This window comes from Butyrivibrio sp. INlla16 (genome assembly GCF_900104155.1).
Taxonomy (GTDB): Bacteria; Bacillota; Clostridia; order Lachnospirales; family Lachnospiraceae; genus Butyrivibrio.
Window position 1 is genome coordinate 1 of sequence record NZ_FMYB01000036.1, and the last position, 45484, is coordinate 45484.

Below are 45484 nucleotides of genomic sequence, written 5' to 3' on the forward strand. Positions count from 1 at the left end.
CTGCATATCAAGAGTAACCCTCTTACCAAGTATTGGTAAGTCTTGAGCCTTCCTATGATGCGAGCCGTGATGTTTTATTAAAGGCGCCCCACACTTATGGCAGGTGCAGTTGTTACTTACAGAATGCATTCTGATAATGATTTCATCATCAGTTTCCTCAACATCAAGTATCTTTAAATCAGCAGGGTAAAAACTCTGTAAGTCCAGAGAAGAAGTAGTAGACATATCCCTCTATCCTTTCGGAATCAATATATGTCTATTATACACCGCCTTGGAATGCTATACTATAGCCAAGTACTAATCGATGAGGAAGAACCGATTTTGTTTTGCAAACAGCACGAAGAATTGTGGCAGGATATTTTTAGTGGAAACTGTTGACAAGAAAAATGTTTGGTGTTTGAATAATATTTAGCGTTTGACAAAAACTATCGGAGGTATGAAAGGAATGCGGAATAGGTAATATTGATTCATAAATTTGCAATATGCAGATTGAAAAGGTCATCAGAGAATGGCTTTTTTAAGCACGGATCATATTATCTTGAACACATTTTTCATAGAGCCGATTGGTCATAGATTATCAGTACCGGGGCCCTTGATTTATCAGGGGTGTTTTTAGTTCTGATATATTAAGTGAAAATAGCATGCAGCTCATACTATAGCTGCATGCGATGTTAAGGGATAATGGATCCGTCTGCATAATGCAGGCGGTTTTTTTGTGTCGCGGAAGTTGCAATTTATGACAGGAGGACGTATGGAAACGAAAACAAAGAATCCCTTATGGACGAGGGATTTTACGATAATAACAGTTGGTAGTGTGATTTCAATGTTTGGAAATAGTATGGCAGGATTTGCCATGAGTCTTATGGTGCTCGGCTTTTTTGTGGGAATCGGAGGAGTAACCAGTTACACAATCAGAATCTCTTCAACTCAGAGCTATGTTCCGGATGAGACAAAGGGCAGATTTAACGGGGCTTTTCAGGTTCTTAGTACATCAGGTGCACTTCTTGCGCAGCTGATGGCCGGTGTTCTTACAGTCTATATGGATCAGAGGGCTGTGCTTCTTTTGTTTGAGCTTCTAAGTGTGTTTGCGGCCATAGCTTTTGTGGGAACTAACAGAAAATATGTAAAGCCAATCTATAACAGAAACATGTAATTAGAAGGAGGTACTATGCCCAGACGATTACTTATAAAAGCAGAAAATATAGTTCATTCCTATGGAGAACAGACTGTTCTTGATTTTGACAGATTTTATTTATACGAAGGTGAAAGAGTAGGTCTTGTTGGGGTAAACGGAGCCGGGAAAAGCACTCTTTTGAAAATTCTTTCAGGAGAAATAGAACCAACTAAAGGGACAGTTTACAGAGACTGCGAGCCATTTTATTTTGAGCAGTTTGGAATGACGGAAGTTTATGATACAGACTATGAAGAAGCAGGGAAAATGGGAGTCAGCGATCAGCTCTGGCAAGAAAACGTCAGTGGCGGTGAGAATACAAGAATCAGGCTGGCACAGCTTTTTTCAAGCCCTCAGGCGGTAGCTTTCCTTGATGAGCCAACCTCAAACCTTGATTTTGATGGAGTGGAGCTATTAAAGAAAAGGCTTAGGGAAATTGAAACAATGGTCATCATCAGCCATGACAGAACAGTACTCAATGAGCTATGCGACAGGATTGTAGAGATATCCTTCAGTGAGCTTCAAAGCTATAATGGCAATTATGATGATTATGTTGTTCAGAAGGAAGAGCAGTATAAAACACAGCTCTCGGAATATGAAAACTATCAGTCAGAAAAGAAGAGATTGCAGAATGTCTACACTCAGAAGAAAGCTAAGGCAAAGAAGGTTGAGAAAAAGCCAAGGAACATCACTGCAAGTGAAGCTAAGGCGCGGGCCCTCTGCGGAAACAGGAAACCGGAGGATAAGGCGAGAGGAATTGAGAAAAGTGCATCCAATGTACTAAAGAGGATAGAGCACATGGAGGTAAAGGAGAAGCCAAAGGAGGAACCGACTGCAAGACCGGACTTCAGGCTGACAAATCCTCCAAGGAATCCAATCGTCATACGAGGCGAGCATATTAACTTTTCATACGATGACAATGTGATATTTGATGATGCGGACTTCATGATAAAAAACGGAAGCAAGGTGGCGCTTCTTGGAAGTAACGGTGCCGGTAAGACAACACTGCTGGAACTCATAGCTAATAGAGATATGGTCTACGTAGTTCCGGGAGCCAAGATCGGATATGCCAAGCAGAATATGTCGCAGATAGATTATGACCGGACAGTTCTCGAAAACATAAGAAGGGTAAGTATACAGACAGAAAGCTTATCTCGTATAATATTATCCAGGTTACTGCTTACTGAAAAAGACATGAATAAGAAGGCATCACAGTTATCCGGAGGAGAGAGGATGAAGCTTTCCTTCGCGATGCTTTTTGTATCGGATGTCAACTTGCTCATTCTTGACGAGCCTACAAATTATCTGGACATTCCGTCGGTTGAGGCGCTTGAAAAACTGCTGATAGAGTATGAAGGTACTCTGATTTTTACATCGCACGACAAGATGTTTGTGGACAGGATAGCGACAGAGAGACTTTACGTTGAGAATGGGAAGATAGTAAGTGATATGCAGAAGAAATAGTGAGAAAAAAGGAGGAACATCATGGCAGTTAAATTCATGCGTACAGGACAACAGGGAATTCTCGTATGGGATGAGGAGACAGGCTACAGGTTCGGTATAGATTTATTTTTATCTGATCTGGATGACAGACAGGTAAAGAACCCGTTCGATATCGAAGAATTGAAGGATGTTTCCCTCTTTTTCGGAACCCATGACCATATAGATCATATTGACAGAGATGCCTGGATAAAAATTGCGGGGTTAAACTCCAAGGCAAAATTTGTAGCACCTAAGTACTTTGAAAAGACTTTGCCTTCTGGGCTTGGAATAGAAAAAGAACGGTTTATTTTTGTGGATGAAGAATACTCTGCGGATGTAGATGACCTGCACATAGAGGCAATTCCCGCAGCGCATGAATTTCTTGATACTTCGCCGGAGGGGCTTCACCCGTATCTGATGTATATAGTTACTTTCAGTGGAAAGAAAATCTGCCACATGGGAGACACCTGCCTCTATGAAGGGGTATATGACAAGCTAAGGAAAAGCGGCCCCTTTGATGTCATGTTCCCTCCGATAAATGGGCGGGATGCAGTGAGACTTAGAGATAACTGCATCGGAAATATGACATATCAGGAGGCAGCAGATCTGGTGGGGACTTTAAAGCCGGCACTTGCCGTTCCGGGACATTACGATATGTTTAAGTTCAATGGTGCTGATCCAAACGAGTTTAAGGACTATGTGGAAATAAAATATCCGGGGCAGAAGGTAATGATTCTGCAGCCGGGTGAGGAATTCGAGTTATAAAAGATAAGCGTACTTTTTAAAGCATTAATTGACAGTAGTAAGGCAAATAGTGAGAAGAGTTTTTTGCAAAACTAGGATAAGTTAATAATGTAAATACAGATGAGTTTCTTTTCACGGGAGGACCTATGCTTAGACCTGACAAAATAACAAAGGCCGGACGCTTTAACAGTTTTGATAATAACGAAATATTACTTGGAAAAAAGAAAAACCACCTTCCTGCAATGGGGTGGAACAGCTGGAATGCCTTCGGAAGCGGTAATACCGAAGCACTGACCAAGGCAATGGCAGATAAAATGGTTGAGCTGGGCCTTGATAAGAAAGGCTATCAGTATGTAGTTTTGGACGATGGCTGTTATAACCCCGAGAGGATTGGTGGGAAGCTTGCTGCGGAACCGGTGAAGTTCCCGGGTGGTTTTAAATCTGTTTCCGATTATGTCCATGCTAAAGGTCTTAAGTTTGGCATGTACAATGATATAGGTGTAAAGACCTGTTCCGGAGCGAGGGTTGGTATCTGTGGATACGAGGATGTGGATGCAAAAAGCTATGTTGAATGGGGCGTTGATTTTATGAAAGTTGATAACTGCTATTATCCCTTCGATAACGCTACTTTTTCAAATTCAGAGAATGCTGCATACACCTTTACGCCTGATATCAGAGCGATAAAAATATGCGGAAAGAAAAGCGAGATTCTTAGCGCCGTATCCGATGGCAGAATAACCGGTGATCGTGCTCATGCAGAAAAGGATTATGTGACGGGACTCGGAACCTTCGATGGAACGGGACCTGATGCTTCTCCTGTGGGAGTTAGAAGCAGTGAACTCATTTTTGATTATGAGCCCTCTGCTGATAATAAGACAGATAATAATGAATATCAGATCTTAGTGGAATACAGATCCTCAAAAGAGGAGGGTCGTGGTGACTGGCTTCAGCTTGCAGTAGGTGATGAGTATTATTATGACGATTTTCTTACCAAGGGACTTGATGCGGAGCTTTCTGATAAGAATTTGAATGATCCCGATAACAGAAATAATCCCGTGGATAACAATATGCCGGATCTGGATGAGGCAGAAAATAAAGAGGCAGCAGATAAGGAATTTATCTGGAGTGAGCCTGTCACAGTCAAGCTTGGTGACGGCATTAGTCATATCAGGATTATGAATCACAGAAGACAGGAAAACACTCTTAATTCTTATTCCAGAATCCTGAAAGCACTTAATGAAGCTGCTCCCGGACACGATATCATCTATTCTGCCTGCGAATGGGGTAAGAGCCATCCGCAGAACTGGGCTTATAAAGTATGTGACAGTTGGAGAATCCTGAATGATATAACATTCCGGGTAGGAAGTGACGGTGATCCCGGGCACGGCGACTGGAAGGATGATTATACTCCAAGTGTGACGACGCAGTATAACAAGGCGGTCATAATGGATGAGTTCGCAGGTCTTGATAAAGGCTGGAACGATCCTGATATGCTGATGATAGGCATGGACGGACTAAGTGAGATTCAGTGCCGAACACATATGACACTGTGGTGCATGATGAATTCGCCTCTTATGCTGGGACTTGATCTTAGAAGAGTACAAAAAGGTGACTGGATCTACAACATAATCGCCAATGATGATGTGATTTCAATTAACCAGGACTCTCTCGGAGTTCAGGCAAAGAGGGTATTTTCAACTCTGGCAAAGGAGTGTCCTGACAAGGAATATATACGCGATATAAACCGCGTGGACATTCTTGTTAAACCGCTTAGCGGGGACAGATTTGCAATAACCTTTGTAAATGTCAGCGAGGAAGATAAGAAGGACTCTTACAGTATTACCCTGGGGGAAATTCAAAAGTTCCTGGGAGATAGGATAAAATCAGCAGACACATATCTTGTAAAAGATATGTGGACAGGAGAAGAAACCGAGAATAATAGCGGCATATTTGAAGTTAACGGACTTAAAGCCTGTGATCAGGTTACTATAGTTGTGACTCCTGAAAACTGATTATTACAGAAAAAATGACGACTGCAGCATTCATAGATTATTTAACAGAAGAATACCGTGGCGATACAGCCGCTTTTTGGAAACATATGATGGCGGATAATTCAGAAGAGATGCTGATGCAACCTGTCACAAAGAAAAAAGCGGCACTGATATTGCACGCCATGATGAGGGATTCACTTGACATAAAGGACGTTGACTGGGATAAGGCCAGGAAACTAAAAGATATCTATGATTGCCGCATCTGTGCGAATGCTGTCGCACAGGTAATTGAAAGAGGTCTTATAGAACCGGAGAAGCCGGACTTATTCGGAATGCAGATTCCCATGGAGGATGAAGAATTACTGAGCGCTGTGAAAAAGCTTATCATATAAATATAATGCTATCTTTAGAAAATTATTAGATTTATCTGTTACAGTAATAATATACGTATTGTGGCATGCTATGTGATTTCAATAATGAGGATGGAGCATGAGAGCACAAAGTATAAATCATTACGGTTACGATAAAGAAACTGAAGAGGAATGCACAGAGCTTATAAACGGAACCAACAGAAAACATGTGATGATTCTGAATATATGGTTCTTTATAGTGAATGTGCTGTGTATTATATTCTCGGCGTTTGATATTTTCAGCGTAAACCAGAGCGAGATGAGACTGTATATTGCTTATGCAGTTGTTTCTGCTGTGTTTTTTGTGGTGTGCAAGACCTATGGAGCGAAACCAACTACCGGAAGAGTGACGGTTCTGGTAGTCGTAAATATGCTTATATGGATGGCCTATTCCATTCAAATATCAATTGATCAGCCATACATGGCAGCTACACTTTTCATGGTCATGCTGGTTGTATTGTCTTTTTCTTTTATTTCCACTATGCTGAGGACATTGGCAGGCATAGCATTGTGCTGCGGATGTTTTCTCTATTGTTCATTTAAAATCAAAGCAATTTCCATCGCAGAGCAGGATTTATATAATGTAATTATTTTTGTATCACTTTCAATCGTACTGCACTTCGCCTTTCAGAGGACCAGACTGCAGCAGTTTGTCACGATGCAGAAAAATATACAAATTCAGCGCGAGCTTGAGATCAAATCAAGCTTTGATGCGCTTACTTCTCTACTAAACAGAGGGCGCTTCTTTTCTCTTGCTGGAAATATCCTTTCAAATCCCCATGATGAATATATTGCAATATGTCTTCTCGACCTCGATGAGTTCAAACAGATAAATGATAAACTGGGGCACCAGATGGGCGATAAGGCTATCCAGATAGCAGGACAGACAATTATCGAGGGCCTCGGAGTGGATATGACAAAGAAGTGGGCTTTCCAGGAAATGGTCTTGAAGGAAGGAATCAGTTTTCCCGGAAGGCTTGGCGGTGATGAATTTATAGTGTTTATAAGAGGGAAAAAGAACAGAGAGGAAGTTACTGAGCTTCTTCAAAATATGCTCAGATCACTTAACAGCGTGGAAGTAGGAGATCTTCACGGAATACATGCATCTCTTGGGGTGACCGAGATAACAGAAAATGACAGAGACATAGATGTTGCTTATAAGCGTGCTGATGAGGCCCTGTATGAGTCCAAACGTGCAGGGAAAAATCAGATACGTTTTATGGAAGCAGAAGAATAAAGGCGGGGGGCAGACTATGAATTCAAATGAAATTAACCTGCTGATATTTTTCATAATAATCCTGCTAATGCTAACAGCAATTACTCTACATGAAAACTATACCAGAAAAAAACGCACGGCAGCAATTCTTGAGATACTGATTGGAATTATTGAAGCGGGAAATCCTAATCTCGACGGACATTCTCTCCATGTGCATAATTTGACGATGGTATTATATGAATTTATGCCCTTCAGATACAGATTACAGGTCAGCCAGATTGACCTTCACTATGCATCTCTACTTTTGGACATAGGGAAAAACGGCATACCTGATTCGATAATGGAACACGCGGGGAAGCTTGGACAAAATGAGTGGGAGATAGTAAAAAAGCATCCGGATATCGGAGTAAATATGCTAAAGGATGTGCCCGGGATGGGGAAAACCCTTTCCTATATTCTGTATCACCATGAAAGAATGGACGGTAAGGGCTACCACCAGCTTACAGGGGAACAGATTCCCCTCGGAGCCAGAATGATTGCGGTGGCAGATGCTTATTCCGCCATGACAATGAATCGCTTGTACAAAGCGTCTTTGCCCTACGCTGAAGCTACATCCGAACTTCGTTTATCAGCCGGTACACAGCTTGATGAGAATCTTGTAAATATTTTTTGCAATATACCGATGAGTAAAATCGATTCCTGTATGGAGGATGTCAATCTTAAAATGGAGAGATATCCCAACGCCAGAAAGGGGAGTATTGGAGTATGAAGTGGAAAAGAGTGCTTTCCGCCATACTGACAGTAATGGTGCTAATATGTGCGATGTCCTGCGGGAAAAAGCAGGATAAGCAAAACGCATCGGGAGTGGATCCGGAGACGGCGCCTCATATAACATTGGCGCTAAGAGCCGGTATTTACTCCGATGTGATAAAATCCTGCCTTGTTCAGTTTGAAGAAGAGAACCAGGTTATTTGTGATGTGCTGGAACTTGGAGAAGAAGAACTTCACAATGGGATTATTGAAAATGCTTCTAAAGCTGAAGGCGCATATGATCTGTGTATGATAGACGGCTCCTGGAAAGCTGAGCTTGCTGCAAATACTGCACTTTTAAACCTTTCAAAAGAAGGCTATGAGCTTGACGATGACATAATAAAAGCAACTACAGCCATTTGCTATGATGAAAATGATGTTTATGTTGCGCCTTATTACGGTAATGTAACAGTACTTCTTTTCAATAAAAATCTTGTGGAGAAGGCGGGCTATACTGTGGACCGGCTTTCGTCTCTAGAAGAGATATATGAGGTGTGTAAGGCATCACAGGATAGAGGAAATCTGGGCTTTATGTACAGGGGCGATTCACCGAATAATTATGTGGTGGATTTTCTTCCGATTCTCAGATCCTACGGCGGCTGGGTTGTTGATGAAAATAACAATCCCACTGTGGATACTGCTGAATTCAGGGAAGCACTCGCTTTTTACAAGAAGCTTATTGCTACAGGAAAATCGGAAAGCAGAGATGATCTTATAATGGCGATCGACAACGGAGCAGCTACTATGGCGGTAGGCTGGCCGGGGTGGTATACGCCTACAAAGAGATCAGCATCTGACTACATTGCACTTACGGGAAAAGCGTTCAGTGACTCTGAAGGGTATAATGCAAATGTATATGGTATATGGACCATAGGTGTTCCTGTAAATAGCCAAAATAAGGAATTGGCAGTGAAGCTTGTTAAGTATCTGATGGATCCCGAAGTTCAAAAAAGAACAATAGAATACGGAGGCGTTCCCTGCAGATATTCAAGCCTGACTGATGAGAAGGTTCTGGCAGATAATCCTCCGCTAAAAGCGGTCTGTGCTGCTCTTGAAAACGGCGTTTACAGACCGGATATGGAAGAGTGGACCGATTTTTATACAATACTCGGAAATAAGATGGAGCTTATCATAAACGGGGAGAAAGATATAGACGAAGGGCTTTCTGAGGCACAGGCAGAGCTTGAGGAGATGCTCCGTAAATAATCTATATCCTTGCAACTATGCCGAGCTTTGCGTGCATGAGCTTTTTGTTTTCATACATTCGCTTATCGGCAAGCAGATAAACACTGTGAGAGTTTTTCTGCTCCACTTCAGTGCTGAAGGCATAACCGGAAGCTACGCTTCTTCTGTAGCCGGGATACAGAACATTTTTCACCTCAAGCGCGTCTTTAAACCTTGTTAAAAGAGTATCCACTTCATCAAAATGTTCCTTTTTGAGAATTGCCACAAACTCATCGCCACCTATCCTGGCGATGAAAGCTTTGTCATCAAAACACTGTTTAAGAACCTGAGAGAATTCCAATAAATATTTATCTCCTGCGGCATGTCCGTCGCTATCGTTAATTTCCTTAAGGCCGTTAAGATCAAGGCTTACTATGCAGTAGTCGTCATCGCTTTTGTCCAAATCTTCCAGATACTTATCATAGCGTGATCTGTTTGGAAGATCTGTCAGTCCGTCTGCATAAGCAAGGTGTGTCAGAGACGCATACTCTTTTCTCATGGCGAAGGATTCCGACAAGTAAATGAAATAGTTAATGAGGTTTGCGAAAACGAATATCAGTCCTGCCATCGGAATCATGCGTATTGTCAGGAATGATGAGGGAACAATATTCCTTATTTCCAGAGAAAAAGCGGCATAGTTGATTATGTATGACAGAGCAAAAACAGAAAGACCGAGTAACTGTATTACCTCGGCAGGCGCAAGCTTTTTTTGCTTAAAATCTTTAAAGAAGATGATAAGCATGAAGAAGGAACATAATATGGATATGCACTGATAATACGGCAACGTGCGATTCATATGGATGACACCTGTGAAATGAAGCACGATAAGACCTATACAAATGAAGGAACTGGTGCAGGACACCACCATAAATATCCAATCTCTGTAATGTTGTTGAATACAACTAACGATCAGGTAAGTAAGCGGAACCATAAGATAAAGAGAGACATACTCGATTTCGGTCGCTTTGCTTTTGGTGTCGATGAAAAAGTCGATCAGCCTGAAGTAACCCAAGAGCCATAATCCCAGATCAATAAACAGGACTGATGCAAAGAGCTGGGAAAGAATATTGGGCAGAGTTTTGTAAAAACTTAAGGTGATAATCAGAAAAGCAGCACCAAAAATAATCAGGAAAATTCCCGAAGCAAGAGGGAACATATTATGGAATATGTAGAAGCGCATAACATCGTGATAATCTCCATATACAGGCGCCACGAAGTAGTTGTAGAAACTATCTTCTTCCACATAGAGAACAAGCCTCAATTCCATAGGATGATCTTTTTCGGGAACAGGAACAACGTGGTAACTGCAGCCAATGTAATCCCCGTTTTTCAGCAAATCTTTATATTCGGAATGGACGAGTTCATTATCAATAAACAGGTCAAATGCAGAATATCTTGAGAGGAACATCAACGTAGGAAAATCGAAGGAACTGCTCTCGGGAATGGTCCTTGAGAGAACAATGGTATCTACCTTTTTTGATGCATAGTTAAGAGCCTTCGGGATATCGTAAAGAGTGATATTCTCGAAGCTTTCTTCGTTAAATTCAACAGACCATTCTTTATCAAATGTGTATATCTTTCCTGCATTAGCCGGATAGAATAAAAAGTGGCATATAGTTACAAGAAGCAGGAAGGTAAGAAGTGCAATTATAAGGAATTTGATTCGTTTAATCATCTGCAGGTACACCTCCTTCCTTCGAGGGTGTATTGCCCATAATGTCATTTACAAATCTGCCGATTTTGGAAGTGTGATGCTTGTCTTTTTCTTCATACATGCGATTATCGGCAAGCACAAAAACGTCACCTGCATCGCTTCCCTGGACTTCACGGCTGTAGGCAAAGCCGCAGGATGCAGACAGATTAAGGTTTGTTTCATGACTGTTAAAAGCTTCCAGTCTTTCGCGCAGGTCATTGATCATTTTTTCGCAGATGCCTTCCTGAGGATTCTCTATTGCCACAAGGAATTCATCACCGCCGGTTCTTCCTATCAGAGCTGCACCGGAAAAAGCCTGCTTCATGATGTCTGCGAAGGTCTTTAACATTCGGTCACCCTCCTGATGCCCCAGTGTGTCATTGACCGGTTTCAAATTATCCATATCGATCGAAATAATGGCGAAATTTCCCTGTACCGAGGCCATGTACTGCATGCATTTTGCACGGTTCATGAGTCCTGTGAGAGAGTCTGTATAGGCCAGACCTTCAAGGTGTTCCTTCATGTAGACGGAGTTTATATGCTCAATTCCATGATAGAAATAGAATACAAACAGACAAAGAACAAAGCACAGTGCACCGATTGTCATGAAGTTTATATCAGCGTAAGCTTCACCGCCGGCCAAAAGGAATTTGAGCACATTGTATTTTATGATATCAATTACCGAGCATACTATGAAAAGGGCAAGACCGAGTATAAGGATGCTGTCTGAAGTCATACCGACGTATTCCGGACTGTTCCTTCGTTCCTGATAATGCCTTATAACATCGGATATGATTTGAGGGAGCTCTACTACAGTTTCTACTATGGCCAGGACATGAAGTGTGGGCACAAAAATATTAATATGGATAATTCCGCTTATATGTAAGATGGTGGTAACTATCGGGAAAAGCGCATTTATAGCTATCAGAACCTTATTTAGATTGGTGTTAAGGCTTGGATGCGATGAAATAAGAAAGGAAATAATAGCAAAAGGAATAGAGTACAGAGAAAAGTACTCTAGGAAATTGAAGAAGGCTTCATAATCCGAAAGGAAGCAAAACAGGTCGTTGAAAGCAAGATTGTAGGCGCCAAGGAAAAAAGCTATCAATGATGTGAAGATCAGTGACAGGTCATGTCCGTGGTACATAAATAAATATGATGACAGAGTCAGCAAAAGAAATGCAAAGATGATTTGGAAGCCCCCAATGAACAGAGGGAGGCGCTTTTTCTGTAATAAGAAACGCTCAAGTTCAAAACGATTTCCGTAGTATACAGGTGAAAGACCGGAGAAAGCATCATCTTCCGTGACATCAAGTTTGATTGTCAGAGTTTTTCCGGCATATTGGCTGGCATTTTTGATCGGAACAAAATTGTAGTGTTTGGGAAGGAGCCGACCGGAATCAAAATATTCGTTTCCATAGGTATAGATTACTTCATTATCTATGTATACAGTAACTACGGAAAGGATTGTCCTGAACATGATACAGGCTGATGGCACCGACTCCGAAGGCATTTTTGTACTTAGGATTACAACATCGCCCTTTTGGGAATCTCCTATATTCAGATCTTCAAGAGATGCATCATCTGCATGAAAATTTCCATGCCTTACAGACCATCCGTCTTCCAGGGTGGTCATATGATAGGTGTTTGGCGTGGTCATAAATGAGCTGCCAAAAAGAATTAAAATTACCGGTATTACTACCAGCAAAATGGGCAGCAGCCACACGTTTATATGTAAATAATCGCGAAGTCGCATAGCTCTCTCCTGATAATAAGTATATCAATAAAAAAAACAGTCTTTTATAAAAAAACAGTTATATTTCTGAATTTTGTATTACCAGAAGAAGTAAAAAGACCTCATCCGAGTGATGGATGAGGTCCGAGGATTTTTAAAAGCTTCCGCTGCTTCCGCCGTGGCTTGTTCCCGAAGAACCTGTATGGGTTGAAGAACCGCCGGTATCCTTTGGCTTAGCATGCTTTGACAGAGTTTTTCTTATAAATCTGTCGTGGTGTCCGGTTAGGGACAGACCATTTTGTGAATAATTCGAAGCTCCGGTTTCTCTGTGAACCGTGTGGAGCTGCGCAATAAATATGAAAAGCGGAATCAGTGCAAGTAAAAGACCTGCAAGAATACAGATTCCGAGTTTCCCTGCTGTGAAGGTGTGGGAGTCAATATCATCCTGAAGCTTTCTGCTGCAAGCAGAGATAAATTTATCGAAGGAGGAATAATAATTTCCTGCCGATAAATCGCTCTTGCAGGCATCAATCAGGTCTTCCTGATCTGAATCCGAGTACACCTGTATTGCAGAGCCGGTTGTTGTAATATGCCATTGTCTGGAGGTTATATCAATCAGAAAGAGAATTCCGTCGTGTTTTTCTCCAATGCCATATCCGTTATAGTCGTAGAAATCGTCGGCATAGGCCTCAACATCGCGGCTTCCGAGACTGTCTACGGTAACAATGACAATGGCGGAATTATACTCGTTTTCCACCTGATAGATATGAGTTGCCAGAGCGTTCTCTTCGTCATCCGTCAGCAGATCGGCGGCATCGATTACAGGGAAAAGTGATCCGTCTACCGTATAAACGGGATCCACAAGACCCTCGGTGCCGGCCTTTACATTAAACGACAGGATGACTGGCAATGCCAGAATGAAGCATAGCAGCATGGCCGTAATGATATTCAGTTGTTTTTTATGATTCATATTCCTATCCCTTAATGTATTATTAGCTGATAATGATGAGACAGATGATTATGGAAATAAGTGTAAATCCAAGCGCTGAAAGGATATAGAGTACGGCAGCTCGTCCCTTACTTACAGGAAGGTTGCCGACAAATTTACCGCTCTGACCGTTCATTGCGAACAGATAGTTGTTTCCGTTCCAGGAAGTGTTTAACAGCCATACCGGATAGAGCGCATATTTGTGTGAAAGACTGCGCACCTGTTTGTTTCTGGTAATGGGTGTTACTGATGAATAGCCGGTTACGGTATTTCTGATATCGTTTTCAACCGTGTTCTCCATACGATTCACGATGTGCGTCTTGGTTTCCTCTACATCAACGTCGTATCTGTTTGCAAGAAATCCTGCAAGATATCCGCTGTTGAAGGGAACCGCCTCGGAAAAGTTGAAGGGTTCGATGGATTCCATAAGATCATCGGGCATCTCTTTTGAAGCGTCATGGGGTACATGACTGAATTCTTCGTGACCGGATCTGTCAACCTCGTAAAAACTGGTTTCTGTGTAATTGTAGTCGCTGTCACTCCAGGTTCTGACCTTTGTTGCTTCGAATCTGTAGTCAGCATCTATCTTTGCATCATAAAGCCAGTACGGAATATAAATTCCGCGAATTTTGTCTATATGATTCTGCGCAAAGAAAACCCTGGGTAAAAGCAATTTTCCTTTAACATAGCCGGCATAGCTGTCCATGGCGTCCTGCTTACTTTTCTTAAACGGAATGACATAGTCGGGGCGAAGGTCACCGGCGAACTTTTCTTTTACAACAACATTGTTGCTGCAAAAAGGGCAGGTGAGGGATCCTTCAGTCTCAGAGGCGACTATCTCACCTCCGCAGGACTGACAAGAATACACCACCATACCATCGGTTTCGCCGGGTTTCCATTCTGTGCCTTCCGAAAGCCATTCATTGCTGTCTGCTTTTGCATCCTTGTCCTGTTCCTCCTGTCTGGGGGCTTTGTAATCACTAACCTTTATTTTTGTGTCGCAATAAGGACAAAGCAGCATCTGACTGCCGGCATCAAAATTCATTACCCCTCCGCACGAGGGGCATTCATATTCGGTTAATCCCATAGATAATTTCCTAAACTATTATTTCTGCCGATAATTATGGTCTGGGCTGACCACAGTTTGAACAGAATTTTCCGCTGTTAACAGTTCCGCATGAGCATGTCCAGTCTGCGCTGGGCTTGGGCTGACCGCAATTTGAGCAGAAATTGCCGTTGTTAACGGTTCCGCATGCACATGTCCAACCACCTTGGCTCTGAGGCTGCATCTGAGGAGCTGCCTGTGCAGGCTGTGCCTGCTGACCCATAGCGAAGAGTCCGGCTGCGTTTGCGCCGCCTGCCTGCTGTGCCATGTTCATTCCTGCAAATGCCATCATAGGACCTGTTGATGTGTTCTTAGCGGCATCCTGCATAGCCTGTGCCTGTGCGCCTACAAGAGTAGCGGCTGCCATGTTGGGATTTGAAAGAACAGCATTCTTCTGAAGCTCTTTGATCATCTTTTCATCTTCTTCAGAAGCGTTTACGGAGTTGATACCGAATGTGGAAATTCTGATTCCGTAAGTGTCGCCCCATTTAGCTGAAAGAACTTCGTTCAGTGCGTCAGCGATCTCTGTGGTGTGTCCGGGAAGAGCACTGTAACGAACGCCTGTCTCTGAAATCTTTGCAAATGCGGGCTGAAGAGCTGTAAGAAGCTCACTCTTAAGCTGAGATTCGATATTCTCTCTCTTGTACTCTCCTGTGAAGTTTCCGCAGAGATTGGTATAGAAGAGAATGGGATCTACGATCTTGTAACTGTATTCACCGTGGCAACGGATGGAGATATCAACGTCGAGGCCGATGTTTTTATCTACAACACGGAAAGGAACCGGATTAGCGGTACCGTACTTGTTGCCGATGATATCCTTGGTGTTGATATAGTAAATGCGCTGGTCGTTAGCGGCATCTCCGCCGAAACTGATACGCTTACCGATCTTTTTAAAGGTTTCCTTGATGTTGGAAGAGAGGCTTCCGTAGAAGAGAGAAGGCTCTGTGCTTACATCATATACGAACTCACCGGGCTCAGCGCAGATTTCAGTTACTTTTCCCTGATCAACGAGAATCATGCACTGCCCGTCAGCAACTGCTATTATTGAACCGTTGGAAATGATGTTATCATTACCCTTGGTGTTGGAGCTTCCTCTGCCGGTACGCTTAACGCCCTTAACGGCAAGTGTGTCAGTAGGAATAGCATCACAATAGAAATAGTCTCTCCAGGAATCAGCGAGAACACTTGAAGCAGCTCCGACTCCAGCTTGTAAAATACCCATACAAAAATTTCCTCCTTTTTAATAAGTTTTACCTTTTTATATTGTGGTCTTTTTGTCAGACCATTATTGAATACTGATAAAAATTATACCACAATTAAGATATAATTATAAAATAAGATGTACAAATTAAATGGGGTTAAGTTGCCAATTGCAGCGATGAAAGAACATATGAAACTGTTATACAATGGAAAAACATACAATATCAGCAGAGGGACGCTACTCTCCGAGCTATTTAAGCGCGAAAATCTGGATATTCCTATGGTCTGTGCAGGTATGGGAAGATGCGGAAAGTGCAAGGTGAGGTTTGTCAGCGGTGCCCCCAGGGCGACTTCAGCTGACAACTCGTTTTTAAGTGAGGATGAGATAAAAAGTGGCTGGAGACTGGCTTGCAGAGCTGTAATTACAGAGGATGCTGAGATTGAGACTGATCTTTCCACTGCAAAAGAAGATAAGGCTTTCAATATAAAGGAGGAGAGCAGAGAGGATAAGTGCGAGGATCTTTCGTCCGGAAACTTTGTTGCAGCCATAGATATCGGTACCACAACAATTGCAGCAGCAATCATATCGCCAAAGGACGGGAATGACATCATAAAGAAGGCAGTAACCATGAATCATCAAAGAAGTTATGGCGCCGATGTTATAAGCAGGATCAAGGCGGCAAATGAGGGAAATGCTGATGAATTAAGAAGGCTGGTAACGGATGACTTGAAGGGACTTCTTAAAAATGTAGCCTTAAAGGAGGTCGTGATTGCCGGGAATACTACCATGCTTCATTTATTGGTGGGGGATTCCTGTGAGGGTTTGGGAATTTCTCCCTATAAACCCGTAAGACTTTCCTATCCGGAGATGAGCTTTTCTGAGGTACTTGGAGTCACATTCGAAGAGAAGGATATTTATGATGAAACCGAATGCAGGTTAATGCCAGGTATATCTGCCTTTGTTGGAGCGGATATCGTATCCGGTATGTATGCCCTTGATTTTTATAAGATACCTGAGGGTAAAACCTATATGCTTATTGATCTTGGAACAAACGGAGAGATGGCAGTTGCAGACTCTGAAAAGATAACTGTCTGCTCGACGGCAGCAGGTCCGGTGTTTGAGGGAGGCGGTATATCCTGCGGTATGGCCGGAGTTTCGGGAGCCATAGAGCATATAAAGATTGATAAAGAGAAAAAAACCGCGGATTACAGGACGATAGAAAATACAGAACCTATCGGAATCTGCGGAAGCGGAGTACTTGAACTTGTATCCGAACTCAGAAGATGCGATATCGTCGATGAAACAGGTCTTCTTGTGGATGAATATTTCGAAGAAGGTTTTATATTATATAAGGATGAAAAAAAGACGATTTCTTTTTCGCAGAATGATATTCGTGCTCTGCAGCTTGCAAAGGCTGCGATAAGAAGCGGGATAGATACCCTGCTTTCGGAACATGGCATTACTTCCGCAGATGTGGATAAGGTATATATTGCCGGAGGATTCAGTGAACATCTTGATATTGATATGATAAAAACACTAAAAATGTTACCTGAGGAATTTTTAAATAAAAACATAACTGAGTGCGTGGGTAACACTTCGCTAAAGGGTTGTATAATGGCGATCGGAGACTGTGATTATCAAAAAAAGATCACTGATATTGCAGCCCGTTCGAGTGAGATTTCACTGGCAGGTACAGATACCTTCGGAGAGAGTTTTATTTCAGCTATGAATTTATAAATTGATTTATGCATCTGTTATACTTATAATAGAACGATAGGAACCACGAAACGAGATTAAGAGGTAAGCAATGGATAACAATTATAATAACAATAATGGGGCAGGCGGAGAAGGCGGTCCCAAGAAACAAAATATATTACTGCTGGTTGTTGCTGCGCTTGTGTCAGTGCTTTTCATGACATATTTCATGCGCGCAGTTACAGGTTCCAGTAATAAAGAAGTAACTTATTCCGAGTTTATTCAGATGATCGAGGATAAGAAGGTTGAGAGCGTAGTGATCGAGAGTGACCGCATCAACATTATCCCCAAGGTAAGTTCTGATGAGCTTAAGTTCAATCCCTTCTCCGGTTCGACCACGGTTTTGACATATTATACGGGTAAAGCCGAGGATGATTCCACACTTACGAAGAGACTTCTTGATGCAGGAATTCCGGTAAGCAGTGAGATTCCGGATTCTTCGAGTGCGATCATCTCCTTTGCCGTTTATTATGTTCTTCCGATTTTGCTCATGTGGCTGATTCTTTCATTTGTGTTCAGGCGCATGTCGAAGGGCGGCGGTCCGCTCGGTATCGGTAAAAACAACGCTAAGGTTTACATGCAGCGTGAGACAGGAGTTACTTTCAAGGATGTAGCGGGCGAGGATGAAGCAAAAGAATCTCTTGTTGAGGTTGTTGACTTCCTTCATAATCCCGGCAGATACGTTAAGATCGGCGCGAAGCTTCCGAAGGGTGCTCTTTTGGTAGGACCTCCCGGAACAGGTAAGACACTTCTTGCCAAAGCGGTTGCGGGTGAGGCACACGTTCCTTTTTATTCACTTGCAGGATCTGACTTTATTGAGCTGTATGTCGGTGTCGGTGCGAGCCGTGTTCGTGAACTTTTCGCAGAGGCCAGCAAAAATGCGCCTTGTATTATTTTCATAGATGAGATTGATGCTATCGGAAGAAGCCGTGACAGTAAGTACGGCGGCGGAAATGAAGAGCGTGAGCAGACACTGAACCAGCTGCTTTCAGAGATGGATGGTTTTGATTCTTCAAAGGGTGTCCTCGTTCTCGGAGCTACAAACAGACCTGAGATTCTTGATAAAGCGCTTCTTCGTCCCGGACGTTTCGACAGACGAATCATCGTTGATAAGCCTGATCTTAAGGGCCGCGAAGAGATCCTTAAGGTTCATTCCAAGGACGTTAAAATGGATGAGACCGTTGATCTTAAGGGAATCGCTCTGGCTACCAGCGGTGCGGTAGGTTCGGATCTCGCTAACATGATCAACGAGGCAGCCATAAATGCGGTTAAGGCGCACAGAGAGTATGTTTGCCAGCAGGATCTTATGGAAGCCGTTGAGCAGGTGCTTGTAGGAAAAGAGAAAAAGGACAGAATCCTCAGTAAGGAGGAGAGAAAAATCGTCTCCTATCATGAGGTTGGACATGCCCTTATCAGTGCGGTTCAGAAGAATACTGAGCCTGTTCAGAAGATCACAATTGTTCCCAGAACCATGGGTGCGCTCGGATATGTAATGCAGGTTCCCGAGGATGAGAAATACCTTGAGACCAAGGATGAGATCATTGATGATATCATTGTTTCGCTCGGTGGACGCGCAGCTGAGGAAGTTATTTTCAACACAGTTACAACCGGTGCTGAGAATGATATCGAGAAGGCAACTTCCATGGCACGCAGCATGATTACTATGTTCGGTATGAGTGATAAGTTCGGACTCATGCAGCTCGAATCAATACAAAACAGATATCTCGACGGAAACAGAGTGCTTAACTGCAGTCCGCAGACAGAGTATGAAGTTGACGAAGAGGTGAAAAAGCTTCTTGCCGACTGTTACGAGAAGGCAAAGCAGATCATTCGAGATCACATTGATACCATGGATAAGATCGCACAGTTCCTTATTGAGAAAGAGACCATCACCGGTAAGGAATTCATGAAGATTTATCGTGAGGTAGAGAACATTCCCGAACCCACCGAGGAAGAGATGGAGGAGGCAAAGCACGGAAGAATCTATGCTACGCGTCCCGAATCCGCAGCGGTTGGGGAGAATGTTCCGATCAAGGAGAAGGAGAAGAAGGAGTCTGTTTCTGCAGAGAAGGAGCCGGAACCCGTTCCTGTTACTTCTGAGCAGCAGCCACAGCCCCAGCAGGGATATATAAACTGGCAGCAGCCTCAGGATACTACCAATGGTCAGTCGCAGCAGAGCACGACATCTTTCGGACTTCCTACATACGGCCAGCCTACATATGGCCCGGGCGGAGCATCCTATGCCTCCAAGCCTGAGAAGAAGGAAGAGAATGAGGATACACCTACAGGTGGTGGACGCTTCTCACATATGCCTGACAATTTTGATAATCAGAATTAAGATTTTTTGTGAAAAGACAAAAATGTATGTAAGAATCCAGAGGGCTGTCGCGTAGCGACAGCCTTTTTGATAAGATGTAATTATGGAAGAGAAATTTAATGTACAGGAAGAACTGAAAAAACTCCCGAAACAGCCGGGCGTCTATATAATGCGTGATCAGAATGACACGATAATGTATGTTGGGAAGGCAGTGAATCTCAATAACCGGGTGCGCTCCTACTTCAGGAAAATCGTGGGCCGCGGGCCGCAGATTGACCGCATGGTCCAGCAGATTGCTCGCTTTGAGTATATCGTCACTGATTCGGAGCTGGAAGCGCTTGTCCTTGAGAATAATCTGATCAAGGAAAATTGCCCCAGATACAACACGATGCTGAAGGATGACAAGACCTATCCCTACATAAAGGTCACTGTTTCCGAGGACTTTCCCAGAATCTTATTCTCCAGACTTATGAAGAAGGATAAGTCCAAGTATTACGGTCCGTTTACCAGTGCGGCAGCAGTTAAGGACACCATTGAGCTGATAAACAAGATATACGGCCTCAGAACCTGCAACAGAGTTCTGCCAAGAGACATAGGTCTGGACAGACCCTGCCTTAACTATCATATGAACAGATGCTCTGCGCCTTGCGACGGAAAAATCTCAAAGGAAGAATATGCCGAGAGGATACGAGGTGCTCTGGACTTTTTGGAAGGCAATTATACTCCTATTATCAGGGATCTGACTGAAAAGATGGAGGCAGCGGCGGAGGAGCTGAATTTCGAGAAAGCAGCAACCTACAGGGATCTTCTTACCAGTGTAAAACAGGTGGCACAGAAGCAGAAGATGACTGATTCAGCCATGGAGGATAAGGATATACTGGCCATTGCAGCAGATGAGAATGATGCTGTGGTGCAGGTCTTTTTTGTCCGAGACGGAAGGCTTATCGGAAGAGAGCATTTCTACATGACGCATGTGTCCGAGAATCCCACAAATGAGATATTGCTGAATTTTGTAAAACAGTTCTATGCCGGAACGCCTTTTATTCCGAGAGAGCTCATGCTCCCCGAAGCCATAGAGGACATGGAAGTAATTGAAAAGTGGCTCACCCAGAGAAAAGGAAGCAGGGTTTATCTGAGTGTCCCGGAGAGAGGGCAGAAGGAAAAGCTGATGGAGCTTGCAGCTCAAAATGCAGAGCTGATTCTGAGTAAGGACAAGGAGAGACTAAAGCGCGAAGAAGGCAGAACGATAGGAGCTGTAAAAGAGATAGAAAAACTTCTGGGGATCAATGGAATTATCAGAATGGAGGCCTACGATATCTCCAATATCAGCGGTTTTGCCAATGTCGGATCGATGGTTGTCTATGAGAAGGGAAAACCAAAGCGCAGTGATTACAGGAAGTTCAGGATTAAATCCGTCACAGGCCCGGATGACTATGCATGCATGAAGGAAGTACTCACCAGAAGACTTATGCATGGCCTAGAGGAAAAGCACGAGCTTGAAGTGCGCGAGATAGATGCGAGATACGGCAGCTTTACAAAGTTTCCCGATCTCATCCTGATGGATGGAGGAAGAGGACAGGTAAATATCTGCCTTCAGGTTCTTGAAGAGCTGGGGATTACTATTCCCGTGTGCGGAATGGTAAAGGATGATAACCATAGGACCAGAGGGCTCTATTTTAATAACGAAGAGCTCCCTATAGATAGACGTTCCGAGGGCTTCAAGCTTATAACAAGAATTCAGGATGAAGCCCACAGATTTGCGATAGAGTACCATCGTTCTCTTCGAAGTAAATCACAGGTAAAGAGCTCCCTTGATGAGATTCCCGGAGTGGGCCCTGCCAGAAGAAAAGCCCTTATGCGTCATTTTAAATCCATCGAAGATATCAGAAATGCAGATATAGAGACGCTTAAGCAGGTTCCGGAAATTCCGGAAAATGCCGCGAGACAAATATACGAATTCTTCCATTCCTAAGGACGCCGGAGCGGCATGAAATAATTGTAAAAGCCCAGTGGGTGTGCTAAACTGTGGTAAGTTAAAAGGGGGTATCTCATGGCAACGGTAAAGCTAAAAACTGTCATTAAAAAGATGGAGCTTGAAAACCTCACCCCGGAGCTCGATGTTTCCAAGATTCGAATTCATCAGCCCGATATCAACAGACCGGCTCTGCAGCTTGCAGGCTACTTTGAGCATTTTGAGGCTACAAGACTTCAGGTTATAGGATTCGTAGAATATTCATATATGGAATCCATTCCCGCAGAAGATAAGGAGCGGGTATATCGCGAATTTTTATCCTTTGACATTCCGTGTGTCGTTTTCTGCAGAAATCTGATACCGGATCCGATGTTCGTAAAGATGGCGCTTGAGGAGAAGGTTCCGATAATGGTAACTAAAAAGCCTACATCATCATTCATGGCTGAGATCATCAGATGGCTTAATGTGGAGCTTGCTCCCTGCATTTCCATCCACGGAGTTCTGGTTGATGTTTACGGCGTAGGCGTTCTTATAACAGGTGAAAGCGGAATCGGTAAATCCGAGGCTGCGCTTGAGCTTATTAAGAGAGGTCACAGACTTGTGTCCGATGACGTGGTGGAACTGCGTAAGGTAAGTGATGTGACACTTATAGGAACAGCTCCCGATATCACGAGGCATTTTATTGAGCTTCGAGGAATCGGAATCGTGGATGTAAAGACACTTTTCGGTGTATCCAGCGTCCGCGACACACAGAACATTGACCTTGTTATCAAGCTTGAGGAGTGGGATAAGGACAAGGAATACGACAGACTCGGACTTGAAGAGGAATATACAGAGTATCTTGGCAACAAGATAGTTTGTCACAGAATTCCGATTCGTCCCGGCAGAAACCTTGCGATTATCTGTGAGTCCGCAGCAGTTAACCACAGACAGAAGATGATGGGCTACAATGCTGCTCAGGAGCTTTATAACAGAGTGCAGAATTCGCTCACCAAGGGTCATGATGACGACGATTGAAACATAGAAAATAATTAATTAAGAATAATAAAAAGGAAGTAGTGTTAATGGAAAACCAGACATCAAGTTTAGTAGAAAGATATGTATTCGGAGTTGATATAGGCGGAACTACCGTAAAAATAGGACTCCTTGATATGGACGGTCACAAGATCGAAGTGTGGGAGATTCCTACAAGAACAGAGGACGAGGGGAAAAATGTTCTCCCGGATATCGCTGAGGCGATCAGAAATAAGATGACCGAGAGAGGAATAAAGGATTCACAGGTAGTCGGAGTAGGAGCAGGTGCACCCGGCCCCTTCGGCGATGACGGAACAATCTTCAAGGCAGTTAATCTTGGCTGGAGTGAGTTCAATATGAAGGATGAGCTTCACGATCTTGTTAAGATTCCCGTTAAGTGCGGTAATGATGCCAATGTAGCTGCACTCGGAGAATACTGGATGGGCGGCGGCCAGGGCTACAAGGATATGCTCATGGTTACACTCGGAACAGGTGTAGGCGGAGGAATCATCCACAACGGCAAGATCTTTAACGGTGCTACTGGTGCCGGCGGAGAAATCGGTCATATTCATATCAATGACGATGAGACTCTCGTATGCGGATGCGGACATAAAGGCTGTCTTGAGCAGTATGCAAGTGCGACAGGCGCAGTTCTTCTCATGAATAGATTACTTGAAGAGAGCGATGAGGAGTGTGTTCTTCGCGGTACAGACTTCATGTGCAAGGACATCTTCGATGCAGCAAAGAAGGGAGATAAGCTTGCTAATGAAGCAATTACACGCTATGGCGAATATCTCGGAAAAGGTCTTGCAATGATAGCATCCACTATCAATCCTGAGATCATCGTATTTGGCGGCGGAGTTTCAAAGGCAGGAGACGTTCTTTTTGATCTTGTTCGTCCTTCATTTGAGAAGTATGTATTCCCCGGCGCAAAGAGAACAAAGTTTGCTCTTGCAAAGCTTGGAAATGATGCGGGAATCTTCGGAGCAGCTAAACTGGTTTTGGATTCGGTTTCAAAAAATGAAAATTGATTTGGATGTAAAACTTTCGGAGATTATCCCGAAGCAAAACATTATAAAAAATGAGATTATGAGCAGGCACACCACGTTTCGCACGGGTGGGCCTGCCGATTATTTTGTAAAGGTAGGAACAAAAGAGGCTCTTTCAAAGCTGATAAAGCTTTTTCATGAGGAAGGGCTGACCTTTTCCAAGGACTATTATATTCTCGGAAACGGAAGCAATCTCCTTGTTTCTGATGAAGGATACAGAGGAATAATCTTGTCTCTGGAGGGAGAGTTTGCGGAAGTTGTTCCCGAGAGTGACACTGTTATAAGAGCAGGAGCGGCAGCACTTAATGTAGCTGTTGCTAATCTTGCCAGAGATAAAGAACTTAAAGGCTTTGAATTCGCTCACGGTATACCGGGTTCTATCGGCGGTGCACTTGTGATGAATGCCGGAGCTTATGGCGGTGAGATGAAGCAGGTTGTCCGCTCTGTAACTGCTATTATGGAGGATGGTACCGAGAAAATTTTTAGCCGTGATGAGCTCGAGTTTGATTACAGGACAAGTGTATTTAAGAGAATTAATTGCGTTATAACCGATGCACTTATTGAACTTGAAAAAGGAAACAGAGCAGATATTGAAGCTCTGATGGAGGATCTTAAGAACAGGCGTATCTCCAAGCAGCCGCTGGAGTATCCAAGTGCAGGATCAACATTTAAGAGACCTGAGGGATACTTTGCGGGAAAACTTATAGAGGATGCCGGACTTAAGGGCTACAGTGTAGGGGGAGCACAGGTCTCCGAGAAGCATAGCGGGTTTGTGATAAATACCGGTGATGCTACTTCGGATGATGTATATAAGCTTATATGCGACGTCAGAAAAAAGGTAATGGAGTCTTTCGGAGTTGAACTATCTCCGGAGGTAATACTTTTGGGAGAATTTAAGGCATGAGAATTGTAATCGTAACGGGAATGAGCGGGGGAGGAAAATCCACAGCTATACATATGCTTGAGGATGCGGGGTTCTACTGTGTAGACAATCTGCCTCCGGCACTGTTTGAGAAATTTTCAGAGCTGATAACGCAGCCAGACAGCGAGATCACGAAGGTTGCAGTTGGTCTGGATGTAAGATCCGGCCAGAGGTTTGAGGATGCTCCGAGAGTTATTGAAGAACTTAGGGAAAGAGGACTTCCTGTGGAGGTGCTTTTCCTGGAGTGCTCGGATGCGGTTTTAGTAAAGAGATACAAAGAATCAAGAAGAAGGCACCCGCTCTCTCCTGAAGGAAGAATTGAAGATGGTATCAAGAAGGAGAGGGAGCTTCTTAAGAAGCTTCGTTCGCAGGCAGATTATATTATAGACACTTCTCAGCTGCTTACCCGTGAATTCAAGACGGAAATGGACAGGCTGTTCGTTGCAAATGAAAAGCGCGGTAACCTGATTTTGACGGTATTGTCCTTTGGATTTAAGCACGGAATTCCATCGGATGCCGATCTGGTATTTGATGTTAGATTTTTGCCCAATCCGTTTTATATTGATGAATTAAAGCATCTTACAGGAAATGATAAGCCTGTTCAGGACTATGTTAAGAGCTTTCCGGAGTGCGAACAGTTTCTTGAAAAACTGAAGGATATGCTGGAATTCCTTGTTCCCGGTTATATTAATGAGGGAAAATATCAGCTGGTGGTTGCCATCGGATGTACCGGTGGTCAGCACCGATCTGTTACAATAGCAAATGAAATATATGAGAGATTAAAAGAAGCGGAGAATTTCGGGGTAAAGATTTATCACAGAGATTTGAAGCATGCAAGGTGATATGGATGTCATTTTCCGGTGATGTTAAAAATGAACTTGCAAAGCAGATAGCGACACCGAGGCATTGTCAGCTTTCTGAACTGGCGGCGATTGTTTTGGGCTCCGGTTTGATACGGTGCTCGGAAAGCGGCATGTATACTGTGTTTTTACAGTCAGATGCTGCGGCGCAGTCGAGAAAGTTCTTTACAATCCTAAAAAAAGCATTTAATATAGAGGCTAGCGTGCTTGATAAAATGCCCGAGGAGCATGCAGGAGGCAAGGTTTACCTGCCTGTTCTTAGCGGAACAGAGGAGATTTCATCAATTCTTAAGTCCATTCATCTTATAGATGATACAGGAAAAATCAGGACAGCAGATGATGGAATCAGTCACAGACTGGTTAGACAATCCTGTTGTAAGAGAGCATTTTTAAGAGACACTTTTTTGTGTATTGGTTCAGTAAGTGATCCGAGTAAATCATACCATCTCGAGTTTGTATGTACATCCGAGAGAATGGCGGATGACTTAAAAGAGATGATAGAGAGCTTTGACATAGAGGCGCGAATTGTCATGCGCAAAAAATACTATGTCGTATATATTAAAGAGAGTACTGCTATAGTAGATCTCCTTAATGTTATGGAGGCTCCCGTAAGTCTCATGAATATGGAAAACGAGCGTATAGTTAAAGAGATGCGCAACTCCATAAACAGAAGGGTTAATTGCGAGACGGCCAATATCACAAAAACAGTCAATGCAGCATCGAGACAGACCGCGGATATATTGTTTTTGAGAGACCATTACGGATTTGAGAATCTTCCCAAGGGACTCGAAGATATGGCCAGGGTCAGGCTGCAATATCCTGATGCAACATTGTTAGAGCTTGGAAAATATCTGGATCCGCCGGTAGGCAAATCCGGGGTTAATCACAGGCTAAGAAAGCTCAGCGAACTCGCGGAGAAAATACGAGGCTGAGCGAAGCTGCGTTCTTTGCAGTTAAGAGGAGGAAATTATGACAACAAAATCTATCGAGATCAAGCTTCCGGGTGGACTTGAGGCACGTCCCGTTGCCGAGTTGGTTCAGCTTGCAAGCCGCTACGACAGCACACTTCACATCGAGGCACAGTCCAAGAAGGTGAATGCCAAGAGTATCATGGGCATGATGACACTTAACCTTAATTCAGGTGAAGAGGTTACAGTGATTGCTGATGGCTCTGATGAGGCAGATGCAGTTGCAGGAATGGAAAGTTTCCTTATGGGAAATTTACAGCTCTCATAAGATAATATTGTTTGAATCCTATGGAAAGCCCCGGTTACATTCATTATAATGAAAGTAATCGGGGTTTACTTATAAACATAAGTGGAGGCAGTATGGGCAAAAAAAAGATGCTTTTTGTCTATAATCCAAAAGCAGGCAAAGAGCGTATCAGAAGTAATCTGCTGGACATAATTGATATATTTGCAAAGGCCGGATACGAAGTGACGGTTCATCCTACGCAGGAGCAGGGTGACGCTATAGAGGCTGTTAAAAACAGAGATAGGGGATTTGACATTGTCACCTGCAGCGGAGGAGACGGCACGCTCGATGAAGTTGTCAGCGGTATGTGGATGTCTAAGACTCGTGTGCCCATAGGATATGTTCCTGCAGGATCGACAAACGATTTTGCAATGAGCCTTGGGATTCCGGCTGCTATGCATGCATCTGCCGAGGCAATTGTCACCGGTAGGGAATATGCCTGTGATATCGGAGTTATGAATGGTGATACTTTTGTGTACATAGCTGCGTTTGGATTATTTACGGATGTATCCTATTTAACCAAACAGGATATAAAAAATGTTCTCGGACATATGGCGTATATATTTGAGGGGGCCAAAAGGCTTTCGGAGATCCGTTCATATCATATGAAGGTTACGGCGGATGACATGGTCATAGAGGATGATTTTGTATTCGGAATGGTGACCAATTCCATTTCGGTAGGAGGATTTAAGGATATTACCGGGAAGCATATAAAGCTTGATGATGGCGTTTTCGAAGTTACTCTGGTAAAATTCCCCGACAATATGCTTGATATGAGTAATCTCATGGCAGCCCTGTTAAACCGTGATATAGATACGGAGCAGATGTACTGCTTTAAGACGAGCCATCTTGTCTTGGAATCCAAGGAGAGTATAGCCTGGACAAGAGATGGTGAGTTCGGCGGAGAGCATACCTATGTTGATATTAAAAATGAGAATAAGGCACTGAAAATCATGGTGCCAAATAAGAATTAGTGATTGTTTCTGTGAACGGGTAAGGAATTTGCCCGTTCATTTTTTGTTCATAAAACGTTTAAAGACTATTAACGCCAGATTATTTCTTGGACATTTCTTTTATGTATACTAAAGATGTCAGATGAAGAAAGGCAATACCAATTAAAAAATAACTTTTTCATAATAAGCCAAGGAAACAAAAGTTTCCTTGGCTTCCTCCCTTTTATGGGGCTCTTTATAATGTCTCCGGCTCAGGATAATCCACACCAAAGGTTTCTACTGTTACTTTTTCCATAACCTGATTTGTTGTAGGTCTGTCCATCCAGTCTGTTTCGGTTTCAGCAATTTTATTTACAACATCCATTCCCTCGATAACTTTTCCGAACGCAGCATACGCGCCGTCAAGATGAGGAGCATTCTTGTGCATGATGAAAAACTGTGAACCTGCGGAATCAGGTATCTGTGTACGTGCCATGGAAAGTACACCTTCTGTATGAAGAAGATCATTCTTAAAGCCGTTCTGTGAAAATTCACCCTTGATAGAGTAACCCGGGCCTCCCATGCCTGTTCCTTCGGGATCTCCGCCCTGAAGCATGAAGCCTTTGATTACGCGGTGGAAGATAACACCATCATAAAAATTGTGGTTAATAAGTGAAATGAAATTATTTACTGTGTTGGGGGCAATTTCAGGATAAAGCTCAGCTTTGATCACATCGCCGCCTTTCATGGTAATAGTTACGATAGGATTTTTTGTATCAGCCATTTTTCTCTCCTTTTTGGTTTTTCGTGGTAGAAATGTGCGATTAATTATACAATATAGCTGAGGTATAGAAAAGTTGCTTAGGGAAATCATTTTTTGCTTAAAATATCATACAGATGTAAGTATAAGCGAGAAGATAAGAGGCGCCGCTGATTATCTTGAGGATGAGGGGATTCGCTGCCAGATAGTATATCCTGAGCCTGAGATAATGACAAAGGAGGGGCTTCTTCTCGGAATAATGGAAAACGATTCAGAACATTCCCTTAAGGATATCCTGTTTTTGTCGGACTCCTCGGAACTCTCGGAGATACTCCTTGGAAGCGGAGCCTATGTTGTGGGTTTGCAGCATGAGGAGAATCCCGGCGAAGGTTTTCCGGGTTTAAAATATGTGTTTACGGATATTGATGAAGTCGGCTTTGATTCTTATGAGAAGGCCTATCAGAGATATGCGCGTATTCCGTGGACAATACTCGAAACGAAGAGATGCATCATCAGAGAGACCACTGTCGAGGATGTGGACGCTTTTTACGAGATATATGCCAATCCCGAGATGACAAGATATATGGAGGGACTTTTCAAAAATCCCGAGGACGAAAAGAAATACCAGGCGGATTATATAGAAAAGGTGTACGGCCTTTTGGGATTCGGAACCTGGACGGTTGTGAGAAAGGAAGACGGCAAAATAATAGGCAGAGCGGGCTTCAGTGTCCGAAACGGTTTTGATGACGTGGAGCTGGGGTTCCTTATTGGTACGGATTATCAGAGGCAGGGCTATGCTTATGAAGTGTGCGAGGCAATCCTGAAATACGGAAGGGAAGTTCTTTTGTTTGAAAGGATAATTGCCTTTGTGAAGGCTGAAAATCTGGTTTCCATACATCTTTGCGAAAAGCTCGGCTTTGAGAAAAAAGAAGAGGTTGATATAGAAGAGAACATATATGGGGAGGAGTACCATGATGGGGTAAAAGTGGCTCCGTCAAGGGCTCAGTTCGGTAAATATATAAGAATGGTGCTTGCTATTTGAATTTTTTTCAGTTACCATACATTTGAAGAAAAGGGATAAAAAATTACGTAGTACCCAGGATGTATAGGAGGTATGGATGAGTTCTATGGATTTGTTTTCGTTAATTGCAGGGCTGCTCGGAGGACTGGCTCTGTTTATGTATGGTATGAATGTAATGAGCGGTGGGCTCACCAAGGCAGCCGGCGGTAAACTTGAGGCGGCCCTCAGTAAGGTGACAAGCCATCCTGTCATTGCATATCTGTTTGGTGTGGGAGTCACTGCACTGGTTCAGTCTTCATCTGCTTCAACGGTTATGGTTGTCGGTCTCGTTAACTCCGGAATCATGACACTAAAGGAAGCGGTCAATGTTATACTCGGTGCGAATCTGGGTACAACATTTACGGCATGGCTGCTCAGCTTAAATGCCATAAGCAGTGATAACTTTCTTATCAATCTGTTAAAACCCACATCGTTTACCCCGTTTTTGGCTATTATCGGTATCGTTCTTTATATGTTTTCCAAGAGCGATAAGAAGAACAACATAGGTCTTGTTCTCATCGGTTTTTCTGTGCTGATGTTCGGAATGAGCATGATGTCCGATGCTGTTTCTCCGCTTAAAAACAATGCGGGATTCCAGAGCGTACTCATGACTTTCAGCAATCCTTTCATCGGATTTTTGGTCGGTGTATTTTTCACTATGGTAATTCAAAGCTCCGCCGGGACCATCGGTATCATGCAGGCTCTCGCCGCGTCGGTGCATATTCCGTACAGCGTGGCTCTTCCCGTTGTAGTAGGTGCAGAAGTGGGAACCTGTATTACAGCTATTCTGTCATCACTGGGAGCTAACAAGAACGGTAAGAGAACGGCTCTTATGCATTTGTATTTCAACATCATAAAAGCCGGTTCTTTTATGATTATTTTCTATATTATTCATTCGATTGTTCACTTTGCGTTTATGGATCGCACAGCGGGCATGGTTGGAATAGCTTCTATTCATACGCTGATCAACCTGGTGGCTACTCCGCTTATGCTTCCGTTTGCAGGACTTCTTGTGAAGATGGCATATGCCTCTATTCCGATAGATGACAAGGAGAGAGAGGAACAGGAGGAGATGCAGGGAATCACCAAGTTGGATCCCCGATTCCTTACGAATCCGCCCTTTGCATTGGAGCAGAGTAAGCAGGTTGCCATGGATATGGCAGAATTTGCGAGAGAGGGTCTGGAAAAAGCTATACCGCTTCTTGAGAACTACAACCCTGAGGTTGCGGATGAGGTCAGACGACTTGAGGAAAAGGTTGACCGCTACGAGGATCAGCTTGGTACATATCTTATGCAGATAAATAACCACCATCTGGCCGAGATGGATTCAAGGCTTCTGTCCATTATTCTTCACTGCATAACGGATTTTGAGAGAATAAGCGATCATACTTTAAATATTGCGCAGATAGCCCGCAATATGAATGAAAAGAAGGAACATTTTTCATCAAAGGCCAGCGAGGAGATCAGGATATTCTCCAATGCTGTAAGGGAGATTGTTGACCTGTCCTTTACATCTTTCCAGAATCAGGATCTCAAGCTTGCACAGTCGGTTGAGCCTCTTGAGGAAGTAATTGACGGACTGAATATGGAAGTTAAGAGGAGACATGTAAGACGTCTTCGCAAAGGAAAGTGTACTATAGATATGGGCTTTAGTTTGTCCGAGCTGGGTACGGACTATGAGCGTATTGCGGATCACTGCAGTAATATTGCCGTATGTCTTCTTGAAGTCAGCGAGGGAATGTTTGATACACATGAGTATATCGAACACCTCAAGGAAGAGAAGAACCAGGAATTTGAGAAAGCCGTTGATCTATATGAGAGAAAGTACAGACTTCCCGCTATGAAGAAGGGCTTCGAGGATGAGGATGAAATAGATCCTTCGTTCGCTGAAAACCATGCATTACTTGTGGATATCATGAAGTCTGAGGACGAAGAGATCATAGATGAGGCTCTTGCGGCAGCAGGCGTCAAGAAGAAGGATAAGCTGTCCGAAAAGGTTAAGGATAAGCTGTCCGGCAAGCCCAAGGACAAAGAGAAGTCAAAGGACAAAGAATCCGGAAAAGATAAGAGTAAATCCAAGGATAAAAAAGATAAGAAAGAAAAATCGAAGAAGTCGAAAGAAGAGAAGTCAAAAGAAGAAAAAGTTAATGAAGACGATGTAAAAGAAGAAAAGGAAGAAAAGGAATAAAAATGAGTACAAGAATTATTGAATTAAAAAGAAGTGTATTTGAGAGTAACGATGAGAGAGCAGATCTCCTTAGAAAAGAGCTTAAGGATAAAGGGATTTTTCTTTTGAACCTTATGTCTTCACCGGGATCAGGAAAGACCACAACTCTCAAGGCAACAATCAATGCACTTAAGGACAAGTATAAAATCGGTGTTATGGAAGCTGATATCGATTCCGATGTTGATACCAAGAAGATTGCAGAGACCGGAGTAAAAGCAATTCAGCTCCACACAGGCGGTATGTGCCATCTTGATGCTGATATGACAAGACAGGGCCTTGATGCCCTTGTAGAGGGAGATGTTGATCTTGCTATCTTAGAGAATGTAGGAAATCTTGTATGTCCTGCAGAGTTTGATACAGGAGCTTCCAAGAACGCGATGATTCTTTCCGTTCCGGAAGGTCACGACAAGCCCCTCAAGTATCCTCTTATGTTCAGCATCTGCGATGTTGTTCTTATTAACAAGATTGATGTTGCTCCTTACTTTGATTTTGATCTTGAGAAATGTAAGGAATACATTCACATGAGAAATCCTAAGGCTGAGATTATTCCTATCTGTGCAAAGGCAGGTGAGGGAGTAGATAAGTTCGCAGAGTGGCTCAGCGCGCAGGTTGAAGACTGGAAGAAGTAATGACACAAGGACGAATTCATTCAATAGAAACCTTCGGTTCAGTTGATGGACCGGGGGTTCGTTTTATCATATTTTTAAAAGGCTGTAATCTGCGCTGTAAGTATTGCCATAATGCGGACACCTGGAATCCGGAATCCAATGATCTGAGGACGGCAACTGAAATCCTGGATAAAGCTGAGCGCTATAAAGGTTACTGGGGAGATGAGGGCGGAATCACAGTCAGTGGAGGTGAGCCGCTTTTACAGCTGGATTTTCTTCTGGAGCTTTTCAAAGAGGCAAAGGCAAGAGGAATAAATACCTGCATTGATACTGCTGCGCAGCCGTTTACCAAAGAGGAACCATTTTTTTCGAAGTTCAAGGAGCTCTTGGAGTATACCGATCTTCTCCTGGTGGATATCAAGCACATAGATAATGAAGAGCATATAAAACTCACGGGAAAATCAAATGAGAATATTCTTGAATGCCTAAGATATCTCTCGGAAACAGGTAAGCCTGTCTGGATAAGACACGTGCTGGTTCCCGGAATCACGGATAATGATGAATATCTGAAAAGAACCAGAGAATTCCTTGATACGCTTACAAATGTTAAGAGAGTAGATGTTCTTCCGTACCATTCTCTTGGACAGTATAAATGGGAAGAACTGGGAATCCCTTATCAGCTTGAAGGTGTGGAAGCTCCAAGCCCCGATCGTGTCGAGAACGCGGTTAGAATTCTAAGAGAATGATCTACGCCTTCCCCTTGGGGGCGCACGACGTCCGGGGGACGTCGGCTTTGCGCGGACCGGAGCGGAGCGGAGACAGGTGGCGCGAAGCGCCGGATGAGGGGATAAAAATACACAATAGAAATACAATATATGTTAAAAAATTGCCAAAGTTGACAAAAGTTATCAACTTTGGCTTTTTTTCGCGGTTTTAGGTTGAAATATATAACGGTATGTGTAAAAATACCAATCGGGTGTCAAAGTTTAAATATACATATTGTGGTTTATGATTTATAATACACGATATATAGTGGTTTTGATTTTGGCATGCAATTCTTTCCTATTATGTTGCTTTTGCAACTTGCAATAGATTTAGAGGGTGGTATCGGTTTTCAAGAAAGAGAGGAGCAGATATTATGAGAGAACAGTGGAGAGGATTTAAAGGCAATAAGTGGACTGATGAAGTTAACTTAAGAGACTTTATCCAGAATAACTATACAATGTATGAGGGAGACGAGAGCTTCCTTGCAGACGCTACAGAGGCTACAGATAAGCTCTGGGGCAGACTTCAGGAATTGCAGAAAGAGGAGCGTGCTAACGGTGGCGTTCTTGAGTGCGAGACAGAGGTTGTATCAGGTCTTACAGCATATGGCCCCGGCTATATCGACGAGTCCATGAAGGATCTTGAGACTGTTGTAGGTATTCAGACTGACAAGCCTCTTAAGAGAGCATTCATGCCTTACGGCGGTATCAAAATGGCTGAGCAGGCTGCTGATACCTACGGCTTCAAGGTAAATGAGAAATTCCACAAGATTTTTACTGAGTATCACAAGACACACAATCAGGCAGTTTTTGATGCATATACACCTGAGATGATGGCAGCTCGTCACAGCCACATCGTTACAGGACTTCCGGATACATACGGCCGCGGACGTATCGTCGGCGACTACAGAAGAGTAGCACTTTACGGTATCGACTTCCTTATCGAGCAGAAGAAGGAAGACTTCTCACTTTGCGGATGCGGCGTTATGACTGATGATGTTATTCGTCAGAGAGAAGAGATTGCAGAGCAGATGAGAGCTCTTCGTGGAATGAAGGAGATGGCATCCGTTTACGGCTTTGATATTTCACAGCCTGCTAACAATGCAAGAGAAGCAGTTCAGTGGTTATACTTCGGATACCTTGCAGCTATCAAGACACAGAACGGTGCTGCAATGTCAGTTGGACGTGTTTCTACATTCCTTGATATTTATATTGAGAGAGACCTTAAGGAGGGTACACTTACTGAGTCTGAGGCTCAGGAGCTTATCGATCACCTTACAATGAAGTGCCGTATGGTTAAGTTTGCACGTATCCCCAGCTACAACCAGCTCTTCTCAGGTGATCCGGTTTGGGCAACACTTGAGGTTGGCGGACTTGGAATGGATGGTCGTCACATGGTTACAAAGAACGACTACAGATTCCTTCACACACTTGAGAATATGGGACCTTCACCTGAGCCTAACCTCACAGTCCTCTATTCATCAAGACTTCCTAAGAACTTCAAGAAGTATGCTGCTAAGATTTCCGTTACAACATCTTCTATCCAGTACGAGAACGATGATGTTATGCGTCCTGTATGGGGTGATGATTACAGCATTTGCTGCTGTGTATCAGCTACACAGACAGGTAAGGAGATGCAGTTCTTCGGAGCAAGAGCTAACCTTGCAAAATGTCTCCTTTATGCAATTAACGGCGGTAAGGATGAGAAGTTCCTTGACAAGCAAGGTAACCACATGCAGGTAGGTCCTGAGTATGCACCTATCACATCCGAGTACCTTGATTATGATGAGGTTATGGCCAAGTACGATAAGATGATGGATTGGCTTGCAAGCCTCTATGTAAATATCCTCAACCTTATTCAGTACATGCATGATAAATATTACTATGAAGCAGCTGAGATGGCTCTTATCGATACAGATGTACGTCGTACCTTTGCTACAGGTATCGCAGGCTTCTCACACGTAGTAGATTCACTTTGCGCTATCAAGTACGCAAAGGTTAAGACTGTAAGAGATGAGTCAGGTCTTGTTGTAGATTACAAGATCGAGGGAGATTTCCCGAAGTACGGTAACGACGATGAGAGAGCAGACGAGATCGCTGTATGGCTCCTCAAGACTTTCCTCAAGAAGGTTAAGAAGAACCACACATACAGAAACTCAGAGCCTACAACATCTATCCTTACAATTACTTCAAACGTTGTTTACGGTAAGGCTACAGGTGCTCTTCCGGACGGAAGACCTGCATTTGCTCCTTTTGCACCCGGTGCTAACCCGGCTTACGGCGCAGAGCAGAGCGGACTCCTTGCTTCACTTAACTCAGTAGCAAAGCTTCCTTACGAGTATGCGCTTGATGGTATCTCAAATACACAGACCATCAATCCCGGTGCACTTGGTCACGACGACGATGAGCGTGCAGACAGACTTGTAAACGTAATGGACGGTTACTTCGATCAGGGAGCACACCATCTCAACGTTAACGTATTTGGTGTTGAGAAGCTCAAGGACGCTATGGAGCATCCTGAAAAGCCTGAGTATGCTAACTTCACAATCCGTGTATCAGGTTACGCAGTTAAGTTCATCGACCTCACTCGTGAGCAGCAGATGGACGTAATTAACCGTACTTGCCACGAATCCATGTAATAATCGAATGAGTACGGCGCCCTGGACATATATGTGTTTTTAAACCTCATTGCAAAGAACGCAAGAATCGGTTTAAATCCACATATATGTCCGGGGCGCCTGTTTATTTAGAAATAATATTGCCTTCCCCTTTTTGGGGGAAGGTGGCGCGTAGCGGCGGGGTAAAGAAAGATGCGATTTTTATGTTTTTTTATATAAGGCATATCAATTTTTGATGAAAATGTGATAAACTAAAGGTTGTTCTAAAAGTTTCTTAAAGACAAATCCCGCAAATTCGGGAAATCTCCAAAGGAAAGGTGGTGGTTTTATGAAGAAGATTAAACATGTAAGTAGCGATAATCCTCTGCCTCGAAGTACAAACTTAATAAAAAACCACACCGAAAGGAGATTCCCATGGAAGAAAATACAATCATTGACGTAATCCGTGAACTCCTTGAGAGCAAGCAGTATACCAAGCTTCGTCAGACTTTTGCTGAGATGAATACTGCGGATATCGCTGCTATCATGGACGACATGGAAAATGAAGACTCATTAAAAATGTTCCGCATCCTGCCAAAGGACATGGCTGCGGATGTATTTGCCAACCTCGAAATTGAGGATCAGCAGTACATTATTCAATCTCTGTCCGATAAGGAAGCCGGCAACATCATCGATAACCTGATGGCCGATGATGCGACAGACCTTTTGGAAGAGATGCCTGCAAGTATTGTAAAGAAGATTCTTGCGAACGCAAGACCTGATACAAGAGCGGATATAAACCATCTGCTCAGATACCCTGAGGATTCCGCGGGCTCCATAATGACAGTGGAGTATGTTGACCTCAAGGAATACATGACGGTTGAACAGGCTATTGCCAGAATTAAGAAAATCGGTCTTGATTCGGAGACAGTAAATACCTGTTATGTTGTTACGAATCAGAGAATACTGGTCGGTACCGTAGCCCTTCGCTATCTGCTCATTAAGGACGGCGATGAAAAAATCGGCGACATCATGAATACCCATGTCATTAGTATCAACACTATGACTGACCAGGAAGAAGCTGCCAACATGTTCAAGAAGTACGACTTCACAGTGATGCCCGTGGTTGATAACGAGAACAGAATGATCGGTATCATCACCATCGATGACGTTGTCGACATCATTGAAGAAGAGGCTACCGAGGATATCGAGAAGATGGCAGCTATCATCCCTTCCGATAAGCCATATTCGCGTATCGGTATTTTGGATGTATATAAAAACAGAATGCCATGGCTTCTGTTTTTGATGATAAGTGCAACCTTCACGGGAGCTATAATTACAAAGTTCTCGGATGCGTTATCTGCGTATGTGGTACTTACAGCCTACATTCCCATGCTGATGGATACAGGCGGTAACGCCGGTTCGCAGGCGAGTGTATCAATTATTCGTAGCTTGTCACTTGGAGAGATAGAATTTGCAGATCTCTTTAAGGTCTGGTGGAAGGAAGCGCGAGTTGCGGTGCTTTGCGGTGTTACACTTTCAATTGCAAACTTTGTTAAGCTACTTGTCATAGACAGACTTGCAATTCCTGTAGCTGCAGTTGTCTGCCTGACACTTGTTATTGTAGTAATTATTGCTAAGAGTATAGGTTGTCTTCTCCCTATGTGCGCAGACAAGCTTGGTTTCGACCCTGCAGTAATGGCGTCACCTATGATTACAACAATTGTGGATGCGATCTCACTACTGGCGTATTTCACTATAGCAACGCAGTTGCTGCATTTAGCTGTATAGACAAAGATATAATTGATGGATTTAAAAAGAGGCTGTCACAGGTGTGGCAGCCTCTTTTGCCCCTCATCCGTCAGCTTCGCTGACGGATGAGGGGAAGACATTAGAATACCTTAATTTCTTTCCCTTCAAATTCTGCAAAGGGACCCGGAATCGCAGCAGGGTCTCTGTGTGCTCCGAAGTAGTCCTTATCGAAGGTGATCGGGCTTCCGTCCGGATTCTCAAAGTACTGTTCGGGCTCAAAAGCTTTTCCGAGTACTTCGGTAGTAAGAATATTGCAGGAGAAATCTCCGAGCTTTCCGAAGAGATCTGACTTAATATACCAGCTGCCCTTTTTCTCCACTACTGAAACGGACACTTTGGACTTTTTATCTACCAGCTTATTCTTTTCCTTCTTGTAAACATTTGCGCCGCCGAAGTAGGCGTTGCCGTCAATCCAAACAGGAAGATGGCCAAAGTGCGCTTCCGCAAGTCCGCCCATGTCGGGATGCTTCTCAAAATCAAACTGATCCATCCAGTCCTCGTAGGTCGGGAAGATGTCAAAAGGTGCTGTTCCAACTGCCTCGTAGTCGGCATCCGCAGCGGTCTTCTTTTTATCATGAATCTTGTACTGCTGCAGGAAGATGTTGTTGTAAATTCTGTCATCGCCGTGGAGAATCGTCATGAAGCCGGCAACTTCGGTGCGGTGACGGATGTGGTAAGGTGTGTAGCGAGGCTCTCTCTGCCCTGAAACAATGCTGTCCACACCTGAGTTAATAAGTGAAAAGCCGCCAAGTATCAGATTGTGGATTACAGCAATACCTTCACTCGGAATTGTTATGGCAACAGGAGAGAGAAGGATATTGTTATCAATAAGAGTAGGACCGTGACCCACCTCAATAAACACATCTGTGTTGAACATGGCACCGGGAGCCTGCCCAAGACCTTCCGGCCGGCAGTTGTCATGCATGAGGTTCTGGGTTACTCTGGCACCCTGAGCCTGCCAGTCAAGCCAAACACCCATAATACAATTGTGAATATGGTTTCGTCTTATAGTCACATCGATGGCAGCATGGAGCTTTATTCCTGCGGTTTCCGCACCACCAAGCTGCTGTGAATTGCATACGTGGTGGATGTGGCAATCCTCGATGATGGAGAATACTCCACCCATACGACCGACGATACCGGTCTGTTCGCAGTGGTGAATGTGGCAGCGTCTTATGATATGGTGACCGATTTTTTCCTTGAGCCATCCGTGGAACTGACCGCGGCAAACGGCGTCGCGCTCCATCTGAGTGGGACTCTTTACATGATTCTTGGTGAAGTACATGTCGTTTTCGGGATCGAGATATTTTCCGAGAGAGATACCGCAGCATCTGCTTCCCCAGATCTCGCAATCCTCGATTATCCAGCCCTTACTCCAGTGAGGGCCTATCATACCATCCTGGTAAGCTGCAGGCGGAGCCCAGGTGGTAGCTGCTTTGTTGATATTAAAGCCGCTGACGGTTATATAATCCACATGATTTTTGTCAGGCATGAAGCAGTTTCTTCTTACAACGATTTCAGTCTTTTCCTTATTGGGATCAAGCTTATGAAAATTGGCATAGATAACTGTATCATCGCCATCCTGCTCTGTGTACCAGAGAAATGATGCCTCCTCCTGATTCCAGGCAAAGGGATTGGCCTCGGCTTTCTCGCACTCCTTCAGTGAGTCTGTCTCGTGCATCATCATGTCATTGAGGAAAATGGAGCCTGTATGACGGATCTTCGGTGAAAAATACCAGTCCCCGTAAACCCTCTCTATATAGGGGTTATAGTTCCCGAAAATAGCATTATTTATTCTTGCGCTCCAGACATTTCCCTTTACCTTCTTCCAGCCTGTAAGCGGTTCAGCACCGGTGATCACTGCTCCCAGAGGCTCGGTGGAGCGATAAGTAATCCGGGCATCCTTTTCTCCTTTGTTCTGAGGGATGACCTGCTCTCTGTAGATACCGGGTTTGACAAGTATCTCATCTCCTGCTACAGCAATCTTTGCTGCATCGTTTATATGTCTGAAGGGTCTTTTTTCGCTTCCATCGCCGTCGCGGAAAGCGGATGCGTCAACATAATAAATCATTTCTTTTTCCTCCAATAATGTGTTTGATTAAACGTTAAACTTAATTTTTTTCATGTTACGATTAACAGAGCGGATTGTCAATAATGTGCACAACAAATTATGAAAAAGAGCAATAATTTTATACATATTACCAAATGTTGTAGTTGACATAAGTTAAAAAAGTTAATAAAATCGTCTTGTAGTTAAACGATTTACTTAAAAGGTTTTCGTCAAATAACCCAAACAATATTGACTGGAGCTCAGATGGTAACTCTCAAAGAAGTCGCAGAAATATGCAATGTTTCGGCGGCCACGGTATCAAATGTTATAAACGGTAAAGCGAAGACGAGTGAAGCAACCAGGAAGCGTATCTTACAGGTTATCGAGGAAACAGGTTATAAACCAAACTACATGGCAAAAGGACTCCGGACCAATCGTACGAAAATAATCTCGATTGTTACCGAGGATATAGCACAGTTCACGTCTCCCCCGATAATCGAGAGCATAATGGAACAGTGTGAAAAACATGATTACCATGTATACGTTCATAACCTTCGTCTATATGACAGATGGCAGGATACCTGGTATGACCAGGATAAAGATTATCATTCTGTTCTGGATCCGGTGTTGCAGGATGTTCTTTCGGCCAGGGCTGAAGGCGTGATTTACCTTGCGGGACATACACGAATTATCAATTTTTACAACGATAATTTTAATCTTCCTACAGTCATGTGCTACTCACTGTCGAATTCACCGGCAATCCCGTCGGTGGTTATCGAGGATGAGAAAAGTGCCTATGAAGTAACATCTTACCTTGTAAAGAACGGACATAAGCGCATCGGATTCGTTGGAGGAAGGGCTGAGAATATACACACAGCTCAGAGACTTTTGGGATATCAGAGAGCGCTTTTTGAAAACGGCATTCTCTTTGATCCGAATCTTGTGTATTACGGAGATTGGAGCAGAGAGTCGGGTTACGAGGGTGCCAAGACGCTTCTTCCTCAGGGAGTGACAGCATTTTTTGGTATTTCGGATAAGATGACCGGTGGAATATATGATTATCTTATCGAGTGCGGACTTCAGATAGGAAAAGAGATTGCAGTTGTCGGTTTTGATAACGAGAGTATTTCGGAACACTTCTATCCGCCGCTTACAACTACGACACTCCCGCTTGCGGAGATAGGAAGGATAAGCGCAGATTTGCTGATAGATATGCTTGAGAATGATCAGCCTGAAGAATTACCTGAGGAGCCTAAGGTTGTCAGGATACCGTGTTCGATGGAAATAAGAAAATCTGTATGTAGAAGATAACGGTTCCGTACTTATCGGTACAGACAACAGCATAGCTCCTATCACAGATAAGGATGGCGCTTACTACAAGATGCTTAAGTTCTTCTATCAGGCAAATCAGCTTGGATTTGTTGATCCTGATTCCGCAACTCAGGACTGGAACTCAATCGTTTCCAAGATGCAGGATAAGAGAGTTTACCTCTACTGGTACAGCTGGCAGTATGGTTTCTGGAACAGCCCTGCAAGAGGCGAAGAGGGAACCAACTATGTTGAAATTCCTGTAGCAGACACAAACCTTTACCAGGCATCTGACACCTACTATGGTGATGGACGTGTTCTCTGCGTAGGTTCTCAGGTTTCAGACGAGAACTTTGACAGACTTATGGAGTTCCTTGACTGGTATGCTTCACCCGAGGGTGTTCAGATCCAGCATGCAGGTACAGAAGGTCTTACATACACAATCGAAGATGGCAAGTACACACTTACAGAGGATGGTCTTAACAGATTCTCAGCAGAAGTACTCGTTCCCGAGGAAATGGGCGGCGGAAACTGGAACGACGGTAACAACCAGATCAACCAGTGGATCGTAGCATCCTGTGATGTTAACCCTGAGACAGGCGAGCCTTATGCTTCTGATATGTGGTCAACAACAATCGAGATGAACCAGACAAAGACAACCAAGGAGTGGTCAGAGAAGTTTGGTGCAGCTGACGATGTTGAGTATCTCAAGAACAACGGCATGATGACAGTTGTTCCTTCAATCAATATCGCTCTTGCAATCGATTCCACAGACATCAGCCTTATCCGTAAGCAGTGCGGTGATGTTATCAAGGATTCTTCCTGGAGAATGGTATTCGCAAAGGATGACGCAGATTTCGATGCACAGTGGGATGAGATGGTTAACCAGCTCCAGGGTCTTGGATTTGATGATCTTGTAGCATTTGATACAGAGAAGTATCAGCCTATGCTCGATGCAAGAAAAGCAGCTCAGTAATAATGAAAAATTTATAAAGTGAGTTATTTATGCACCCCGGCTTGTGTTTATGCGAGTCGGGGTGTTTTCTGTGTTTCCGGCTACAACAATATGAAGTGGGCGCAATGAATTGTATAAAAATTTAATAAATTTATAGGAATTTTAGAAAAATTCACTTGAGTATTCTTGAAATAGGCCGATATAAGATATAGCATAAATATATAAACATTATTTCATCGTTGGTTTTCAAGTTAGAAAAGGAGATATGAAATGATTAAAAACATTAGGGCAAAATTGAATGAAAAGAAGGGCTTCACACTTGCTGAGCTCCTTATTGTAGTTGCTATTATTGCAGTTCTGGTTGCAATTGCTATTCCGATATTTAGTAGTCAGCTTGAGAAGTCAAGAGAAGCAACGGATCTTGCAAATGTTCGTGCAGCGTATGCTGAAGTAGTTGCCGAATATTTAACTGAAGGCTCAGCTTCTCCTATTACGATTAGTGCTAAACAGACAAAAGCAAATTGGCAGACATATAACTCTGCGGCAAAAGCACCTATAGGAACACAGATAGGTTCTGTGGGAGCTGCTTCGGTCCCGGCCAATGCAGGAGGATCTTATACAGTATCAATTAATGCATCTACCGGAGTTGTTACTGTTAACTGAAATAAGCTTAGACTTCAAAAAAGTATAATTAGAGCGACTAAAGCGCTGCCCCGACATGCAGGGCAGCGCTTTTTATAAATGATGCTCTGGGGGACTTATAAAATGCAAAACAGGATAAAGCGTGTGGCTTTGACACTTTTTATAACATTGCCACTGGTGTTTGTTTTACTGTTTTTTGGTTATTTTCCTTTGCATTATGATGTTGTATTACATACAGATAATGTAAAGGGAGAGGGGATTTGTCAGACTTATGTCTGTCCGATAACAGGGGTGGCTGCCTTTTATAAGGTTGCCTTCTATTTCGGAAGTGAGTTAGAAAAGGCAACTATCAAAGGGTATCACTACGATGTTAGTAGCATAACCTTAGTGGTTTCAGACGTTTCTGAGTTTGATATAACAGGAATTGATTCCTATATTAAGGGACTTCATCTGCGCAGCTTTAGTCCTACAGATATTCTTCCTGACGGAGAGGTGGCAGAAGGAAATACTGCTATTATGAGTTCTCGGGATGGGGCTTTACATGTTGATGTAAAGGATCCTGATAAGGGAACCACTGTTAATTTCTCGCTGCCATTTATACCGGGATGGTTTTTAGCAGTTTATTTTGCTCTTATACTGTTGATTTCTATTTTACTTGCAGTGGTGTTTACATATATATTTGACCGATTTGAAGGTTGCAGGCTTTTTGTAATGCATGCAGCCTGCATTGCAATCACATTACTTTCGGGATGCTTTTTTTGCGGAAGCCTTTCGTATGTGACCTATAAGAATTTTCTTCTTAACTGGTTATTTTTATTTGCGATCAGCCTTCTCATGAATGCACTTACATTCCCGATTCTTGGCACAGTGGTAACGATGCTGTTTACCACTTTTTGGTATATAGCAAATTATTTCGTTATTACGCTTAGAAATAAGCCTATTATGCCTGCAGATCTAAAGGCTATAGGCACGGCGAAGGAGGTAATGGGCGGATATACCTTTGTGCCGGATTGGAAGATTATTTTGGGAGCCGCAGTTGTAATATTCTACAGCGTGCTTCTCATAATTATTTATAGAAAAGGCAAGACAGAAGAAGGACAGATTAATAAAAAGAAAGCGCTATTAAAGCGCCTGATTACACTGGCTATAGGAATTGTGCTAATTATAGTCGGGATTAATACTAAGACCTTTAAAGGACTTTCTTCCTTTGCGTGGGACCTTGTATTACTAAAGAGCTTCCACGAAGAGGGAATGGTCACAACTTTCCTAAAAAGTGCTGTAAATTCAGGTGTTAAGAGACCTGAAGGGTATTCATCTGAGCTTATAAATGATTATCTGTCGGAATATAAGAGCAGCACAGCGATTGATGAAAAGGCTGTGCAGCCGACAAATATCATCATGGTGATGAACGAAGCCTTTTCCGACCTGCGCGTAGTAGGAATGGATGAAAGCATAGATGTAATGCCTTTCATAGACAGTTTAAAGGAAAATACAATCAAAGGTGAGCTGTCTGTTGGAGTTTTTGGCGGCGGAACATGTAACACAGAGTTTGAAGGTCTGACAGGTAATACGCTGGCGTTTCTTGGAGCAGGCGCATATCCCTATACGGAAAACGTAACGGATTCCATGTTCTCGCTGGCTTCATATTTTAAAAACATGGGCTATTCCACAGATGCATTTCATGTTAACGAGCCACAAAACTGGAATCGCAACATGGTTTATCCCAATCTGGGGTTTGATTCGTTCCATAGCATCAAGGATTTTGAGTCCTATGGCGAGATTACGTCCCTACACGACCTTCCTGCAGATATTACAGATTACAGATATATGGAAGCTATTGATAATGAAAACAGCGCTCATCCAAGATTCCTGTTCGATGTTACCATGCAAAACCATTCGGGATATGAGAGATGGCTGGATGTTGAAAAGGCTGAAACTGTAGCAGAAAACGGGAATGACCTGTATGTTGATACGCAGGTTTATCTGTCGCTTATAAAAGCTTCCGACGATGCTGTAAAACAACTGGTGGAGACTTATAAGGATAGCGAAGAACCTACTATGATCATTTTCTTCGGGGATCATCAGCCGGGACTCCCCGGAGCTGCAATGGATGAAATATATACGAATGTTCAGTCGCAGCTGGATCTGTATAGGTCAAAATTCTTTATCTGGACAAATTATGATACGGAGGAACAAAGCGATGTACAGGTAAGTGCCAATTATCTGCCACTACTGATACTTGAGAGGGGGAATTTCCCCTTGCCGCCTTATGTGCAGATGCTTAAAGAACTACATGATGAGTTCCCGATCATCTCTTCACAGGGTGTGATGGATAAAGAAGGGAATATTTACACAGGTGTTGCGGAGGTTATGGATAACCCGCTTATTAAGAAATATCAGCATATTCAGTATGCAAATATGTTTGATAAGATTGAGCCTGCCTGGTTTGAAATAAATCATAAATAATAAAGATTTGCTTTATACAAGATATATTTTTATAGTTAATGAAAAAGTGATATAATATATACGGAATCTCAAGTTCAGAAGTAAAAGCGGCTCAATCCTAGACTATAGCTGGGATTGAGCCTTTTCATCTGTATAGCGTACTGACATTATTTTAGCTTGAAGTAGAAAAAATTTGACACCGCTTAGAGGCGGCCTTAGATGTAAAAAAGGAAGCCAGCTGCTAAGGCAGCTACCATTGAATCTAGAGCGCGGAGCGCTCTTATCCTTAATTCGGGCTTGATTACTTTTTCCAACATATCCATAGGTTTGTCAAGGCTGCCCGGAGGGCACCGCTTCGCGGCTTTGACCTTGACTAACCTATGGATATGTTAGTACTGTTAGACAAGCCCG

General features: G+C 43.3%; 36 protein-coding genes. 28 read left to right on the plus strand and 8 right to left on the minus strand.

Going from position 1 to position 45484, the window contains the following annotated elements:
• Window positions 1-225: transposase (locus BLR42_RS23335; protein WP_207648558.1), on the minus strand; the 225-nt coding region annotated here is incomplete at its 3' end.
• Window positions 226-751: 526 nt separating this feature from the next.
• Between BLR42_RS23335 and BLR42_RS15210 the strand changes: the two genes are divergently transcribed.
• The 8 genes from BLR42_RS15210 (at window position 752) to BLR42_RS15250 (ending at window position 9030) form a co-directional block, all read left to right on the plus strand.
• Window positions 752-1153: an MFS transporter gene (locus tag BLR42_RS15210; protein WP_170832813.1), complete on the plus strand. Its 402-nt coding sequence runs from the start codon at window positions 752-754 to the stop codon at window positions 1151-1153.
• Window positions 1154-1168: 15 nt separating this feature from the next.
• Window positions 1169-2635, plus strand: coding sequence for a ribosomal protection-like ABC-F family protein (abc-f, locus tag BLR42_RS15215; RefSeq protein WP_091870883.1), 1467 nt, complete (start codon window positions 1169-1171; stop codon window positions 2633-2635).
• A 21-nt stretch (window positions 2636-2656) separates the two neighbouring features.
• Complete coding sequence (locus tag BLR42_RS15220; protein WP_091870886.1) at window positions 2657-3418, plus strand: MBL fold metallo-hydrolase; 762 nt, start codon at window positions 2657-2659, stop codon at window positions 3416-3418.
• A 125-nt stretch (window positions 3419-3543) separates the two neighbouring features.
• Window positions 3544-5409 (plus strand): glycoside hydrolase family 27 protein, encoded by a 1866-nt coding sequence (locus BLR42_RS23610; RefSeq protein WP_242879366.1) that lies wholly within the window; start codon window positions 3544-3546, stop codon window positions 5407-5409.
• A gap of 14 nt (window positions 5410-5423) precedes the next feature.
• Window positions 5424-5780, plus strand: a complete 357-nt coding sequence (locus tag BLR42_RS15235) for a hypothetical protein (RefSeq protein WP_139165184.1) — start codon at window positions 5424-5426, stop codon at window positions 5778-5780.
• A 97-nt stretch (window positions 5781-5877) separates the two neighbouring features.
• The gene (locus BLR42_RS15240) at window positions 5878-7035 is read left to right on the plus strand and encodes a GGDEF domain-containing protein (protein ID WP_091870891.1); all 1158 of its coding nucleotides are present in this window, start codon (window positions 5878-5880) and stop codon (window positions 7033-7035) included.
• A gap of 16 nt (window positions 7036-7051) precedes the next feature.
• The gene (locus BLR42_RS15245) at window positions 7052-7783 is read left to right on the plus strand and encodes an HD-GYP domain-containing protein (RefSeq protein WP_170832814.1); all 732 of its coding nucleotides are present in this window, start codon (window positions 7052-7054) and stop codon (window positions 7781-7783) included.
• Window positions 7780-9030, plus strand: coding sequence for an extracellular solute-binding protein (locus BLR42_RS15250; RefSeq protein WP_091870896.1), 1251 nt, complete (start codon window positions 7780-7782; stop codon window positions 9028-9030). Before BLR42_RS15245 ends, BLR42_RS15250 begins: the two co-directional genes overlap by 4 nt.
• Window position 9031: 1 nt before the next feature.
• Here the strand turns inward: BLR42_RS15250 and BLR42_RS15255 are convergent, their stop codons facing one another.
• The 5 genes from BLR42_RS15255 to BLR42_RS15275 form a co-directional block, all read right to left on the minus strand.
• Complete coding sequence (locus BLR42_RS15255; RefSeq protein ID WP_170832815.1) at window positions 9032-10723, minus strand: GGDEF domain-containing protein; 1692 nt, start codon at window positions 10721-10723, stop codon at window positions 9032-9034.
• Window positions 10716-12497, minus strand: a complete 1782-nt coding sequence (locus BLR42_RS15260) for a GGDEF domain-containing protein (RefSeq protein WP_091870901.1) — start codon at window positions 12495-12497, stop codon at window positions 10716-10718. Before BLR42_RS15260 ends, BLR42_RS15255 begins: the two co-directional genes overlap by 8 nt.
• Window positions 12498-12630: 133 nt before the next feature.
• Entirely contained in the window at window positions 12631-13446 is an 816-nt protein-coding gene (locus BLR42_RS15265) for a TPM domain-containing protein (protein WP_091870904.1), read from the minus strand.
• Between the two features lie 22 nt (window positions 13447-13468).
• Window positions 13469-14551: a TFIIB-type zinc ribbon-containing protein gene (locus BLR42_RS15270; RefSeq protein ID WP_091870906.1), complete on the minus strand. Its 1083-nt coding sequence runs from the start codon at window positions 14549-14551 to the stop codon at window positions 13469-13471.
• Window positions 14552-14585: 34 nt separating this feature from the next.
• A complete protein-coding gene (locus BLR42_RS15275; RefSeq protein ID WP_091870909.1) occupies window positions 14586-15791 on the minus strand; it encodes an SPFH domain-containing protein in 1206 nt (401 codons plus the stop codon).
• Between the two features lie 168 nt (window positions 15792-15959).
• Between BLR42_RS15275 and BLR42_RS15280 the strand changes: the two genes are divergently transcribed.
• From BLR42_RS15280 to BLR42_RS15325, 10 genes are all read left to right on the plus strand, one after another.
• Complete coding sequence (locus tag BLR42_RS15280) at window positions 15960-17507, plus strand: ASKHA domain-containing protein (protein ID WP_170832816.1); 1548 nt, start codon at window positions 15960-15962, stop codon at window positions 17505-17507.
• 70 nt (window positions 17508-17577) lie between these two features.
• Entirely contained in the window at window positions 17578-19863 is a 2286-nt protein-coding gene (ftsH, locus tag BLR42_RS15285) for an ATP-dependent zinc metalloprotease FtsH (RefSeq protein ID WP_091870914.1), read from the plus strand.
• An 82-nt stretch (window positions 19864-19945) separates the two neighbouring features.
• On the plus strand, window positions 19946-21814 hold the full coding sequence (gene uvrC, locus BLR42_RS15290; protein ID WP_091870917.1) for an excinuclease ABC subunit UvrC: 1869 nt from the start codon (window positions 19946-19948) through the stop codon (window positions 21812-21814).
• A gap of 78 nt (window positions 21815-21892) precedes the next feature.
• The gene (gene hprK, locus BLR42_RS15295) at window positions 21893-22831 is read left to right on the plus strand and encodes an HPr(Ser) kinase/phosphatase (RefSeq protein WP_026498524.1); all 939 of its coding nucleotides are present in this window, start codon (window positions 21893-21895) and stop codon (window positions 22829-22831) included.
• A 47-nt stretch (window positions 22832-22878) separates the two neighbouring features.
• Window positions 22879-23859 carry an ROK family glucokinase gene (locus BLR42_RS15300; RefSeq protein ID WP_022761097.1) on the plus strand — a complete coding sequence of 327 codons (981 nt, stop codon included), beginning with the start codon at window positions 22879-22881 and terminating at the stop codon, window positions 23857-23859.
• Window positions 23849-24781, plus strand: a complete 933-nt coding sequence (gene murB / locus BLR42_RS15305) for a UDP-N-acetylmuramate dehydrogenase (RefSeq protein ID WP_091870920.1) — start codon at window positions 23849-23851, stop codon at window positions 24779-24781. Before BLR42_RS15300 ends, murB begins: the two co-directional genes overlap by 11 nt.
• Window positions 24778-25641 (plus strand): RNase adapter RapZ, encoded by an 864-nt coding sequence (gene rapZ, locus BLR42_RS15310; protein WP_022761099.1) that lies wholly within the window; start codon window positions 24778-24780, stop codon window positions 25639-25641. Before murB ends, rapZ begins: the two co-directional genes overlap by 4 nt.
• 5 nt (window positions 25642-25646) lie before the next feature.
• Window positions 25647-26591 (plus strand): DNA-binding protein WhiA, encoded by a 945-nt coding sequence (whiA, locus tag BLR42_RS15315; protein WP_091870923.1) that lies wholly within the window; start codon window positions 25647-25649, stop codon window positions 26589-26591.
• 37 nt (window positions 26592-26628) lie between these two features.
• On the plus strand, window positions 26629-26895 hold the full coding sequence (locus BLR42_RS15320; RefSeq protein ID WP_022761101.1) for an HPr family phosphocarrier protein: 267 nt from the start codon (window positions 26629-26631) through the stop codon (window positions 26893-26895).
• Between the two features lie 92 nt (window positions 26896-26987).
• A complete protein-coding gene (locus BLR42_RS15325; protein ID WP_091870926.1) occupies window positions 26988-27887 on the plus strand; it encodes a diacylglycerol/lipid kinase family protein in 900 nt (299 codons plus the stop codon).
• A 214-nt stretch (window positions 27888-28101) separates the two neighbouring features.
• Here the strand turns inward: BLR42_RS15325 and BLR42_RS15330 are convergent, their stop codons facing one another.
• Window positions 28102-28629, minus strand: coding sequence for a peptidylprolyl isomerase (locus BLR42_RS15330; protein WP_091870929.1), 528 nt, complete (start codon window positions 28627-28629; stop codon window positions 28102-28104).
• Window positions 28630-28702: 73 nt separating this feature from the next.
• Between BLR42_RS15330 and BLR42_RS15335 the strand changes: the two genes are divergently transcribed.
• From BLR42_RS15335 to mgtE, 6 genes are all read left to right on the plus strand, one after another.
• On the plus strand, window positions 28703-29647 hold the full coding sequence (locus tag BLR42_RS15335) for a GNAT family N-acetyltransferase (RefSeq protein WP_091870931.1): 945 nt from the start codon (window positions 28703-28705) through the stop codon (window positions 29645-29647).
• Window positions 29648-29723: 76 nt separating this feature from the next.
• A complete protein-coding gene (locus BLR42_RS15340) occupies window positions 29724-31853 on the plus strand; it encodes a Na/Pi cotransporter family protein (RefSeq protein WP_330387375.1) in 2130 nt (709 codons plus the stop codon).
• Between the two features lie 2 nt (window positions 31854-31855).
• Window positions 31856-32521 carry a hydrogenase nickel incorporation protein HypB gene (gene hypB, locus BLR42_RS15345; protein ID WP_091870934.1) on the plus strand — a complete coding sequence of 222 codons (666 nt, stop codon included), beginning with the start codon at window positions 31856-31858 and terminating at the stop codon, window positions 32519-32521.
• Window positions 32521-33246, plus strand: coding sequence for a pyruvate formate-lyase-activating protein (gene pflA / locus BLR42_RS15350; RefSeq protein ID WP_091870937.1), 726 nt, complete (start codon window positions 32521-32523; stop codon window positions 33244-33246). Before hypB ends, pflA begins: the two co-directional genes overlap by 1 nt.
• Before the next feature lie 392 nt (window positions 33247-33638).
• On the plus strand, window positions 33639-35903 hold the full coding sequence (pflB, locus tag BLR42_RS15355; RefSeq protein WP_091870939.1) for a formate C-acetyltransferase: 2265 nt from the start codon (window positions 33639-33641) through the stop codon (window positions 35901-35903).
• A 393-nt stretch (window positions 35904-36296) separates the two neighbouring features.
• A complete protein-coding gene (gene mgtE, locus BLR42_RS15360) occupies window positions 36297-37652 on the plus strand; it encodes a magnesium transporter (protein ID WP_091870942.1) in 1356 nt (451 codons plus the stop codon).
• A gap of 100 nt (window positions 37653-37752) precedes the next feature.
• Here mgtE and BLR42_RS15365 read toward each other — a convergent pair whose 3' ends face one another.
• Window positions 37753-39744: a right-handed parallel beta-helix repeat-containing protein gene (locus BLR42_RS15365; RefSeq protein WP_091870944.1), complete on the minus strand. Its 1992-nt coding sequence runs from the start codon at window positions 39742-39744 to the stop codon at window positions 37753-37755.
• A 243-nt stretch (window positions 39745-39987) separates the two neighbouring features.
• On the opposite strand from BLR42_RS15365, the gene BLR42_RS15370 reads away from it, so the two are divergent.
• From BLR42_RS15370 to BLR42_RS15385, 4 genes are all read left to right on the plus strand, one after another.
• Window positions 39988-41034, plus strand: coding sequence for a LacI family DNA-binding transcriptional regulator (locus BLR42_RS15370; RefSeq protein WP_091870947.1), 1047 nt, complete (start codon window positions 39988-39990; stop codon window positions 41032-41034).
• A gap of 70 nt (window positions 41035-41104) precedes the next feature.
• Window positions 41105-42007, plus strand: a complete 903-nt coding sequence (locus BLR42_RS15375; RefSeq protein ID WP_207648559.1) for a type 2 periplasmic-binding domain-containing protein — start codon at window positions 41105-41107, stop codon at window positions 42005-42007.
• Window positions 42008-42256: 249 nt separating this feature from the next.
• Complete coding sequence (locus BLR42_RS15380; protein ID WP_091870949.1) at window positions 42257-42649, plus strand: type II secretion system protein; 393 nt, start codon at window positions 42257-42259, stop codon at window positions 42647-42649.
• A gap of 102 nt (window positions 42650-42751) precedes the next feature.
• Window positions 42752-45094, plus strand: coding sequence for an LTA synthase family protein (locus tag BLR42_RS15385; protein ID WP_170832817.1), 2343 nt, complete (start codon window positions 42752-42754; stop codon window positions 45092-45094).
• The last annotated feature ends 390 nt before the right edge of the window (window positions 45095-45484 follow it).

Excerpts from the sequence above, each read along its gene's own strand:
- BLR42_RS15320 (WP_022761101.1), top strand. The coding sequence starts at position 26,629 with ATGACAACAAAATCTATCGAGATCAAGCTTCCGGGTGGACTTGAGGCA.
- mgtE (WP_091870942.1), top strand. The coding sequence starts at position 36,297 with ATGGAAGAAAATACAATCATTGACGTAATCCGTGAACTCCTTGAGAGC.
- BLR42_RS15260 (WP_091870901.1), bottom strand. The coding sequence starts at position 12,497 with ATGCGACTTCGCGATTATTTACATATAAACGTGTGGCTGCTGCCCATT.
- BLR42_RS23610 (WP_242879366.1), top strand. The coding sequence starts at position 3,544 with ATGCTTAGACCTGACAAAATAACAAAGGCCGGACGCTTTAACAGTTTT.
- uvrC (WP_091870917.1), top strand. The coding sequence starts at position 19,946 with ATGGAAGAGAAATTTAATGTACAGGAAGAACTGAAAAAACTCCCGAAA.
- pflA (WP_091870937.1), top strand. The coding sequence starts at position 32,521 with ATGACACAAGGACGAATTCATTCAATAGAAACCTTCGGTTCAGTTGAT.
- ftsH (WP_091870914.1), top strand. The coding sequence starts at position 17,578 with ATGGATAACAATTATAATAACAATAATGGGGCAGGCGGAGAAGGCGGT.
- BLR42_RS15245 (WP_170832814.1), top strand. The coding sequence starts at position 7,052 with ATGAATTCAAATGAAATTAACCTGCTGATATTTTTCATAATAATCCTG.
- murB (WP_091870920.1), top strand. The coding sequence starts at position 23,849 with ATGAAAATTGATTTGGATGTAAAACTTTCGGAGATTATCCCGAAGCAA.
- hprK (WP_026498524.1), top strand. The coding sequence starts at position 21,893 with ATGGCAACGGTAAAGCTAAAAACTGTCATTAAAAAGATGGAGCTTGAA.
- BLR42_RS15220 (WP_091870886.1), top strand. The coding sequence starts at position 2,657 with ATGGCAGTTAAATTCATGCGTACAGGACAACAGGGAATTCTCGTATGG.
- pflB (WP_091870939.1), top strand. The coding sequence starts at position 33,639 with ATGAGAGAACAGTGGAGAGGATTTAAAGGCAATAAGTGGACTGATGAA.
- hypB (WP_091870934.1), top strand. The coding sequence starts at position 31,856 with ATGAGTACAAGAATTATTGAATTAAAAAGAAGTGTATTTGAGAGTAAC.
- whiA (WP_091870923.1), top strand. The coding sequence starts at position 25,647 with ATGTCATTTTCCGGTGATGTTAAAAATGAACTTGCAAAGCAGATAGCG.
- BLR42_RS15340 (WP_330387375.1), top strand. The coding sequence starts at position 29,724 with ATGAGTTCTATGGATTTGTTTTCGTTAATTGCAGGGCTGCTCGGAGGA.
- BLR42_RS15275 (WP_091870909.1), bottom strand. The coding sequence starts at position 15,791 with ATGGGTATTTTACAAGCTGGAGTCGGAGCTGCTTCAAGTGTTCTCGCT.
- BLR42_RS15300 (WP_022761097.1), top strand. The coding sequence starts at position 22,879 with ATGGAAAACCAGACATCAAGTTTAGTAGAAAGATATGTATTCGGAGTT.
- BLR42_RS15385 (WP_170832817.1), top strand. The coding sequence starts at position 42,752 with ATGCAAAACAGGATAAAGCGTGTGGCTTTGACACTTTTTATAACATTG.
- BLR42_RS15280 (WP_170832816.1), top strand. The coding sequence starts at position 15,960 with ATGAAACTGTTATACAATGGAAAAACATACAATATCAGCAGAGGGACG.
- abc-f (WP_091870883.1), top strand. The coding sequence starts at position 1,169 with ATGCCCAGACGATTACTTATAAAAGCAGAAAATATAGTTCATTCCTAT.
- BLR42_RS15330 (WP_091870929.1), bottom strand. The coding sequence starts at position 28,629 with ATGGCTGATACAAAAAATCCTATCGTAACTATTACCATGAAAGGCGGC.
- BLR42_RS15210 (WP_170832813.1), top strand. The coding sequence starts at position 752 with ATGGAAACGAAAACAAAGAATCCCTTATGGACGAGGGATTTTACGATA.
- rapZ (WP_022761099.1), top strand. The coding sequence starts at position 24,778 with ATGAGAATTGTAATCGTAACGGGAATGAGCGGGGGAGGAAAATCCACA.
- BLR42_RS15250 (WP_091870896.1), top strand. The coding sequence starts at position 7,780 with ATGAAGTGGAAAAGAGTGCTTTCCGCCATACTGACAGTAATGGTGCTA.
- BLR42_RS15265 (WP_091870904.1), bottom strand. The coding sequence starts at position 13,446 with ATGAATCATAAAAAACAACTGAATATCATTACGGCCATGCTGCTATGC.
- BLR42_RS15370 (WP_091870947.1), top strand. The coding sequence starts at position 39,988 with ATGGTAACTCTCAAAGAAGTCGCAGAAATATGCAATGTTTCGGCGGCC.
- BLR42_RS15240 (WP_091870891.1), top strand. The coding sequence starts at position 5,878 with ATGAGAGCACAAAGTATAAATCATTACGGTTACGATAAAGAAACTGAA.
- BLR42_RS15375 (WP_207648559.1), top strand. The coding sequence starts at position 41,105 with ATGCTTAAGTTCTTCTATCAGGCAAATCAGCTTGGATTTGTTGATCCT.
- BLR42_RS15255 (WP_170832815.1), bottom strand. The coding sequence starts at position 10,723 with ATGATTAAACGAATCAAATTCCTTATAATTGCACTTCTTACCTTCCTG.
- BLR42_RS15365 (WP_091870944.1), bottom strand. The coding sequence starts at position 39,744 with ATGATTTATTATGTTGACGCATCCGCTTTCCGCGACGGCGATGGAAGC.
- BLR42_RS15235 (WP_139165184.1), top strand. The coding sequence starts at position 5,424 with ATGACGACTGCAGCATTCATAGATTATTTAACAGAAGAATACCGTGGC.
- BLR42_RS15270 (WP_091870906.1), bottom strand. The coding sequence starts at position 14,551 with ATGGGATTAACCGAATATGAATGCCCCTCGTGCGGAGGGGTAATGAAT.
- BLR42_RS15325 (WP_091870926.1), top strand. The coding sequence starts at position 26,988 with ATGGGCAAAAAAAAGATGCTTTTTGTCTATAATCCAAAAGCAGGCAAA.
- BLR42_RS15380 (WP_091870949.1), top strand. The coding sequence starts at position 42,257 with ATGATTAAAAACATTAGGGCAAAATTGAATGAAAAGAAGGGCTTCACA.